Here is a 42,646-nt window from a genome sequence, read left to right as displayed (position 1 = left end):
CGCAGGTGGTTGCGCGGGTGAATGCGCGGTTGGGTTCTGGGGTGGGTATTCGGGCGATGTTTGAGTCGTCGTCGGTGGGTGGTTTTGCGGTGGCGGTGGAGTCTGCGGTGGGTGTGGCGGGTGTGGTGTTGGGTGAGGTGGTTCGTCCGGATCCGTTGCCGTTGTCGTTGGCGCAGCGGCGGATGTGGTTTTTGAATCAGTTTGATACGTCGTCGCCGGCGTACAACATTCCGTTGGCTGTGCGGCTTCGCGGTGAGTTGGATGTGGCGGCGTTGCGGTTGGCGGTTGCCGATGTGCTGGGTCGGCACGAGGTGTTGCGGACGGTGTATCCGGGGTCTGCTGATGGTCCGTCGCAGGTGATTGTGCCGGCTGATCAGGTGGGTGTGGATGTGGATGTTGAGGTGGTGTCGCAGGCGGGGTTGGAGTCTCGGTTGGTGGAGTTCGTGGGTGCGGGTTTTGATGTGTCGGCTGCGGTGCCGGTGCGGGTGTTGTTGCTTGATGTTGTTTCGGGGCAGGGTGTTTCGGTTGGTGAGTTTGTGTTGGCGTTGGTGGTTCATCATGTGTCGGCTGATGGTTCGTCGTTGGGTCCGTTGGCGCGGGATGTGATGGTGGCGTATTCGGCGCGGGCGCGTGGTGAGGTGCCGGGGTGGGCTCGGTTGCCGGTGCAGTATGGCGATTTTGCGGTGTGGCAGCGGGAGTTGTTGGGGTCGGAGTCTGATCCGGAGTCGTTGGTGAGTCGGCAGGTGGCGTTTTGGCGGGAGCGGTTGGCCGGGGTTGAGGGGGGGTTGGAGTTGCCGTTTGATCGGCCGCGGCCTGCGGTGCAGTCGTCGGCGGGTGCGTCGGTGAGGTTTGAGGTGTCCGAGCAGTTGGCTGCGGGTTTGCGTGAGGTGGCTGGTCGGTCTCGGTCGACGTTGTTCATGGTGGTCCATGCGGCGTGGGCGGTGTTGTTGGGCAAGCTGTCCGGGTCTCGGGACATTGTTGTGGGTACGCCGGTGGCCGGCCGTGGTGAGCGTGCGCTTGATGATTTGGTCGGGATGTTTGTCAATACGTTGGCTTTGCGTCTTGATGTGGATCCTGATGTGTCGTTTGCGGAGTTGGTGGCTTCGGCGCGCGAAGGTGATGTGGCTGCGTTCGGGCATGCTGAGGTTCCGTTTGAGCAGTTGGTGGACAAGCTCAATCCGGAGCGGTCGTTGGCGTATCACCCGATTTTCCAGGTGGGTTTTTCGTTTCAGAATTTGGCGCCGGTGCGGTTTGAGTTGCCGGGGTTGGTGGTGGAGGCGCTGGATGTGGAGGTGCCTGATGCCAAGTACGAGTTGATGTTGAGTGTGGGTGATGGGGTTGGTGATTCGGCGGGGCTCAGTGGGTCGTTGTCGTATTCGACTGCGGTGTTTGATCAGTCGTCTGTGGAGCGGATCGGTCGTCGGTTTGTGCGGGTGTTGGAGGCGGTGGTTGCTGATTCGGTGGTGTCGGTTGGTGATATCGATATCCTCGACACCCACGAACGCCACGACCTGATCGTCGAACGGAACCACACAGGGGTGCCCGGGTTCTCGCAGACGCTCGTCTCGCTGTTCGACAGCGCGGTCGTCGACCACGGGCCCGCCACGGCTCTTGTGTCCGAGCACACCTCCCTGACATATGCCGAGTTCGGTTCGGCAGTCGCCCGGCTGGCCCGATATCTGATCGGGTCCGGTATCGGTACAGGCGATCTCGTGGCGATCGCCATCGATCGCTCCGTCGAATCGATGGTGGCGATGTATGCCGTGATCGAAAGTGGTGCGGCATATCTGCCGCTCGATCTCGACCACCCCGCCGAACGAACTTCAACGGTGCTCTCCGATGCCCGCCCGCGACTGATCCTGATCGGGAACAGGCCACTCGTGGCGGAGTCCGACGCGCAGGTTCTCGATGTCACGTCGATCGATCTGTCCGGGCACGCCGCAACACCCGTCACCGATCGAGATCGAATCCGACCGCTGCGGCCCGAGGACCTGGCGTATGTGATCTTCACGTCGGGCTCCACCGGCCGGCCCAAAGGTGTTGCCGTGCAGCATCGTGCCGTGGCCAATCAATTGTCGTGGATGACCCGGGAATTTGCGCTGTCGGCGGGTGACGTCATGATTCAGAAGACGCCCGCCACCTTCGACCTGTCGGTGTGGGAGCTGTGGTGGCCGCTGACCTCCGGTGCGAAGCTCGTGCTCGCCGCACCCGACGGAAACCGGGATCCGCAGTACCTCGCCCGGCTGACCCGCGAGCACGGTGTGACCGTTGCAGACTTCGTTCCGTCGCTGCTCGGAGCCTTTGTGTCCGTGGCGGACCCGAAAGATCTGACAACGCTGAGGGCGGTGCTCTGCATCGGCGAAGCCCTTCCCCGCGAGACCATACAAGCTTTCGCCGCGATCTCGGATGCCACCACCTTCAACCTGTACGGGCCGACAGAAGCGGCCGTCAGCGTGACCAGTCACCAGGTGGTGCCGGGCGCGGGCGGTCCGGTGCCGATCGGTGTGCCGGAAGCCAACGTCGCGGTGTACGTGCTGGACGAGCGACTCCGCCCGGCGGCCACCGGAGTTCCGGGTGAGTTGTATCTTGCCGGAACACAATTGGCACGTGAGTACATCGGACGCCCGGATCTGACCGCAGAACGATTTGTGGCAGACCCATTCGGTACCGGACGGATGTACCGCACCGGTGACGTCGTGCGATGGACACCCGACGGCGAGTTGCTCTACGTCGACCGCTCGGATGCTCAGGTCAAGATCCGCGGTTTCCGCATCGAACTCGGTGAGGTCGAGGCCGCGCTCGCGTCGGCGGTAGGTGTTGTCGACGCGGCGGCGGACATCCGGTCCGCGGCCGGTGGGCAACTCCTGGTCGGCTATGTGGTCTTGTCGGCCGGCGTCGACTTGGATCGCGAGGCGATCATCGCCCACGTGGGAACGCTGGTCCCCAGCTATATGGTTCCTGCGCAGATCGTCGCGATCGATCGGGTTCCGCTGAGCGTCAACGGAAAGCTGGACCGGCGGGCGCTGCCGTCTGTGGGACCGATTGCCCCGCGCGAGTTCAGGGCCCCGTCGAGCCCGGTGGAAGAGGTTGTCGCCGAATCCTTTGCAGCTGTCCTCGGAACCGACGTGATCGGTCTGGACGACGGGTTCTTCGAACTCGGCGGCAACTCGTTGTCGGCGACGCAGGTGGTTGCGCGTGTCAATGCCCGCCTCGCGACGCGAATCGGTATCCGCGAGATCTTCGAGTCGCCGACTGTGGGTGCGTTCGCGGCCCGTGTGGAATCCGCCGAACGTGTGGACCGGATCCCACTCGTCGCCGTAGACCGACCGGACAACATCCCGCTGTCCCCGGCGCAGCAACGTATCTGGTTCCTCAACCAGTTCGACACATCGTCTCCCACCTACAACATCCCGCTGGCGATCAAACTCGAAGGGAACCTGGACAAGGCTGCCCTCGAACACGCGGTCCGCGATGTGCTGGAGCGGCATGAGTCGCTGAGGACGGTGTATCCGGGCTCCGATGCCGGACAGTTCCAGGTCGTGATGCCGTCCGATGCGGTGACGCTCGATCTGACCGCGGTACCGGTGGCGGCCGATTCGTTGCGGGACCTCGTCATCGAGTTCCTCTCGCGTGGCTTCGACGTCACCGTCGACCTGCCGGTTCGCGCCCGCGTCTTCGAGACCGGACAGAACGAACATGTCCTCGCCCTGGTCGTTCACCACGTCTCGGCGGACGGTTTCTCCCTCGGCCTGCTCGCCCGCGATGTGATGATCGCGTATTCGGCGTGGGTCGAGGGCAGCACACCCGCCTGGACGCCGCTACCGGTGCAATATGCCGATTATTCGATCTGGCAGCGGATGGTGCTCGGCGATCACGACAACCCCGGTTCGCTGATGAGCAGACAACTCGGGTACTGGACTGATCAGCTCGATGGACTCGATGAGGCGCTCGCCTTGCCGTTGGACCGTCCGCGGCCCACCGTCGCCTCGATGGTCGGCGACACCGTCAAGTTCGAACTGGACGCGTCCCTCGCCGCCAGGATCAACGACCTTGCCGCAAGCCGGAACGCGACGCCGTTCATGGTCTTTCACGCTGCATTTGCCGTGGCCCTCTCCAAGATCACCAACGCCCGCGACATCGTCATCGGTACTCCCGTCGCCGGGCGTGGTGAACCAGAGCTCGATGACCTGGTGGGCATGTTCGTCAACACGCTCGGCCTGCGGCTCGATGTCGACCCGGACATCAGGTTCGGTGATCTGGTGGATACCGCCAAAGGCGTTGACCTGGAGGCCTTCGCGCATTCCGACGTGCCCTTCGAGAAGGTGGTGGAAGCGATCAACCCGATCCGTTCCACGTCCTATCAGCCGATCTTCCAGGTGTCGTTCGCGTTCCAGAACTTCGCTCCGCTGGACGCGAACCTGCCCGAACTGCGGATCTCTGATCTCGGTATCGACGCCGGAATCGCGCAGTTCGAACTGCAACTGGCGATCGGTGCCGACTCGGGAACCATCGGCAGTGATCAGCCACTCGAATGTGTGCTGACCTTCGCCACCTCTATTTTCGACCGCAGCACGGTCGAAAGTCTGGTCACTCGTCTCCAGACCGTTCTCGCTGCAGTTGCGACCGATCCCGATACCCTGGTGCGCGACCTCGATGTTCTCGACGATTCCGATCGGGCGATCGGACTGCGGTCGGTCGTCGACCCGGGTGGCCTGCCGGCCACGGAAGAGACCATTGTCTCGCTGTTCGCGAAGCGTGCTGCAGTGAATCCAGCGGCGACCGCAGTTGTGTTCGGCGACAACCGGATCGACTACGGAGAACTCGACCGTCGGTCCGATGAGCTGGCCGCAGTCCTGGCCGCCCGGGGAGTCGGACGCGCATCGATGGTCGGGGTTGCCCTCGACCGCTCGATCGACCTGATCGTCTCCCTCCTGGCCATCATGAAGGCCGGAGGTGCGTATGTGCCGGTGGACCCACAGCATCCCCAGGATCGTGTCGAGTACATCCTCGCCGATTCCGGTGCAGCGCTTCTGATCACAAGTGATGACTACCGCCACCGATTCGATGATTCGCACATCGGCGTGCTGGTCATCGATGGGCCCGAGATCCGTGCCGATGGAGAACCGGTCACCCCAGATGGCACGGTGGCGGTGGGACCACTCGCGTCGACAAATGCCTACGTGATCTACACCTCCGGATCAACTGGCCGCCCCAAGGGTGTGATCATCGTCCACTCGAACGTCACCGCCCTGCTCGACAATCTTGTCGAGCACTATCAGTTCGGTGAGGACGATGTCTGGACGCTGTTCCATTCGTACGCATTTGATTTCTCCGTGTGGGAGATCTGGGCCGCCCTGGCCACCGGTGCGACGCTTGTGGTGGTCGATCACTGGACCAGTCGCTCGCCCGCGGATTTCCTGGAACTGCTTGTTCGCGAAAAGGTCACCGTGCTCAACCAGACGCCGTCCGCGTTCTACCAGCTGGCCGAGGCGGACCGGCAGTACGACGGTGGAAATGGTTGTGCCGATCTGTCTTTGACGCATGTGATCTTCGGTGGCGAGGCGCTGGACTTCGGTCAGATGCGTCGGTGGTACGAGCGCCACGCCGATGATGCGCCACTGATGGTCAACATGTACGGCATCACCGAGACGACCGTCTTCGTGACCTTCCAGGAGTTGTCGAAGGAACTGGTCGGGGCCGCGATGGGAAGCCTGATCGGTGGCCCGATCAAGGGGCTGGGTGTGGCAGTGCTGGACGACAGGTTGCAGCCGGTACCGATCGGCGCCGCCGGTGAGTTGTACGTCACCGGGCGCCAACTCGCACCGGCATATCTCGGCCGTCCCGATCTGACCTCGACCAGGTTCGTCGCCAGTCCTTTCGTCGCAGGTGAACGGATGTACCGGTCCGGCGACGTGGTTCGCTGGACGAAGAACGGTGACCTCGACTACATCGACCGCTCGGATGCACAGGTCAAGGTCCGAGGTTTCCGCATCGAGCTCGGTGAAGTGGAATCCGTTCTGGCCGGGAATGTTTCGGTGGGTGCCGCGGCGGTACTGGTGCAACCGACCGATGCCGGCGAGATGCTGGTCGGGTACGTGGTTCCGACTGCCGGCGCGTCCGTCGACGAGGACTCCATTCGGGCAGCGGCGGCGGAGCATCTGCCCGCCTACATGGTCCCCACGAGGGTCCTGGTGCTCGATTCCTTGCCACTGACGGTCAACGGAAAACTCGATCGAAGGGCGCTGCCGGCCGCAGATTTCGGTGTGGTGCGCGAGTACCGGGCACCGTCGACGCCGACCGAGGAGATCGTCGCCGAGGCGGTGGCATCCGTCCTCGGTGTCGATCGGGTTGGTGTCGACGACGACTTCTTCGAACTGGGTGGCAACTCGCTGACCGCAACTCAGGTCATCGGCAGGATCAACACCGGGCTCTCGGTGCGCCTCGGGGTTCGTAGTATCTTCGAGAACACAACGGTCGCCGACCTGGCGGTCCATGCCGATCAGGCTCAACGGGACGGTGATCGGCCGGCTTTGGTTCAGCAGCAGCGTCCGCCGGAGATTCCGTTGTCGCTTGCGCAGCAACGTATGTGGTTCCTCAACCAGTTCGATACTGCTTCTCCCGCATACAACATTCCACTGGCGATCCGACTCGAGGGTGAGCTCGACGAGGATGCGCTACGCGACGCGATGAAAGATGTGCTGGCCCGGCATGAATCACTGCGGACGGTGTATCCGGTGGGCGAACACGGTCCTTCACAGGTGATCTTGCCGGTCGACGACGTCGCGCTCGATCTGGTGGTCGAGGATGTGGACGAAGCCGAGGTGCGAACGCGCCTTGTCTCCTTCATCTCTCACGGTTTCGATGTGACCAGAGCTGTTCCGCTGCGGGGAATGCTCGTACGCACCGGAGCCCGGGAACGGATACTGGCGATTGTTGTACATCACGTCTCCGCCGACGGGTTCTCCCTCGGGCCACTGGCCCGCGACGTGATGGTTGCCTACAGTGCGCGCACCGCGGGGGAGGCCCCCGGATGGCAAGCGCTGCCGGTGCAATACGCCGACTACGCGTTGTGGCAACGAACAGTCCTCGGTTCCCAGGACGACCCGGAGTCGGTGATGAATCACCAACTGAATCACTGGGTGTCGACGTTGTCCGGGCTTCCGGAGATGCTGGAATTGCCGACCGACCGGACGCGGCCGCCGGTGCAGTCGCTCAAGGGCAATGATGTGACATTCACGGTTCCGGCCGACCTCACCGCGGGTCTGCGCCGATGTGCGGCGGCGCTTTCGGTGACTCCGTTCATGGTTGTGCACGCCGCGTTTGCGGTGTTGCTCGCGAAGCTGGCCGGTTCCGATGACATCGTTGTGGGTACACCTACCGCTGGTCGTGGGGAGCCTGAACTCGACGATGTGGTGGGTATGTTCGTCAACACACTGCCGCTGCGCCTCGAGGTCGATGCGACGCGCAGTTTCACGGACCTGGTGCGTGCGGCCCGGGCAGTTGACCTGACCGCTTTCGCCAATGCGGACGTTCCGTTCGAGAAAGTTGTCGAGACGGTAGACCCGGTACGTTCGACCGCACATCATCCGATCTTCCAGGTCGGTTTTTCGTTCCAGAACCTGGCATCGGTCGAGTTCGAACTGCCGGGACTCAGTTTGCGGCCGGTCGATGCCAAACCGGATGTGTCGCAGTTCGATCTGCATCTGATCGTGACCGAGGGATCGGAAGCCGATGCTGCCGGCCTGGGGTGCACACTGACCTACATCGAGGCGCTGTTCGATCGGTCGACCGCAGAGGAGTTCGCTGCACAATTGATTCGCGTATTCGAAGCGGTCACCGCCGACCCCGACATCATCGTCGGCGATGTCGAACTTCTCGATGTGTCGCAGCGTGATGCGGTGGTCGTGGACCGCAATCAGACTGCCAGGGCATACCCGGTCGGACCGCTGCCCGCGCTGCTCGACGAGCAGGTTTTCCGCACACCGCAGGCGGTGGCACTCACCAGTGGTCGGAGCTCGCACACCTATGAGCAGTTCGGTATCGAGGTCAATCGACTCGCGAGGTACCTGCTGTCCGTGGGGGTCAGGACCGGTGACCTTGTGGCAGTGGCAATTCCGAGATCGATCGAGATGCTGACAGCGTTGCATGCAGTCACCAGGACGGGCGCGGCGTACCTGCCGATCGATCTGGATCATCCGGCAGATCGCACCAATTACGTGCTGTCTGATGCGGCGCCGTCGGTTGTACTGACCGATTCCGGGCAGGCACTCGATCTCGATGGTCTGGGAGCGGTGCGGATCAACATCGATGACATTGCCACCGAGAGATTCTCGGGCGGAATTGTGGGTGATGGCGACCGTAGTCGCCCACTGCGTGACGACGACCTCGCCTACGTCATCTACACGTCCGGGTCCACCGGCCGACCGAAGGGTGTGGGGGTATCGCATCGGGCGGTGGTGAACCAGCTGCGGTGGATGACAGACCGGTATGACCTCGGGGTCGGGGATGTGATGATCCAGAAGACTGCGCCGACGTTCGATCTGTCGGTGTGGGAACTGTGGTGGCCGCTGACCGCCGGAGCCAGGCTGGTGCTTGCGGCACCCCAGATGTACGGCGATCAGGAATATTTGGCCGGTCTCGTCCGCGACGAGGGTGTCACGGTGGCTGATTTTGTGCCGTCGTTGCTGGCGGCGTTCACAGCTGTTGCGAAGCCTTCCGATCTCGCGTCGATCCGTCAGATGTTGTGTATCGGTGAGGCGTTGCCGAAGGAGACCGTGGATGCGTTTGCGCGGATCTGCGATGCGCCGGTGGACAATCTCTACGGTCCCACCGAGGCGGCGGTCAGCGTCACAAGTCACCCCGTGATTGCCGGCAGTGGAAGTGCGGTGCCGATCGGTGTCCCAGAGGCGAACGTGGCGGTGTATGTCCTCGACGGTCGGCTGCGGCCGGTATCCGACGGGGTGACCGGCGAGCTGTACATCGCCGGAGAGCAATTGGCGCGGGGCTACTTCGGTAGGCCGGGTATGACCGCGGAACGGTTTGTGGCCAACCCGTTCGGTGGTGGCGACCGGCTGTACCGCACCGGGGATTCCGCGCGTTGGAACCGGCACGGAGTCCTGGAATACATTGCCCGTACCGATGATCAGGTCAAGGTGAGAGGCTTCCGGATCGAACTCGGTGAGGTCGAAACTGCTCTCGCCGGTTTCGAGGGAATCAGTGCAGCGGCAGCTGCTGTGAAGACATTCGGCGGGGGATCGTCACTGGTGGGATATGTTGTTCCGCAAACGGATACAACTGTGGATACCGAAAGGTTGTTGCAGTTCACCCGAACCCGGTTGCCGGCGTACATGCTGCCCGCGCATATCGAGGTCGTGGCGGAGCTTCCGCTGAGCGTCAACGGCAAACTCGACCGCCGGGCACTGCCCGACGTCCAGATGGACAAGCCCCGTCCATACCGGGCGCCGTCGACACCTACAGAGGTCCTGGTTGTCGATGCCTTCTCCGAGGTCCTCGGTATCGACCGCATCGGTCTCGACGACAACTTCTTCGAGTTGGGCGGTAACTCGCTGAGCGCGATGGAATTGATCACGTCTCTGCGCTCCGCCCCGACCACGGATGACCGCACCGGCCCGGCCGAGGTGGCATTGCAGTGGGTGTTCACAGCGTCGACACCGGAGGCATTGGCGGCCCGGATCGTCAGTGGTGCCGCAACTTCGGGTGAACACGCGTTGCATGTGATGTTGCCGATTCGCACCACCGGTTCGGCGCGTCCGGTGTTCTGTATTCACCCGATCGCCGGTTTTGCCTGGAGTTACGTGGGGCTGGCCGCACACATCGATGCGGACACACCGATTTACGGCGTGCAGTCGCCGGCGCTGACCGAAGAGGGTTTTGAGCCGCCGACACTCGCGGCACTTGCGCAGCGCTACGTCGAGGAAATCAAGAAGGTGCAGGGCGAAGGGCCATACCGACTGCTCGGCTGGTCGTTGGGAGGCACGATCGCCCATGCGATGGCCACCGAACTACGGGCGCGCGGAGACGACGTCGAACTGCTGGGACTGCTCGACACCAATTCGGCCCGGGTCGACCCCGACATGCCCAAGCGGGTGATCACATTGAGCTGGATTCTGAATGCGGTGGGTTTCGACTCCGATCTCGTCGGCGACGTCGAGTTCGACTCGGTGGAGGCCGCTGCTCATGCGGTCGCCGACGTTCCCGGGATCGGCGAGATCGTCGAGCAAGAACACATCGTCCGAATGATGTTGGCGGCGTTCCACAACTCGATGCTGTTGTCCGAGCACGAGCCGGAGGTCTTCGAGGGTGACGTGGTGACATTCAATTCGACGGTCGACGACCCCTCCGGTCGGCGCAACACCGAATCGTGGGCTCCGTATGTGGATGGGCAGATCACAGCGGTGGACGTTTCAGAGCCGCACCGTGCGATGGCCTCGGAGTCTGCGCTCACTGTGATCGGTCCGGTTATCGATCGCCTGCTGAGGGACTAGGGCTTGGAGTCGAGAACCCCACCGGCAGAACCTGGTTCAGGCTCCCGGCGCCCGAAGATCGGGGGCGATGTCGACCCGCGTTCGGATGTGGGCGAGGGCCGCCTGCTCCAGCTCGTCGAAGGCATCGGCTATGTTGCGCATGTATCGATCGACATCGCCCATCATCTGCTTCTCGACGGTGACGGTGAGCAGGATGATGTCCCCGAGCGAACAGATCTGATGGATCAAACCGAGGCCGTTGGCCGTCGGCATCGGGGAGAAGACCGCAAATGACGGCGCTCCGAGGAACGTGAGATTGTTCGGTCCGGCAGTCACATTCGAGAAGATGGTGGTGGATCCCACGGTGTTCTTCTTCTTGGCGTTCAATCTGGCCAGCGGCATCATCGCGCGGAGAGCGGCAGCGGGCACCACCTCGAACGGGCGGGGCCGGTCGGCGACGGCGATCTCTTTTGTCCAGTCCTTGATGTTCAGGGCCGACCAATGGATGGCCCGAAGCCGGGCGATCGGTTCGGCGACGTCGGCGTGGAGATTCACTCTCAGAAATGCCGTTTGATTTGCCGAACCGCTTTCCCTGATGGGACGCAGGTCCAACGGAATTGTGGTCGCGAGCTCGTCCGTGTGTTCGGAATGCTCGTCGAGATAGTGGCCCAGCGCCAGCGACAGGACGGCCATGAAGATGTCGTTGACGGTGGCTTCCGGAACGGCTTTCTTGATCTGCCGGGCGCGGGCCAGGCTGATCCGCTGGAGCCGCACCGACGGATCGAGTTGTACCGGTCCGTTGAATCGAGTTGCCGGGACCGACTTGGGTGCAGGCGATGGAGGCAACGGCATCCGCCGTGAGATCAGCATCGCCCGCAGGAATCGAAACAGTCGGCCCGGCAACCGGGCGAGTTCGGGCAAAGCGCGGGGAATGGATTCGGTGGTGTCACCGCCGCGCTGGTCGGTGAGGGTGTCGCCCGCGAAGAGTGCGCGCAGGAGGTAGGCCATCCCGACGCCGTCGATCGCAGCATGGTGGGCTTTGAACACCACGATGCAGCACTTTTCCGGAAGACCCTCGACACCCGTGACATCGGTGAGGGCGTGGAGCTCCCACACCGAATCACGAAGGTCGATGCGCTGGTTCATGATCTTCACGATGGATTGTTCGACCGGTGCCCATCCGGGCTCGGTCATCGGAGTGACATACACCTGGTTGTCGCTCGAGGTCTTTTCCATCGAAATCCAGAAGGGATTTCCCAGGTCGAGCGGGATACGCCAGAGGCGACGTCGGAAGATGGGTGCTTGGTCGAGCTGTTGCGCCATCCAGGTGCGGGCATTGGGAAGCGTGATCGGCTCGGCTATTTCGGTCGTGTCGAATACCAGCGCGGCAACGACGTTGGCGACGATGTTGCCGCGGTCGATGTAGATGTTGAGCGCGTCTCGCGACGGGATGCGAACGCCTGTCCGTGAACTGCGGGAATAGCCCATGTGCGACCTCATAGTCCCAGAGCGGATTGACGTTGAAACCGTACCGCAGCGAGGTTTGCGTATGGGGCACTTCGGAGATCGTCAGGAAGCCAGTGATCGACCTGACCGGCTGGGCTTCTGTGTTGCTGATTCCATCTCCGTGAAGGCTGCTGTGAGCAGATCGGCGTAGCGCTCGGAGTCATCCATCATGTTGCGCTCGGCAGATACCGAGAGCATGACGACCGATCCCAGTGAACAGACGTGGTGGATCAGCCCGACACCATCGCCGACAGGCATCGGTGAGAACGCGGCAACGGCACCGGCGCCGAGGAACTCGAGGTCGGTGTCGCCCATGGGAACGTTCGAGATCACTGTGTTGGAGCCGACAGTGCTACTTGTGTGCGTGACAAGGCCGGATACGACGCGGACGAGTTTGAGCGCGGCCGGAGGCGCGATCTCCATCGGACGTGGATGGTCCGACGCCGCCAAGTTGCGGACCCACGCTTTTGCGGCGTCTGCAGACGCGTGAACAGCAGAGAGCCGGGCCAGCGGGTCACTGATGTCAGCGTGCAGGTCGACCGTCACCGTGGAGACCTGATTTGCCGCGTCGGTGCCCGCCGCAGATCGCAGGTCCATCGGAATGGTCGTGCCGAGCCGTGATGCGGGCTCGCCGTGCTCAGAGAGGTAGCGCGTCAATGCGATCGAGACCACCGTGAGCATGACGTCGTTCACAGTCGCGCCGGGTATCACGGCCTTCATACGCTGAATGCGATGGAGGTCGAAAGGGATGAGCTGCAAGACAGGATCGGGATCGACCGGGCGATTGAACCGCGTCGCCGGCAGCGCTGTTGCGTTCGGACCTGCCGGAAACGTGTGGCGACGGAGCCGAATGAGCTCGGTGACAAACTTTCCAATTGTTCTCGGAAAACGTACGAGTTCGGCGAAACCACCCGCAATGGCGACTTCGGTTGTATTTCCGCGACTCGATTTTCCGGTATCTGCGCCGAAAAGTGTTCTCGCGGTGTGTGCTAGGCCGACCCCGTCCATCATTGCGTGATGGACTTTGAGTGCGATCACACAGGCTCGCTCGGGAAAGCCTTCGACGCCGGTCACATTGGTGAATACGTGCAGTTCCCAGGTGCTTTCCGCGAGATCCATCCGACGGGTCAGGAGGTCGGCGAGCCGGCGTCCGAGCGGAGCCCAGCCCGGCTCGATAACGCGTGTGAGAGTTATGTGCTGATCGAGCGAAAAGCCCTCGTCGTCGACCCAATAAGGATTCGCCATGTCGCCGGGCACACTGTGCAGCCGGCGACGCAGCGCGGGCAGTAATTCTATGCGCGGCGAGACCCAATCGCGAACGGTGTCAAGGGTGATCGGTGCGTCGATTGCATCTGAGTCGACCACGACAACCTGAAGAAGGTTTGCGTCGGCTTTGTCGCTTTCCAGGAAGATATTCATCGCGTCCCGTGACGGAACGCGAATACCGGTTCTGGGGCGGGAGCGACGTTTCATCTTCTCGATGGTAGCGACGACAACCAAGAGCTTCCGGGTGAGGATCATGAGATATTGCTGTGAATTCGTTAGGCGAAGCCGAAGCGAATATTCAGTGATGACGGCCGAATTCGGACAAGATCCCCGTATAGATCTTCGGCAACGGGGGAGCGAGTTCGCCGCGCCGACTCGGTTGCGCGCCCAATGTGATCAACGACTGCAACAGCAGGGTGCCGGCGGCAACGCCGTCGATCACCGGTAGCCCGATGTCGGTGCTGATGGTGCGAGCCAGATCGGCCATGCCCGCGCACCCGAGAACGATGGCGTCGGACCGGTCGTGGTCCGCCGCAGCGCGGCACGCGTCGACGAGGATTGCGGCGGTGCGGGGGTTTGATTCCAGCTCCAGCACCGGTATCTCGCAGGCGTGATACCCGCGGCAGTTCTTCGCCATTCCGTATCGCTCGGCGAGTTCTTCGGCACGGCCGATCGTGCGGGACAGGGTTGTCACGACGGAGAACCCGCGCCCGAGCATGGATGCCGCGTGCATGGCTGCCTCGGCGATACCGATCACCGGGCCTGAGGCGATTTCCCGTGCCGCATCGACTCCGGGGTCCCCGAAGCACGCGAGCAGATAGGCATCCGCGGGACGGTCGCTACGCTCTGATGCCAGGATCGCGTCGAGCACTCCGGGCACTGCGAGGGCCTCGTCATAGTGGGATTCGATCGACGCCGGACCCATCGTCGGTGTGATCGCGACGATCTCGGTGTCGGGTCCGGCCACCGAGTGGGCTGCCTTCGCGATCTGGTCGGTCATGGAGACGGTCGTGTTCGGATTGATGACGCAGATGCGCATTATTCCTCCTGACGAAGCGATGCTCACCCAATGATGGGGCCTTTTGGCGACCGCGACCTGCGGCGGAGACGAAGCCGGAGGCGGAGCTCGACCCAAACGACTGTTCGCCAAAAGGCCCCATCATTGGTGTTTGTCAGGCCTCGGCGAGCTGCCGGGTGCCGTAGATCATGTGCTTCGGCAGGTATTTCATACCCGCCATGTAGAGGACGAATCCGATGCCCGCGCCGATGAACCAGGTGAAACTCGCCTGGTACGCGGTACCCCAGATGACCACGCCGATCGGGACAAGCGCTGCGACGACGGTGGCCACTACCGCCACCGGATTGACGCCCTTACGGAAGTAGTACTGGGAGTTCTCGTCCATCGTGAACAGATCGTCGACGTCGATCTTCTGCTTCTTGATGAGGTAGTAGTCCGCGATGAGGATGCCGAACAGCGGGCCGATCACCGCGCCGAGCGTGTCCAGCGTGTAGTGGATGGCGTCGGGATTGTTGTAGAGATTCCACGGCGTGATCAGGATCGATCCGACGGCGGCGATCATGCCACCGGTACGCCAGGTGATCCTGGTCGGTGCCACATTCGAGAAGTCGAATGCTGGGGAGACGAAATTGGCAACGATGTTGATTCCGATGGTTGCGATGGCGAACGTGAGCACACCGAGCACCGCTGCGGTGGTGTTGTCGATCTTGTCGACGATGTGGACCGGATCGGTGATGATGTTGCCGGCCTCATCCTTGCCGATCACCGTGGCACCGGCAGACACCGTGCACACCACCAGGATCGAGAAGAACAGGAAGTTCACCGGCAGGCCCCAGAAGTTGCCCTTCTTGACCTCGCTGAACGACTTTGCGTAGCGCGAGAAATCGCCGAAGTTGAGCATCGGACCCGAAAAGTACGACACCACAAGGGCTATCGCCGAGATGAGCGCGGTGACGGAGGCCCAGCCGGTCTTCGAATCACCGACGGAAAGATCGAAACTGACGTTGTCCCACCCAGCTTCGGCGATCAGATAACCCGCCAGGATCACCATGACGACGTAGACCGCCGGCCCGCAGAAGTCGATGAACCTACGGATCGTGTCCATGCCATTCCAGAAGACGATCGCCTGCAAAACCCACATGAGCATGAACCCGGCCCAGCCGAGGGGTGAGAGTCCCAGGAAGGACATCTCGCCACTCTCGCTGTACTTCTCCAGAGACGGCCAGAACTTGAGTGCCAGAAGACCGAAAGCAACTGAGGCCAGGTAGGTTTGGATGCCGTACCAGGCGACGGCGATGAGTCCGCGGATGATGGCGGGAAGATTTGCGCCGCGGACGCCGAAGGCGATGCGGGTGGTCACCGGATACGGAACCCCGGCGTGCTGTGAGGGTTTGGCGACCAGGTTGCACAGCACGTTGACGATCACGATGCCGATGACCAGAGCCACCAATACCTGCCAGGCAGCGATGCCGAGGGCAAAGAGGCTGCCGGCGAACACATATCCGCCGACACTGTGTACATCGGACATCCAGAAGGCGAAGATGTTGTACCAGGTCCAGGTCTGGTTCCGCAGGGGAGCGAGGTCCTCGTTGGTCAGCCGCTGATCGTAGCTGAGTTTGATGACGCTCTCGCCGGCAGCGTTGTGCTGATTTGTCGGGACCTCTGAATCGGGGGCGTGAACATCGGTCATGGGCGTTCCTTCAGAGTCGGAATCGAGCCTGGGTTCGGGCTCGGAATGGGACTGAGGAAAATTTAGGATCTCGATATTTCCCGCGGATTACATGCTTGACAATTAACGCGGGTTCGGCCCAGGGGAGTGAATATATTCTCCGAATGTCATCCGGCCGGCGGGGAATCCTCGCGCACGACGTCGAGTTCTGAGGCGGTGTCGATGATCACAGATTCCAGACGCCGATGGTGCTCCTGCGCAACAGCAACAAGCTCGGCGGCATCGCGCCGGGCCATGGCGTTGATCATTTTCTCGTGGTCGGCGTGCAGTTGGAGCTGAGTCGGGCCGGTCGCTGCCTGCATCACCTTGAATGGTTCGGTGATGTCCCAGGTCGAGTCGAACATGTTGAGTAGCCGGTGCATTCCGCAGGGATTGACCAGCGCCTGATGGAATCGGCGCGAATGCACGTGGTAGGCGCGGCGGTCACCGGCGATGGTGGCCTCCTGTAGCGCGTGGTGTTCGGCGCGGGCGAGGTCGAGATCGGCGTCGGTCGCCAGGACGCAGGCGCGTGTCAGGGCGGCTTCTTCGAGCACACCGCGAACAATGTAGATCTCTTTGAGCTCGGTCAGCGTCAGCTGCGCAACGTAGTACCCACCGCCGGTGCGATGGTCCACCAAGCCTTCGCCGACAAGCGTTTTCAAGGCCTCGCGGACCGGGATCGCGCTCACGCCGAACAGCTCGGCAACATTTCCGACCGGGATCGCAGAGCCCGGTGCGGCACTGCCGTCGAGGATGACCCGTCGCAGTTCGTCGAAGACACTGGCCTGTGCACTGCCCGACAGTTCACCGCTGAGGTAGGAGACCAGTGGTCGATGGGGCTGGTTTGCTGGCACTGGGTCTCTCCGGGGTCGAGGTGTGGGGCGTATCGGTGGTCAGCGCGCCGCAGCCGCTGCGTTGAAGGCGTCGACGATCCATCCACGCAGGGCGGCGGTCAGTGCCCGCTGATTGTCGCGGATGACGATGTCATGTCCTTCGTCCGGAAACAGGATCAGCTCGGCTCGGGCGCCGAGGGCCTGGGCCTTCTCGACGATCTGCTCGGATTCGCTGACGGGGACGTTCGTGTCGTGCCGACCGTGGATCACCAGCAGGGGGGCGCGGAGCTCGGAGATGCGGTGGATCGGCGACAGGTCTCGCAGCAGTTCATTGTCTGCTTCGGGATGCCCGTATTTTGTGTACGCGGCGACCGCGATCCACGGCTCGGTATTCGAGAAGAACGATTCCAGGTCGCTCATGCCGCAGATGGACACACCGGCGGTGAAGAGCTCCGCGTGGAATGTCAGGCAGGCGAGGGTCAGGTATCCGCCGTATGACCTTCCGGCACAGGCGATCTGGTCCGGCGCGGCATACCCTTCCCGGATGAGGAACCTGGCGCAGTCGGCGGCGTCGTTGATGCCCGCATACCGTCCGTACCGGTCGTCGGCATGGGAGAACAGCCGGCCGAAACCGCTCGACCCCCGCACGTTCGCAGCGAATACCGTGATACCCGCTTCGAGCAGGGCCGGAAACAGGAAGCTGTACTCGGGCCGGGCCTGCGCTTCTGGACCGCCGTGGAAGTAGATCAGCGCGCGGCCGGCTCCACCCCGATGTCCCGGAACCTCCTGTCCGGACACTCGTGGATCGGCGTCGCGTGATTGCGGTCGGTACAGCCAGCCTGACAACGGCATTCCATCGCGGGCAGAGAATTCGACCAGCTCGGGCCCGGGACCGTCGGTCGGAGTGGTGCGGCCGTGGTCGATAGGCGTCCAGTGCCCCTCCCGCCAATTGATCAGTCCCACCGTGGGGGCCATGTCGGGGGCCTGCACGGTCATCGCGATCAGTGAACCCGAAGCGCTGATCGATAGTTCGCCCACCACGGTACCCGGCAGTTCGATCGGTGGATGCAGTGTTCGCTCGGGTAGCGTCATGACCTGTAATTCACTGTGGCCCTTGTTGTTCCACAGTATTGCGACGGTCGACTGGTCGTTGCTGATGGCAAACTCGTCGAGTCCGTAACCGCTCCGCTGCGCCAGCACGGTGAATCGGATTCCGTTACGTCCGACGTCGATCGCCAGCAATCGGGGGTACACCGCATCGAAGTCGCTGCGTACCAGGGCCTGCACGCTGTCGAGGTCGCGGTCCTGCCCGACGAGGCCGAGGCCGGGAAACAGGAGAGAGGCATGCTCGAAACCCTGGTCGAGGATGACCCCCTGGTCGGTGGAGGCGCCGGGATCGTTGGGGAGCAACGGTATGACGCTCTCGCGGCGCAGCAACAGCATCTCCCGATATCCGCGTGGGCCGACGCGCAGGAGGGCCGCACCCTTCCAGGAGTCGATGAGGTGCCCGCCGATCCGCGCATCGAGATCGGTCACCGCCCGGGTGAGGGGATCGACCATCAGCGCGTGAGCCGTCCCGTCGGGCTCGATGGCGTTGAGCAGCACCCGATTCGCATCCCAGCCGATGAGCGCGGCCGTGGCGTATCCGGTGGTGTGCTCGCCGGCTGTCAGGTCTTCCGGGGCTCCGACCCGGATGGCCGCCGGATCGTCGGGATCGGTGGTCACTATCCAGACCTGATGGTGTTCGCCGCCGCCGGGCGCGACCTCGCAGGCCAGCCAGTGACCGTCCGGGGAGTGTATGAGGGTGCGGACGGGGCCTGGACAGGGCAGCTCGACGGCACGCATCGGTCCGGCGCCGTCGCGGTGAAGGGTCCGCTGTGCGGCCCGGGGATAGCCGGTGCCGTCGTCGACGATGTAGGCGAAGGCGCGACCATCAGGTGACACGGACGCGCCGTAGCTGTGCTGACCCCGGTCGCGCCGGCTGAGCGTGGAATCGGTTGATGCATCGACTCTCGACGTCATCGTGCCACCGGTGCCGCACCAGCCGTTTCCATGGCCTGCAACCACATTTCGAGCATCGCGAGCTGCCACAGTGAGTTCGATCCGAGCGTGGTGCGGGTTTCGTTCGGTGCCGCGAGCAGGGCCGCGACGACGGCGTCGTCGTAGAGGCCCCGATCCTGTGCCGACCGGGCGCGCAGGGTGTCGGTGACGAGCTCGAGGACCCCGCCGTCGAGGTGGCGGATGCCCGGGACGGGAAAGTAACCCTTCGTGCGGTCGATGACCTCGGCAGGCAACAGAGCGCGACTGGCCTGCTTGAGAACACCTTTGCCACCATGGGCAAGCTTCAGTTCGGGTGGACAGGTGGCCGCCAGTTCGACGAATTCGTGGTCGAGGAACGGGACCCGGCCCTCCAGTCCCCAGGCCATCGTCATGGTGTCGACACGTTTCACCGGATCATCGACGAGCATCACGGTGGTGTCCAGGCGCAACGCGGCATCGACAGCGGACCGGGCTCCGGGTGCGTGTTGATGATCGAAGGCGAACTGCCAGCTCGGATCGTGGTCGAGTCGGTATGCCGGACGCAGCAGCGCATTGAGTTCATCGTGTGAGCGGTCGAAGAACACCGACGCGTAGGCCTTGGTGACGTTGTCCCGGGGGATGTGTTCGAGTGGTGGATACCAGTCGTAACCGCCGAGGATCTCGTCCGCACCCTGGCCCGACTGCACGACCTTGATCGATTTGCTGACCTCTTGGGAGAGCAGGTAAAAGGCCACGCAGTCGTGACTGACCATCGGTTCGCTCATGGCCGCAACGGTTCCCGGTATCGCCGGTAACAGCCGGTCGGTATCGATGTGGATCTTGTGGTGGCGGCTTCCGAAGGTCTTCGCGATCAGGTCGGAGTATTCGTATTCGTCGCCGGCTTCTCCTGCGGCCGAATCGAACCCGATGCTGAAGGTCGCGAGGTCCTGTTGGCCCTGTTCGGCGAGCAACGCTACGACGAGGGATGAGTCGATGCCGCCGGAGAGCAGTACGCCGACGGGCACGTCGGCCACCATGCGTCGCCGGACGGCCACCCGCAGCGAGTCGATCAGCTCGCTGCCCCAGCGTGCCTCGTCCCAGCCCACTCTATCTGGGTGAGGTTCGAAAACTGGTTCCCAGTACCGCTTTTCGGTGCTGGTCCCGTCGGGGGCGATTGTCCGCACGGTTGCCGGCGGCAACTTCTTGATGCCCTCGTACATCGTGTGTGGCGCGGGTACCACGGAGTGAAAGGTCAGGTAGTGATGAAGCGCCGTGCGGTCGATAGACGTGTCGACGCCGCCGGCACACAGCAAGGCGGGTATCGACGATGCGAACCGCAGGCGCGCACCGCTTTCGGAGAGGTAGAGCGGCTTGATGCCGAGGCGGTCACGCGCCAGTGTCAGTTCGCCGGTGTCGGTGTTGACGATCGCGAACGCGAACATGCCGATCAGGTGCCCGACGCAGTCGGGGCCCCAGCGATGGAACGCCTTGAGGATCACTTCGCTGTCCGCGGTGGAGAAAAATGAATACCCGGCTTCGGACAGCTCCTCGCGCAGTTCCTTGTAGTTGTAGATGCAACCGTTGAACACCAACGACAATCCGAGTGCCGTGTCCACCATCGGCTGGGCGCCGCGCGCGGTCAGATCGATGATCTCCAGTCGCCGATGCCCGAGTGCCGCATGGCGATGCAGATAAACACCCTCGCCGTCAGGCCCGCGCGGTGCCATCGATTCGGTCATGGCCACCACGGCCGACACGTCGGGCCGATCGCCGTTGAATGTGATCTCACCGCAGATCCCGCACATCCGTCATCGTCCTCCGGTCGGTGATTCGGTTCTGATCCAGGTGTCCTTCCCGCCGCCGCCGCGAGAAGAATTCACGATCATGCTCCCGGCCGGTGCCACCCGGGTCAGTGCTGCCGGTGCCATGTGCGCGGTGACCCGTTGCTCGGCATCGGCGCGCAGATGTACGAATGCCCGCAGGTCCACGTGATGCGGATACAGGCCCTGGCCATCGAAGGTCGGGTGTGTCGAGAGGCGTACGACCTCCTGTGCGACAAATCGCTCCGGGTGACCGATCAGGTCTTTGCGGCGGTCGGCCAGCTCCTGATCCGTCGCCTCGGGCCCGATCATCACGCCCGACCCACCGAGCCCGTCGATGGGTTTGATCACCAGTTCGTCCATTCGCGACAGTACATAGTCGCGCTGGTCCCGCTCGGCGCACAGCCATGTCGGGATCTGCTCGATCGCGGGGTCCTCGCCCAGGTAGTACTTGATCATCGCCGGGACGAACGAATACACGGCCTTGTCGTCGGCGATACCGTTTCCGAGCGCGTTCGCGATGGCGAGGGTCCCCGCTTCGAGTGCGGCCAGGATCGGTCGCCGCAGAGGTTTGCCGTCGGAGCCCGACGACGACAGCAGCATGTCCTCGTCCATCCGTGCATAGATCACGTTGACCGGCACGTCTTTTCCTCGGACCTGCGCTATCACCCGGTCGCCTTCGGCCCGTAGATCAGTGCAGTCGACGAGGGTGAGGCCGGCCCGTTCGGCGATCATCGCGTGCTCGAACCAGGCCGAATCTTCCCAGCCGGCACTCAGCAGCGTCGTGATCCCGTCTGGATCGGCTCGCGGCGGGAGGGCCGCGGCGAGCGTCTCGGCGATCATCTGCGGCATCTCTTCGACCGACAGGATCTCCTCCGGGTCGATGAGTTCGCCGAGAAAGCGGTCCATCAGAACGCGATTGGTCATAGCGAACGCGATGCCCGACGGCACCCGCAGATTGTCTTCGAGGACGTGGAACACACCGGGGGCGGTGGACACCAGATCGGTGCCGCAGATGTGGGTGCGGACCTGCTGCCAGCGCGGTGCCGACCCGGCGCTGCGGTAACCGGGGGCACGGTCGAGGATCTCGCTCGGAATGACGCCGTCGGCGATGATCTGCTGGGCCCCGTACACGTCGACGAGGAAGGCGTTCAAGGCGAGGGCGCGCTGGCGCAGACCGACGGAGATGGTGTTCCACGTGTCCGCCTCGATGATGCGGGGGACCGCGTCCAGCGAGAAGATCTGCGCCCGGGCCTGGCCGCTGACCCGGAAGGTCATGCCGCCGGCACTTTGTTCGCTCTCCATCTGGTGCTGCCGATTGCGCAGGGTGACCGGCCCGAGTTCGGTGAGTGTGTCGACTATCCGGCGGTAGCCGGGGCGGGCGGCGCCGGTCGGGGCGAAGGTCTCGTCGTAGTTCTCCGAACCTTCTGTCCGGTCGCCGTCACCGGTCGGGTCGTAAGTGTGCAGCATCGGGTTCTGGGGATCGGAGACGGAGGGCGGGATCGGTGCGTTGCCGGCGGTCTCCGCGATGAGGGAATCGACGACATCGGAGAGGTGCCCGCGACGTCGGAGGGCGCGACGCTGGCGGGCCGAGGAACTGCCGACCGAGATGGCGCTGTCGATGAGTTCGGTGACCTTGTCCCAGTCCCCGGTTGCCTGCAGCTCCGATTCGAGCATCGCGGCGAGTTCGCGAACCACGTCGGCAGCCGGGCGAGGCGCGGCCGCGAGCAGGTCGATCAGGTCGGCTTCCAGGCCCGATCGCGCGGCCTGCCAGATCGCGGCCCGGTACAGCGTCGGTGAGATGAAGATGCCGGGTTCACCTGCGGCGATCGCGGTGACCTCGCGTTGCACGAGTGCCCGGTAGAGACCGGCGATCAGGGTGATCGTGTCGACCGAGGGGCAGCTGTCGCACACTCGCAGTTCGAGGGTCGACTGTTTCGCCGACGGGCGGACATCGAAATAGACCATGCCCGGGTCGTTGATGACGCCGGTGTTGACCAGCCGCCCGATCTCCTGGTCGTATTCGGCGGCCGAATTCAGCCGCGGGAACGGCCCGGTCGTCGGCCAGCGCTGCCAAACCAGGGTGCGGGAGCTCGCGTACCCGGTGTCGGCGCCGTCGGACCAAAAAGGTGAACTCGCCGAGAGCGCGAGCAGCGTGGGAATGTACGGACTCAGTCGCCACGCGATCTGCACCGCCTGATCGCGATCGGCGATGTCGACGTGCACCTGGGTACCGCAGATCAGCTGTTCCCGGGCCAGGAGCTGGTAGTCGGCGAGCATCCGGCGGTAGCGGGGCGTCTCGGTGACCTGAAGTTCGGTGGGGACCGCGAGCGGCATCGCACCGGCGGCCACCACGCCGATCCCCAGCTCTCCGGCTGTCCGGGAAAGGACCGTGCGATGCTCGAGCAGATCACTGCGCAGCGAGGTCAACGTGGTGAAGACACCACTGTTGACCTCGATGACGCAGCGCTGCAGTTCTTCGACGTAACCCTCGTTGTCCGGCAGGGCCTCCAACAGTTCCGGGGCGCGCGGGGTCAGCCGGCGCGTCCTCAGATCGACGAGGTGGAACTCTTCTTCGATCCCGACACTGCGCGCCTGTTCGACCACCCGTCCGAGCGTAGGCCCATCCGCTCAGGTCGGCAGAGGTTGGAGGAACCAGGTCAGCCGAGCAACCAGTCGTTGGGTGAGAAGAGCTCGCAGTGCAAACGGTCGTCTGCCACGCCCCGGGCGAGGAGCTGGTCTCGGACCGCTTGCACGAATCCGCTGTTCCCGCAGAGGAAGTAGTCCGCGTTGTCGTCGAACGCGATGGTGTCGACCTGCATCAGACCGCGATGGATCGACGGCTCCTCCGCGCCGGGGTTTTCGTACCAGACATCGAGTGAACCGGCGGCCAGCTGCCCGATCAGTTCACGCTGCCGTGCCTGCAGGGGATGTGTTTCCGGCGACCGGTCGGCGTGCAATACCCGCACCGGGCACTGCGGGGCGTGGACCGCGAGGTGCTCGAGGATCCCGACCATGGGCGTGATGCCGATACCCGCCGAGATCAGGACCAGGGGCCGCGATCCGATGCTGCCGACGGGGAGGTCGCCGAACGGGATGCTGACGTCCAGCAGATCTCCGACCGCCACATTCTCGGCGATCTGGGTCGACACCTCACCCTCCGGTCCGTTTGCGGTCGCGGCGACCGGGCGGACGGCAAACGTCAGTTTTCCGTCTCCCGGCGTGTTGATCAGGCTGTACTGGCGAATCTGACGGGCGCCGTCGGGCAACGTGACACCGACCGAAACATACTGTCCTGGAACGAAATTCGAAAAGGTCCCGGCGGTATCGACCACGGTGAGCGCCACAGTCCCGGACGGATCGTCGGTTCGGTCGACCACACGGGCCCGGCGGAAGACGTCACCGGCCGCGACCCCGGCCTCTTCGTAGAGCCGACGTTCGAGGTCGATCAGGGTGTCGGCCATCAGCCAGTAGACGCGGTCCCATGCGGCGGCAATCTCGGGTGTGACGGTCTCGGCGCCGAGAACCTCGACGATTGCGGCAAAGAGATGGGTGTGGACGATGGGATATTGATCGGCCGTCACTCCGAGCGATGCGTGCTTGTGCCCGATTCGGCCGAGCAGTACTGCCGGATGCTCCAACGCCGGATCGATGAGGTGCGTTGCGAACGTGGCTATCGATGCTGCGAGTGCGCGCTGCTGGCTGCCCTGTGCCTGATTGCCCCGGTTGAACAGGTTGCGGAGAAGCTCGGGGTGATCGGCGAACAGACGTCGGTAGAACTCGGTGGTGATGGCGTCGATGTTCGCTCCGACCAGCGGAAGCGTCGCGGCGATCAGCTCCGCGTGATGAGGTTCGAGTTCGTCGGTCCGGGTGGCGATGAGCTGGTCGGGCAGGGGAGCGATGGTCATGAATCTGTCCTCTCGGTGGGTGACAACTGTTCCTCGGTGGAAGTGAGGGGGAGCGTGCTGATCTGGAGCAGCGGTATCTGCGTGCCGCTGACCAGGTCGCTGACGACGTGCCGGTCGAGCTCGGCGTAGAACGCTTCCTTTGCGTCGGCGAGTGCACGTCGCAGGCGGCAGGCCGCCAGAAGTGGGCAGGGGTTGTCCCCGGCGCAGTCGACAACCTCGTTGTCGCCTTCGAGTTCGCGGATCAACCAGCCGACCGAGGCCTGGCGACCGGCGTCGGTCAGGGAAAGCCCGCCGCGGCGGCCGCGCTGGGAATTCACCAGGCCGAGGTCCACCAATCTGGACACGGCCTTGGCGATGTGATGTTCAGACGCGGCGACGCTGCTTGCGATCGCGCCGGTGGTGACACGACGGCCGTCCTGTTCGGCCGCGGCGAGCAACATCATCGCCCGCAGACCGAGGTCGGTGAATCGAGTCAGTTGCATGGGACTCACCGTAGTTATTGCGCAACTCAGATGCGCATTTTCCTGCTGTGGGGTCAAACACCACGTGGCGTGCGGTTTTTGTAGCTGCGGCGATGCCGTGTGGAGGAAGAATATGCGGGACTTTCGACCTTGGCCCGCGGAGACGAAGCGGAGCGGAGCTCGACCAGATGGACGGGTCAGGCGGGGGTGACCCAGGTGGTGATGTCGCAGTGGACCACTTCGACGCCCTTCTTGTCGGTGATCGAGACAGTGACGATCACATCGCGGCCCTCTGTGATGGTGCTGAAGTCGAGTGGGTCACCGAGCGTCGCGACGGCGTGCAATCCCGTAGTGGCTTTCGTCAGGTACTGACTGGTCATTGCCTTCGGGATCCAGCGGTGTGTCGATGGGGTGGTCGCCTCCATGAGCATGCCCATCGCGGTCTCGGCCAGGTTGCACGCGGCGATGGCGTGGAAGGTGCCGAGATGGTTGTGGATGCCGAACCACTTCGGTGCGGTGACCTCGCATCGCCCGGGTTCCATGACCTTCACATACGGCAGGATCGTCGCGAAGTACGGAACTCTGATGCAGACCCCGACCGAGAAGAGCGCGGATCCGAGGCGGCCGGCCGGCAACTTCTGGCGCAGACGGTAGGTCGGGGAGGTGGTGATCGGGGCTTTGGCGGTCGACATGGCCGTTATCTTACTCATCGGTAAGATCACTTGCGATGTCCGCCGACGCTGTTCGCGAGGTGCCGACCGGACAAATTTGGTCCTGAGCCGGATCTATTGCATACTTGTCGGGTTGCCTTGGATCGGCAGCGCAGCCCTGTATGTCTCGGCTGGAAGTCATGTGCTTCCAATCAGCGACAGAGCGCCTGGCCGATCGAAGAGCATCACCGGACGAACTAAGCGGTTACGAACTGGTTCGAGCTTCCGTCGTGGTGCACAACGTGCAAAAGATAGACCGCGTTCAGATTGGATGCACTCGGACAAGCGATATGCGCATGGGCTGACCATGTGTAAGCATCGCGACACACCCGAGTGCGTGGACCGGAGGCCCGGGTAACCGGGCGTAGTACGACGGCTCGTGCAAGCGAGTTTTGAACAATGACAGATGAACAGCGTCGATCACCGCCGTGAGGTATTGGTCACGAGGATGCGACCCAGTCGTTTTCCGCGAGGTGTTCATCTGTGAAGCCGAAATTGACGGAAGAGGACACAGCGTGGCGGGACAAAAGATCCGCATCCGGCTCAAGGCCTATGACCACGAGGCGATCGACGCGTCGGCGCGCAAGATCGTGGAGACCGTGACCCGTACGGGTGCGCGTGTGGTCGGCCCGGTGCCATTGCCCACCGAAAAGAACGTGTATTGCGTCATCCGCTCGCCGCATAAGTACAAGGATTCGCGCGAGCACTTCGAGATGCGTACACACAAGCGACTGATCGACATCCTCGATCCCACGCCCAAGACCGTTGACGCATTGATGCGTATCGATCTGCCGGCCAGCGTCGACGTCAACATCCAGTGAGTGGCGGGAATCATCAGATGACTCAGACAAATGTGAAGGGAATCCTGGGCACCAAGCTCGGGATGACCCAGGTATTCGACGAGGACAACCGGGTGATCCCGGTGACAGTCGTCAAGGCGGGACCGAATGTGGTCACGCAGATCCGCACCGAGGAGACCGACGGCTACACCGCCGTTCAGCTCGCCTACGGCGCCATCGACCCGCGCAAGGTCACCAAGCCGGTTGCCGGTCAGTTTGCCAAGGCCGGGGTCACCCCGCGCCGGCATGTTGCCGAGATCCGCGTCCACGACGTTTCGCCGTACACGGTCGGACAGGAACTGACGGCGGAGATCTTCGCCGACGGTGCCCTCGTCGACGTGACCGGAACCTCCAAGGGCAAGGGCTTCGCCGGTGTCATGAAGCGTCACGGCTTCAAGGGCCTGGGCGCGAGCCACGGTGTGCACCGCGTGCACCGCTCGCCCGGATCCATCGGTGGTTGTGCAACCCCCGGTCGCGTGTTCAAGGGCATGCGGATGGCCGGTCGGATGGGTAATGACAAGGTCACCACCCAGAACCTGAAGGTCCACAAGGTGGACGCTGAATCGGGCCTGCTGCTGATCAAGGGAGCGATCCCGGGTCGCAAGGGCGCGGTTGTCATCGTCCGTGACGCCATGAAGGGTGGTGCGAGCTAATGACTGTCAACACTGAGAAGCAGCAGACCCGCACGGTCGACGTGAAGAGCTTTGGTGGCAAGACCGACGGAACCGTCGATCTGCCCGCCGAGATCTTCGACGCGCCGGCGAACATCTCGCTCCTGCATCAGGTCGTCATCGCACAGCTGGGCGCTGCACGCCAGGGCACCCACGCCACCAAGACTCGGGCCCAGGTCCGCGGTGGCGGTGCAAAGCCTTACCGCCAGAAGGGAACCGGTCGCGCTCGTCAGGGTTCGACCCGCGCCCCTCAGTTCGTCGGTGGTGGCGTTGTCCACGGCCCGCAGCCGCGTGACTACAGCCAGCGCACCCCCAAGAAGATGAAGGCAGCCGCCCTGCGCGGAGCCCTCTCGGACCGGGCGCGCAACGAGCGCATCCACGTGATCACCGAACTGGTTGCCGGGCAGGCCCCGTCGACCAAGACGGCACGGTTGTTCCTCGAAGAGCTGTCTGATCGCAAGAAGTTCCTGTTGGTGGTCGGCCGCGAGGACACCGCCGCATGGAAGAGCGTTGCGAACCTGCAGCACGTGCTGCCGATCGCTCCCGATCAGCTGAACACCTACGACGTCCTCGACGCCGATGAGGTTGTCTTCAGCCGTGAAGCACTCGGCACCTTCATCGATGGTGCGAACAATGAGCAGAAGGAGGCCTGAGTTCAATGACTGTTCAGGCAAACCCCCGCGACATCATTCTGGCCCCGGTGATCTCTGAGAAGTCCTACGGACTGATCGAGGACAACGTGTACACGTTCTTCGTGAACCCGGAGTCGAACAAGACCCAGATCAAGATCGCCATCGAAAAGATCTTCGACGTGCAGGTCACGAGCGTGAACACCGCCAACCGTCAGGGTAAGCGCAAGCGGACCAAGTACGGCTACGGCAAGCGCAAGGACACCAAGCGCGCGATCGTGACCCTGGCCGCCGACAGTAAGCCCATCGAGATCTTCGGAGGCCCGGTCGGCTGACGCCGGTCGGACTCAGAAGAAGTAGAGGACAAGAAGACTCATGGCAATTCGTAAGTACAAGCCGACGACCCCCGGTCGCCGTGGCTCGTCTGGCGCAGACTTCGCCGAGGTGACTCGTAGCACCCCGGAAAAGTCACTCGTTCGTCCGTTGCACAGCACCGGTGGACGAAATGCGCACGGTCGCATCACGACCCGTCACCGGGGTGGTGGCCACAAGCGGGCCTACCGTCTCATCGACTTTCGTCGTAACGACAAAGACGGCATCAACGCAAAGGTCGCTCACATCGAGTACGACCCCAACCGCACTGCGCGGATCGCGTTGCTGCACTTCGTCGATGGCGAAAAGCGTTACATCATCGCCCCCAAGGGCCTGAAGCAGTTCGACGTGGTGGAAAGCGGTCCTACCGCCGACATCAAGCCGGGCAACAACCTGCCGTTGCGCAACATCCCGACCGGTACCCAGATCCACGCTGTGGAACTGCGTCCGGGCGGCGGAGCCAAGTTGGTCCGTTCCGCCGGAGCCGGCGCGCAGCTGCTCGGTAAGGAAGGCGCTTACGCCACCGTGCGTCTGCCTTCCGGTGAAATCCGTCGAGTCGACGTGCGCTGCCGCGCAACCGTCGGCGAGGTGGGCAACGCCGAGCAGAGCAACATCAACTGGGGCAAGGCCGGCCGTATGCGCTGGAAGGGCAAGCGCCCAACCGTCCGTGGTGTCGTCATGAACCCGGTCGACCACCCGCACGGTGGTGGTGAGGGTAAGACCTCCGGTGGTCGCCACCCGGTCAGCCCGTGGGGCAAGCCCGAGGGCCGCACCCGCAAGAACAAGCCGAGCGACAAGCTCATCGTCCGCCGCCGCCGCACCGGCAAGAACAAGCGATAACCCAGGAGGGAGTTAGAGAATGCCACGCAGCCTCAAGAAAGGCCCGTTCGTCGACGACCACCTGTTGGGCAAGGTCGATGTTCAGAACGAAAAGGGCACCAAGCAGGTCATCAAGACCTGGTCCCGTCGGTCCACCATCATTCCGGACTTCATCGGACACACTTTCGCCGTCCACGACGGTCGCAAGCACGTCCCGGTGTTCATCTCGGATTCGATGGTCGGGCACAAGCTCGGCGAGTTCGCGCCGACGCGCACCTTCAAGGGACACATCAAAGACGACCGGAAAGCGAAGCGTCGGTAGATGAGTACTGAAACAACCAATCCGACCGCCAAGGCCACCGCTCGTTTCGTGCGTGTGACCCCCATGAAGGCGCGTCGTGTCATCGATCTGGTTCGCGGCAAGAACGTGGACGAAGCTCTCGACATCCTGCAGTTCGCGCCCCAGGCTGCGAGCGAGCCGGTGGCCAAGGTGCTTGCCAGCGCCGTTGCCAACGCCGAGAACAACCTCGACCTCGACCGCCGCACCCTCGTGGTGTCGCAGGCGTTCGCCGACGAGGGACCGACCATGAAGCGTTTCCGTCCGCGTGCCCAAGGGCGTGCGTTCCGGATCCGTAAGCGGACCAGCCACATCACCGTCGTCGTCGAGAGCATCGCCGACAAGGGTGCGGCGTCCAGCCGCAACCGCCGGAAGGGAGCTCAGTAGTGGGCCAGAAGATCAACCCGCACGGCTTCCGTCTCGGTATCACCACGGACTGGAAGTCCCGCTGGTACGCAGACAAGCAGTACGCGGAGTACGTGAAAGAGGATGTTGCCATCCGCAAGCTCCTGGCCACCGGCCTCGAGCGCGCCGGCATCGCCAAGGTGGAGATCGAACGCACCCGTGACCGGGTTCGCGTCGACATCCACACCGCCCGTCCGGGCATCGTCATCGGTCGCCGCGGCGCCGAGGCCGACCGGATTCGTGGCGACCTGGAGAAGCTGTCCGGCAAGCAGGTGCAGCTCAACATCCTCGAGGTCAAGAACGCCGAATCGGAAGCTCAGCTCGTGGCACAGGGTGTCGCAGAGCAGCTCAGCAACCGTGTGGCTTTCCGCCGGGCGATGCGTAAGGCCATCCAGTCGGCCATGCGTCAGCCCAACGTCAAGGGAATCCGGGTCCAGTGCTCGGGTCGTCTCGGCGGTGCGGAGATGAGCCGTAGCGAGTTCTACCGTGAAGGTCGTGTGCCGCTGCACACCCTGCGCGCTGACATCGACTACGGCCTGTACGAGGCCAAGACAACCTTCGGCCGTATCGGCGTGAAGGTGTGGATCTACAAGGGCGACATCGTCGGTGGCAAGCGCGAGGCTCTCGCCTCGGCTGCTGCTCCCAGCGATGACCGTCGTCCGCGTCGCCCCGCACGTCCGAAGCGGAGCGGTTCGTCGGGCACCACTGCGACCAGCACCGAAGCTGGCCGCGCGGCCACCGCGACTGCGGAAGCACCGGCGGTCGACGCTCCAGCGACAACGCCTGCGCCTGCGCAGGCCGAGAACCAGGAGGGCTGAGGCATGTTGATCCCTCGTCGGGTCAAGCACCGCAAGCAGCACCACCCCAGCCTTAAAGGTCAGGCCACGGGCGGTACCAAGGTGACATTCGGTGACTACGGCATCCAGGCTCTGGAAAGCGCGTACATCACCAACCGTCAGATCGAATCAGCTCGTATTGCCATCAACCGGCACATCAAGCGTGGCGGCAAGGTGTGGATCAACATCTTCCCCGACCGCCCGCTGACGAAGAAGCCTGCCGAGACCCGCATGGGTTCCGGTAAGGGTTCGCCCGAGTGGTGGGTTGCCCCGGTCAAGCCGGGTCGCATCCTGTTCGAGATGAGCTACCCCAGTGAGGAGACTGCTCGCGAGGCCCTGCGCCGCGCGCAGCACAAGCTCCCGATCAAAACCCGCATCGTGACCAGGGAGGAGCTGTTCTGATGTCTATCGGAATCGCCGCCGCCGAGCTCCGCGAGCTCAGTGACGAAGAACTGGTCGAACGTTTGCGTGAGTCGAAGGAAGAGCTGTTCAACCTTCGGTTCCAGATGGCCACCGGCCAGCTCGACAACAACCGCCGGCTGCGTACCGTGCGTCGCGAAATCGCGCGCGTGTACACCGTCATGCGGGAACGCGAGCTGGGCCTTGCCACCGGACCCGAAGCTACGGACGGTGACGACGCATGAGTAAGGACCAGGAAGTGACAGAAACATCCGCCGAGGAGCGTGCACGCCGCAAAGAGCGGATCGGGTACGTCGTCTCGGACAAGATGCAGAAGACCATCGTGGTCGAGCTGGAAGATCGCGTGAAGCACCCGCTTTACGGCAAGATCATCCGCACCACCAGCAAGGTCAAGGCTCACGACGAGAACGAGACCGCCGGTATCGGCGACCGCGTTCGCCTGATGGAGACCCGCCCGACCAGCGCCACCAAGCGCTGGCGTCTGGTTGAGGTCCTCGAGAAGGCCAAGTAAGCCACACGTTTACAACAAAAGCGGCCCGTCCCTGAAAAGGGGCGGGCCGCTTTTGCGTTGTGCGCCAAGATCGTCCCCGCGAGGCATGGCCGAGGGCGTATTCCCCCCTCGGTGACCTCTGTGCGGGACGATTTCGGCCGGGTTCCGCAGCTAGGTCCTATTGTCGGCTGAGCGCGACGACTTCTTCGTCCGACAGCGGGGATGAGGGATGGTAGCTCAGGCACAGTGGGGTGTTGACCTTCTGGAACGACGCGCCATCGGGGGCGACGTAGAACTCTCCGGTGCCAAGGCGGCCGATGTCGTTGATGCGACTGCCCTTGGCGGATGCCATCTCGTTCGCGGCGTTGATCTGCACCGGCGTGTTGAGGCGACCGAAGAACTGAGTGGACGCATTGCCGACGATCTTGGCGTCGATGCCCTTGGGCGCCTGCGTCGCGAAGACCAGACCGAGTCCGTACTTACGGGCCTGCGACGCGAGCGCGACCGTACTACGCGTGCAAGGGGTGACCCGCCCCGATGGGACAAGAGTCTGCGCTTCGTCCATGACGAACAACGCGCCGAGTGGGCGATCACCCGCCGGGTTCTTCTTGATCCAGGCGAACAGCGCGAGTTCGAGTTGGTTCACGAAACCCTGTCGGTTACTTTCGTCGGGCAGGCCGATCAGGCTGATCACCGAGATGCGGGCACGTTTGCCGGCAGTTGGGGTGAGCAGGACCGAGGGGTCGACAGGTGTCCCGCCACCACCCAGCATCGGATTGATGATCATGGCGGCCTTGAGGTTTTCGGCCAGGATGCCCGCGAGCTTCTCAGTGTCGGTCAGTCCGCTCATGTCGTCCGTCATCTCTGACAAAAGGCCGACGTACCCGCCGAGGGACCCGCCGCCTTTCCGACCGTACAGCGCCATGGATCGCTTCAGGATTGCTTCCTGGAGTGCTGCCTTCGCACCACTGACCCCCGCATATGGCTTGAGCGCGGACACGGCTGCGTCGACGGCCAAGTCGAACTCGTCCGGGTTCTCTTGGACGGCCTCGAAATCGGGGAGTGGCTGAAAGCTCAACGGACGACCGCCATTGAGTCGTGGCGTCCAGATGACGGTTTCCACTGCGTCGATGTACTCGGCCGCCTTCGAAGCGTCATCGCCCGACCAGCCTGAAGGTGCTTCGGGCCAGGCTGTTCCCAGCCGTGCGAGGTCGTTGTTGGGATCGAGGACGATCGCCGAAACACCTTGCAATGCACATTCTTCGATGAGCCGACGAATCATTACCGTCTTGCCCGAACCCGACCCGGCGAAGATGACGGTGTGCTTTCGGAGCGCTTCGAGGTCGACGGACGCGGTTGTTCCCGATCGCGAGATTCCGAGGTTGATCGTCGGGGCCTCAACTGCCGGCGAGACCGCGACATCAAGGTGATCGTCCGGGACGTAAACCGGTATCTCAGCAGTGATTTCCGCAGACCGCTCCGGAGTCGGCTCTCCGGGTGATTGTGGTTCGGCGGCTTGTGGTTCGGCGGTTTCGGGGTCGAGGGCCAGGGGTTCCGGGTTGGTCCAGTTGGTGTCGTCTTCCGGTGCCGTTGCGCGCTGTTGTTTGGCACCGGCATCGCCGAGTGCGATCTTGAGGAACTCGATCTGGTGGGCGGGGCGCTGCGAACGGAGCCACGTGTCGAAGCCGGCGGGCATACTCTTCGTCATCTCGTTGAGGGCGCTGAGTTCGGCGAGGTCGTCGTAAGACATCGCAAGGACCTGCCCGCCATTGGCGGTGAATTCGTTGACCATGTCGACCGTTTTCGGGCCTCCGGGCCACTCGATGTTCCGCAGGATGAAGAGCTGACGACGGGGCACCGATGACGACAGACCGGCGTCGATCGAGGCATTCCGAAGACGTGATTGAACCGCACCCGCGTGCGTGGCCGAGATTGCGCGAAACGCCCAGTGGTGCTCGTCGTCCGTGAAGGCGTCGAGGGTCTGCCGCAGTCGGGCATGGAGGCGATACTGACCGCCGACCTGATCGATCGTGAAGTCATCCGAACCCGATTCGACTGCCCAAGCCCGTAATCCGGCGTTCAGCAACGCCGGCATCACGTCGTCTTCCTTCTTCGGATCCACCGCGGACGCGGTGAGGGCGTTTCGGATGTGACGTTGATAGACCTCATCGAGGTCGCCGGTTGAGGGCTCGCCGCCGACGGTGGTCTTCGGCTGCGACGGCGCGAGGACAACGCTGGCCGGTTGGTCGATCAACGATTCGAGCTCCGTCGCGACCTCATTGTCGAGACAGTCGTTGATGTGCCGGTCGACGCGTTTGATCAGCAGTCGGGCATTGAGCTTGTCCGCGGCGGCAAATGCCCGATCCTGGACAGGCCAGGTTGGGTAAGGAGGCGTGAAATCCAGTGCGGCAAACGATTTGGATAACCGCCGTTCGACCAGGGCTCGGGCGAAGGTACCGTCGGGTAGTCCTTCGAGGACGACGTTGGCGCGGAAGCGATCACGTACAGTCGCCGACGCCTGGGTTTCGATGATGGTCCACACTGCGGGAATGCACGACACCAGGCAGACGGTGCGGAGCAGGACTTCTCGCACCGACATCAGTCCGTGCCCCAACTGATCGACCACGAGATCTGCGTAGGCGGAGGTCGAGTTGGACGGGTCCGTGCCGGAACGAGATTGCGCGAGCAGGGTATCGATCTGATCAATGGCCAGGACGGTGGGTCCGGTTACTGCCATGTACTCCGAGATCGCTCGCACGGTCTGGTCGTAAGGGAGTGCGCGGGGCGGTAGCTGCCATTCGTTGCGCTCTGCCGAATCGATCTCGTCGATGTTGTTTTCGAGATAGGCGATACCGAGATCGTTGAGCCGTGAACTCGGCGCCGCGGAGAGAACCAGCGCCCTCAGGGTGGCGTGGTGACCGCGGATGAGGGCAGGCAGTGGTTTGCGCAGGCTGGTGACGAATTCGTCGAGAATCGCGGGCGTGATGAGTGTTTCGCCCGAGATCGCGCGTCGGGCAACCCGCGAAGTGCCCGCCAGATCGGCGAGGCGCTGCATGACGTCGTGGAGTTGGGTCTTGTCGACGGGCGGTTTGATCTGCCGGTTCAGAGAGTCGAGCAGTGAACTGAGGAGGGTGCGCCAGAAGTCGCTGGGGTCGAGCAGATCGAGCATGACGAAGTAGCCGTCATGCGCCTGTACGTATTCACGGACCTGGCCGAGGAGGTGGGTCTTGCCCGATCCGGCCGGCCCTTGCAGTACTACGCCGAGCGGACTCGGGCCGGTACTCTCCTGTGCGTCGGCGACGGCGCGTTCGATGGCGTGCCATGCCCGGGCGTGCAGTCCGTCGACGTGAATGTCGTTGTGCGAGATCCACACATCGTCGCGGGTATGCGCCGAGTTGGAGAATCCGCTGCGCGCCTTTGCGAGCGCTTCGAGAGGCGATACCGAGGTCACACGGACTCCATGCTGATGAGGTGCTTGTTCTGATTACCGATCGAGACGGCGGCGGCCCGGTCGTCAGGGGTCAACGTCTTCTGATTCTCTTCCGGGATCAACGTGACGCCCGGGCGCGCGTACAACGCACCGAGGGCTTCGTCGAGATCGATCCGGCTGATGTCGCTCAACTCCGGACGCAGCCTACGCAGCGATACCCATGCACCCGGCTTACCGGCGAGTCTGCGGTAGGCGTCGATGACTCTGGTTTCGGTGTCTGGTGCGGACTGTTCGGGTGAACTTTTCTCGACCGGATCTTCGTGGTCCGAATCTTCCGATGGCAGAAAGACATCCGCCAATCGCAGATCGGATCGTTGGAAATGGCGGCCGAGACCGGCGAGCACGGTGAACAGCGCTTTGCCCTGCGGGGTGGTGCCGGCGGGTGGTGCGGTGCCGAGTAGTTCGTTGCATTTCGCCCAGCCGCGGTCGGACAGCGCATGCTTGTGCGGCACCTTCGACGTGTCGCTGTCGATGAGCCCTCGCGTGTTGAGCTTGCGACGACTCGGGGCCTTGAGTTCGGGCCCGCGTTCCTTGATCTCGGTATTGGTGAGGCCTCGACCTTCGGCCATCAACACCAACAAAACGATCATCTCCGTACCGGTGAGGTCCGAAGTGGTCACGGGAGCTCCTTTGCAGCCAAGCGATCAGAACGCAGTTTCTCGATTATGTCTGCAACGCGTGCGGTGTCGCTCAGCACCTGTTCATTTGTGAAGCGGACCACCAGGTATCCGGCGAGTTGCAGTGCGACATCACGCGTCCGATCGTCGGAGTATTTCGTGGCGGTGCGATGGTCGGCGCCGTCGATCTCGACGACAATTCTGGCATCCGGCAACAGCAGATCGGCTCGTACAAACGGTTGAAGATCGCCGGTGGGCACGAGATGGTTCCATCGGCGATCCGCGGCCCACGGAACGCGGGCCAGGTGCGACTCGAGCCGTTGTTCGGCCGCGCTTGCGGGGTGCGGTCGTCCGGAGATCGGCGGGAACGCCGCGGCGGGCAGCGTCCACGGGGCCTCATCCACGGCCTCACCAGGACCGCCCGTCGCACGCACAGTCGTGAAGCGGTCGACGGCAGCAGTGATGTCGTCGAGGAGCCAGACCCCGACGTAGGCGCTCAGCCAATCGCTGACCGCTGCCACACAGCGCTGCTGCTCCGTCGGCAGCGGTGTCGGTGAATACAACGCCAAGACCACCCGTTCGTGACCGAAACTTGTTGCGATCACCCGAATCAGCCCGGACATCCGGGTGGCGGTGGAGTACTTGTCGCCCATGCTGAGCGGCTCGACTCGGGTGTGCGCCGCGATGGCGTTGGACGTCAGATCCATCAGGAACGGTCGGTAGTGGTCCGATCGTGCAGCCAGTTCCGAAGCGAGGGCCCGGGCGGCGGCGCGGTCGATGGTGGCCCGACCGGGGGATACCTCGGCCCCCGGGAGCCACACCGGGTAGAGGTCGTACGTGATGTTCTCCAGTACGGCCACGAGGTCGCCCAACACCTGCGAGACGTCGGTGACCTGATCGAGTCGGATCAGAAGAACCGCGGGCGCGTCATCGGGCAGGTCGTCCAGGGCGATCGCCATGTCAGTCGGGTTGGTGCCGGTGAGTGCAGTGATTCCCGATGTTGGCAGGGCCGACCAATCCATGGCCAGAACCTACCGTCAACTGTCAGTGTCCACCGATGACCAGCGGCAGCAGCAGCCAGGGACGTGCAGTGGCCCAGTCGATGGCGGCGTCCAGGCCGCCCTCGGTGTCGGCGCCGGTATCCAGTAGCGGATCGGTGGTGCCGTCGGCGTCTGAGGGTTCTGCGTCTTGGACGCCGCTGTTGGGGGAGGATTCATCGCAGACGATCATCGTGTTGTCGGCGTCGCCCCAGGCCTCCTCGAACTCATCGAGCGGAACCTCCATGCGGTCGCCGTCGGGATGGCCGGGATCGCTGAGGTAGACAACGCCTTTGTCGTAGTCGATCTCGCTGACGACAACGCAGTGGTCGCCGCCCTGGTCGCGGCCCCGGGCCTCGTCGACTTCCTCCTGCTCGGGATCCCAATACTCGCCGGAGTCGACGTAGAGCAGGACCCCGCGGCCCTCGTCCAATGCCGTCGACAGGTCCGACATCGTGCCGGTCTCGACGGTGGCGGGAATCCCGTTCTGTTCCAACAGATCCGCGGCCGCATAGATCGACATCCCGTTGCTGACGTCGCCGCCGGCGAAGTAGCCGTTCTCTTGGGCCATCCGAACAAAGGCTTCTTCGCTCTGGATGTCTTCGCCGGTGTACTCGGCAACAATCTGGGCGACGCTCGCCGGCACACATGTGCCGTCCTCGGCCTGCAGGAACCAGTGCTCGGAGTACTCGTCGGCGTCGCCGGCATTCTCTTCCGGTTCGGCGGATGGTTCGGGATCATCCGGTTGATCGAAGGTGATGTCGTGATCAGACCACTCCCCGAGTGTGGAGGTCTGCGGGTCTTCGACCTGGGTATCGGTTGGCTCGAAGTCGATTCCGGCTTCAATCATCGTGAACTTTCCGTCGCGTGGGGATGTGTTGTTGCCGATAGGAGTCGGCCACGCGCGTGAAAGTTCCCCGGCGCCTCTATGTGGCCGCGGTCTGAATGGGTGTCGTCATCATCGATGTCAGCATGTCGATGATCTCGTCTGGTTCCGATTCGGATTGATCGCCGAGTTCAGTGCGGCGTTCGAAGTCGGCGATCAATGCAAACATCGCGGTCGCCACCGCCGCGACTCGTCGATGCCGGGTTGCGGTATCGCCCGAGAGCGACTGGTTCAGCTGATCGAGAACCTTGGGCCATTCGGTGTACCCGGTCGGAATCGATTCGTCTGGCCATGACGGCCGCGTCACCTCGAGGAATCGGGCATAGTGCGTGCCCTTCATCTCCAGGATCGGAAGGACCAATATGCTGATGAGGTCGCGAACGCTCGGCCTTTTCCCTTGTGCGCCAAAGTCTTCCAGCATTCGCGCCCGTTCGACCTCCATCGGGCCCAGGCGCCTTGCGACAATAGCCGAGATCAAGCCCTGGCGATTGCCGTAGTGGTACTGCACCGCGGAGTTGTTGCGGTGACCGGCGGCAACCGCGATGTCACGCAAGGGCACCTCGTAGCCGCGGGTTGCGATCAACCGTTCGGCTGCGTCGAGCAACTCTCGTTTGCCCCGGTCAAGGCTCGTATCGGTCATTGGATGTGAGCTAACCCGCGATCAGCGCGACCCAGGCCGCGGCCAGGCCGACGCAGAGCACGGTGAGCAGGCCGCCGAGGATGATTCCGCTCCAGGCCTGGCCTTCGCCACTTTCGTACGGGCGGTCCTTGATCTGATTGAGGGCGATGACGCCCAGGACCACGCTCACCGGTGCGATCAGTGCGCCGGCGAAGCAGAAGAACATCGCGGGGTACGCGACCAGTGAGGCGATCAACGCACCGGTGGCCATGGCGTTCGAGCGTGGCCGGACCATCACATGCTGTGGGGCCATCAGATACGGATTGGCGTAGTACCGGGCCTGCGCGTACTGACCGGTCGGGTAGAGCGTCTGCGGGTAGGCGACGGGGTACGGCGGATAAGCCGGGTCGAGCGAGGCAAGCGGATCGACGTAGGGGCTGTACGGCTGCCAGAAGTCAGAGCCGGCCTCCGGAAGTTCCGGTGCGGAGGCGTGTGAGGGCAGCGGCGCGGTGTAGTGACCGGAGGCGTTGCCCGGACCCTTGGTCAAGTCGATCCGGTCGCGATCGGCAAAGCCATTGCTGTCGGTCATGATTGCCTCTCTGACGAAGAGTTGATTCCACCTTAGGGGAATCGAACTGACCGGCCGTATGAGCTGTGGCACGTTCGATCGATGGACATGAAAATGCCCGGCCGCAGAGTGCGGCCGGGCATCGTCAGCAGTCGGGCAAGCTGTCAGTGACTGCCGCCCATCGACACGAGTGAGTTGATGGCGTCGGTCGTGAGCTTCCATGTGCCGTCGACGTAGACAAATCCCAGCGGCATCGCGACCGGCTCGGGGGTATGGGGGCTGGCGACTTCGACTGTTGCCGTGGCGGTGTTCTCACCGTCCGACGTCACTTCCGTCACTGTGAACTTGTCGGGTGTGTACCCCGCCGCGGAGAAGCCGTGGGCCAGGCCAGTGATCTGTCCGGCGATGGCGGGATCGTCCGAGTCGACCAGATCGGCGTAGGTGGCGGGGTCGGTGTCGGGGGAGAGGACACCGACGACGACGTCCTGTGCCGCGCCGACCTCGAGTTCGGGAGCGGTGCCGGTGGCCTCCTCGTTGCCGGTGGAGGCGCCTTCAGACGCATCGGCGACGGCCGAGGTGGTTGCCGAGGAGTCGGAATCGTTGTCGTCGCTGCACGCGGTGACGCCGAACACGGTCAGTCCGATCAGGGCCGCACCAGCCACGCTCTTTCGAATGTTCATGTTTCCCCTCAGCAGCCAAGTAGTTAGCCAACACTAACCTAACTTCTATGCCTGATCCAGAGGTGGGCTACCGCCGGCTCCGACCCCCTAGAACTGGGACTTACCGACCTGGCCTGGGGTTTCTACGATTGAACGACGTCGGGGGACGAGCCATGGCGTCAGCCACCAGCAGAAGAGAGTCGCCAGATGAGTGTCGACAGTTCCTTGTCCCCGTCGCTCGCAACTCGGATTCCGGTCCTGTCGGCCCGCGAGGTCGAAGTCCTGCTCGCCTGGTTCGCCTTTGACTCCAAGGAGGAGGCGGCTGCGTCGCTCTACATCTCGCAGACGACAGTCAATACCCACGTCACCAGGATCCGGGCGAAATACACTCTCGTCGGCCGCTCGGCGAGGACCAAGTCGCAGTTGCTGGCCCGCGCGATCCAGGACGGCTACACCTCACTCGACGACTGGTGACCGACCGCGACCAGCGGTGATTTGTATCCGACCTGGTCTTTCACCTATGCTTGACCGGTTGCCCGCGGCACATCTGTGCCCGCACTTCGAGCAGCGAACCCCCTGTGGTGGATAACTGCAGGCAGGCGCGCCACCGATGGCAACGGACCGCGTGTGTCGGGACGGAAATCCGCCACACATATTTACCAGCCAGGTCAAGGAGAAAAAGTGATCCAGCAGGAATCACGCCTGCGGGTCGCCGACAACACCGGTGCCAAGGAAATCTTGTGCATCCGCGTGCTCGGAGGCTCGTCACGGCGTTACGCCGGCATTGGTGACGTCATCGTCGCCACTGTCAAAGACGCCATCCCCGGCGGAAACGTCAAGCGGGGAGAGGTCGTCAAGGCGGTTATCGTGCGCACCACCAAGGAGCGCCGTCGTCCGGATGGCTCGTACATCAAGTTCGACGAGAACGCTGCCGTCATCATCAAGAACGAGAGCGATCCCCGTGGAACCCGCATCTTCGGCCCAGTCGGCCGCGAGCTGCGTGAGAAGAAGTTCATGAAGATCGTCTCGCTGGCTCCGGAGGTGCTCTGACATGAAGGTTCACAAGGGCGATACCGTGATCGTCGTTGCCGGCAAGGACAAGGGCGCAAAGGGCAAGGTCATCGAGTCCTACCCGCAGCGCAACCGGATCCTGGTCGAAGGCGTCAACCGGATCAAGAAGCACACCTCCGCCTCGCAGAACGAGCGTGGCGCATCCTCGGGCGGCATTGTCACCCAGGAAGCCGCCATCCACGTCTCGAACGTGATGGTTGTTGACTCTGACGGCAACCCCACGCGCATCGGTTACCGCACCGACGACAACGGCAAGCGCGTGCGCATTTCCCGCAAGAACGGGAAGGACATCTGACATGAGCACCACTGAGAAGATCCAGCCTCGGCTGAAGCTCCGCTACCGCGCGGAGATCAAGGACGCTCTCAACGAGCAGTTCGAATACGACAACGTCATGCAGATCCCGGGCGTCGTCAAGGTTGTCGTCAACATGGGTGTCGGCGACGCTGCCCGTGACGCCAAGCTGATCAACGGCGCCATCAAGGACCTCGAACTGATCACCGGCCAGAAGCCGGAGGTCCGTCGGGCCCGCAAGTCGATCGCGCAGTTCAAGCTGCGTGAGGGTATGCCCATCGGCGCCCGCGTCACCCTGCGTGGCGACCGCATGTGGGAGTTCCTCGACCGCCTCGTCTCGATCGCCTTGCCGCGTATCAGGGACTTCCGTGGCCTGAGCGATCGCCAGTTCGACGGCAACGGCAACTACACCTTCGGTCTCAACGAGCAGTCGATGTTCCATGAGATCAACATCGACAACATCGATCGGCCTCGCGGCATGGACATCACCGTCGTCACCACCGCGACCAACGATGACGAAGGTCGGGCACTGCTGCGTCAGCTCGGCTTCCCGTTCAAAGACCCCAACGCGAAGGACAACTGACATGGCAAAGAAGGCGCTGGTCAACAAGGCCAACAAGAAGCCCAAGTTCGCCGTGCGTGGCTACACCCGCTGCAACCGTTGCGGTCGCCCGCACGCGGTTTTCCGCAAGTTCGGCCTGTGCCGTATCTGCTTGCGCGAAATGGCACACGCGGGCGAGCTGCCCGGTGTGCAGAAGAGCAGCTGGTGATTTTTTAGCCCTCGGCTAAAACGCTCCACTTTCTACAAAGACGCTCCACCTACACGGGTGGAGCGTCTTTGTGTTTGTGGAGCGTTTCGGTGATTCAGGGTCTGTTCTTGCGTCGTTGCGCCTGACGCCGCTGGTCCCGGTTGGGGCCGGCGTTCGGAGTGATCCGAGGTCCACGCCGCCGGCTGTTCTTTGTTGGCAGGATGCCCTTGATCTGTTGATGGTCGGGCTGCAGCGTGTAGCTGTCCGACCATGGGAAGTTTCCTCGTTCATCCGGCCAGACAACCTGCAGCGCAGGTGAATTCGGAAAGAGTTCGTTGGTGATCAGCAGGTCTTCCTTGTCGATGAGCTCGATCAGCCGGATCGGGGCGCCGATGGATCGGAGTGACAGCTCCGCGCACTCGTCGACGATGGCGCGCGAGTCGTAGACGTGCAGGAGATCCCCCAGCTCGTTGAGCACCCGTCCGCTCGTCCTGGCGTCGAGTCCATATACGGCAAGTTCGGGTATCGAATGCAATCCGAATCCGGTGGTGTATCCGAAGGGGCATTCGGGCGACGTGCAGTCCGGCGAGTCGAATTCGCACTCGCCGCTGACCGCGGTGATCGCCCATCCATGGACTCGGATTCGTTTGATGGTCGAGTTGACGAGTGGACTGGGATGCCAGCGCGGTAGGCCGTCCGCGGCGGTGGTGTAGTCGGACATTGGTTCGCTCCTTTGTTCGAGTTCGAACATTGGAGCAGTGCTGTCGGACAATGGAGCGACGGTGCAACAAATCCACCCGTTCCAGTCAAAACCACACGTTGCACGGTAGTTGTCAACCTGTCTGAGACAGGTGTGGGTTGATACCGGCGGTTGTCGGTAGTGGTGGTGGTTTCGGTGGTTGCCGGAACCGTTCGGGATGTTCGTTGTAGTAGTTGGCGAGGTGGCGCTGTCGTTGCTTGTGGGTAGCGGCAGCGCTGCCGGTGTGGACCTGTTCTGGGGTGTAGTAGTTCAGGCCGCTGTGGCGGTGCTCGGTGGCGTAGGCGCCTAGGAAGTGCGCTGTCCAGGTGCGAGCATGGTCGATGGTGTCGAATCGATCGGGGCAGGAC

Annotated in this window: 36 protein-coding genes and 1 pseudogene; 17 read left to right on the top strand and 20 right to left on the bottom strand. The window is 63.2% G+C overall.

What is annotated here, in order from left to right; genetic code table 11:
* Nucleotides 1-56 precede the first annotated feature (56 nt).
* The gene (locus H290_RS29925; protein WP_051122218.1) at nucleotides 57-10,505 is read left to right on the top strand and encodes a non-ribosomal peptide synthetase; all 10,449 of its coding nucleotides are present in this window, start codon (nucleotides 57-59) and stop codon (nucleotides 10,503-10,505) included.
* Between the two features lie 36 nt (nucleotides 10,506-10,541).
* Here the strand turns inward: H290_RS29925 and H290_RS0126775 are convergent, their stop codons facing one another.
* The 11 genes from H290_RS0126775 to H290_RS0126725 all read right to left on the bottom strand — a co-directional run bounded on the left by H290_RS0126775 (nucleotide 10,542) and on the right by H290_RS0126725 (nucleotide 25,715).
* The gene (locus H290_RS0126775; protein ID WP_020109945.1) at nucleotides 10,542-11,972 is read right to left on the bottom strand and encodes a wax ester/triacylglycerol synthase domain-containing protein; all 1,431 of its coding nucleotides are present in this window, start codon (nucleotides 11,970-11,972) and stop codon (nucleotides 10,542-10,544) included.
* A gap of 81 nt (nucleotides 11,973-12,053) precedes the next feature.
* Nucleotides 12,054-13,463 carry a wax ester/triacylglycerol synthase domain-containing protein gene (locus H290_RS0126770; protein WP_196809638.1) on the bottom strand — a complete coding sequence of 470 codons (1,410 nt, stop codon included), beginning with the start codon at nucleotides 13,461-13,463 and terminating at the stop codon, nucleotides 12,054-12,056.
* A 91-nt stretch (nucleotides 13,464-13,554) separates the two neighbouring features.
* The gene (locus H290_RS0126765; protein ID WP_020109943.1) at nucleotides 13,555-14,295 is read right to left on the bottom strand and encodes an aspartate/glutamate racemase family protein; all 741 of its coding nucleotides are present in this window, start codon (nucleotides 14,293-14,295) and stop codon (nucleotides 13,555-13,557) included.
* 133 nt (nucleotides 14,296-14,428) lie between these two features.
* Nucleotides 14,429-15,964: an NCS1 family nucleobase:cation symporter-1 gene (locus H290_RS0126760; RefSeq protein WP_020109942.1), complete on the bottom strand. Its 1,536-nt coding sequence runs from the start codon at nucleotides 15,962-15,964 to the stop codon at nucleotides 14,429-14,431.
* A gap of 146 nt (nucleotides 15,965-16,110) precedes the next feature.
* The gene (locus H290_RS0126755; protein WP_020109941.1) at nucleotides 16,111-16,836 is read right to left on the bottom strand and encodes a GntR family transcriptional regulator; all 726 of its coding nucleotides are present in this window, start codon (nucleotides 16,834-16,836) and stop codon (nucleotides 16,111-16,113) included.
* Between the two features lie 39 nt (nucleotides 16,837-16,875).
* Nucleotides 16,876-18,837, bottom strand: coding sequence for a S9 family peptidase (locus H290_RS0126750; RefSeq protein WP_051122219.1), 1,962 nt, complete (start codon nucleotides 18,835-18,837; stop codon nucleotides 16,876-16,878).
* A complete protein-coding gene (locus H290_RS0126745) occupies nucleotides 18,834-20,639 on the bottom strand; it encodes an N-acetylglutaminylglutamine amidotransferase (RefSeq protein ID WP_020109939.1) in 1,806 nt (601 codons plus the stop codon). The genes H290_RS0126750 and H290_RS0126745 overlap by 4 nt, the downstream gene beginning before the upstream one ends.
* A 3-nt stretch (nucleotides 20,640-20,642) precedes the next feature.
* A complete protein-coding gene (locus H290_RS0126740) occupies nucleotides 20,643-23,261 on the bottom strand; it encodes a carboxylate--amine ligase/circularly permuted type 2 ATP-grasp protein (protein WP_020109938.1) in 2,619 nt (872 codons plus the stop codon).
* A 53-nt stretch (nucleotides 23,262-23,314) separates the two neighbouring features.
* A complete protein-coding gene (locus tag H290_RS0126735) occupies nucleotides 23,315-24,562 on the bottom strand; it encodes a globin domain-containing protein (RefSeq protein WP_020109937.1) in 1,248 nt (415 codons plus the stop codon).
* Entirely contained in the window at nucleotides 24,559-25,044 is a 486-nt protein-coding gene (locus H290_RS0126730) for an Rrf2 family transcriptional regulator (RefSeq protein WP_020109936.1), read from the bottom strand. Before H290_RS0126730 ends, H290_RS0126735 begins: the two co-directional genes overlap by 4 nt.
* A gap of 176 nt (nucleotides 25,045-25,220) precedes the next feature.
* On the bottom strand, nucleotides 25,221-25,715 hold the full coding sequence (locus H290_RS0126725; protein WP_020109935.1) for a hotdog fold domain-containing protein: 495 nt from the start codon (nucleotides 25,713-25,715) through the stop codon (nucleotides 25,221-25,223).
* A 533-nt stretch (nucleotides 25,716-26,248) separates the two neighbouring features.
* On the opposite strand from H290_RS0126725, the gene rpsJ reads away from it, so the two are divergent.
* Genes rpsJ through rpsQ form a run of 11 tightly spaced genes read left to right on the top strand, consistent with a single transcriptional unit; the run spans nucleotide 26,249 to nucleotide 31,572 of the window.
* A complete protein-coding gene (rpsJ, locus tag H290_RS0126720) occupies nucleotides 26,249-26,554 on the top strand; it encodes a 30S ribosomal protein S10 (protein WP_003938093.1) in 306 nt (101 codons plus the stop codon).
* A 17-nt stretch (nucleotides 26,555-26,571) separates the two neighbouring features.
* On the top strand, nucleotides 26,572-27,225 hold the full coding sequence (gene rplC, locus H290_RS0126715) for a 50S ribosomal protein L3 (RefSeq protein WP_028463742.1): 654 nt from the start codon (nucleotides 26,572-26,574) through the stop codon (nucleotides 27,223-27,225).
* Nucleotides 27,225-27,896 (top strand): 50S ribosomal protein L4, encoded by a 672-nt coding sequence (rplD, locus tag H290_RS0126710; protein WP_020109933.1) that lies wholly within the window; start codon nucleotides 27,225-27,227, stop codon nucleotides 27,894-27,896. Before rplC ends, rplD begins: the two co-directional genes overlap by 1 nt.
* A gap of 5 nt (nucleotides 27,897-27,901) precedes the next feature.
* On the top strand, nucleotides 27,902-28,207 hold the full coding sequence (gene rplW, locus H290_RS0126705) for a 50S ribosomal protein L23 (RefSeq protein WP_020109932.1): 306 nt from the start codon (nucleotides 27,902-27,904) through the stop codon (nucleotides 28,205-28,207).
* A gap of 40 nt (nucleotides 28,208-28,247) precedes the next feature.
* A complete protein-coding gene (rplB, locus tag H290_RS0126700; protein WP_020109931.1) occupies nucleotides 28,248-29,084 on the top strand; it encodes a 50S ribosomal protein L2 in 837 nt (278 codons plus the stop codon).
* Between the two features lie 19 nt (nucleotides 29,085-29,103).
* On the top strand, nucleotides 29,104-29,385 hold the full coding sequence (gene rpsS, locus H290_RS0126695) for a 30S ribosomal protein S19 (RefSeq protein ID WP_020109930.1): 282 nt from the start codon (nucleotides 29,104-29,106) through the stop codon (nucleotides 29,383-29,385).
* A complete protein-coding gene (gene rplV / locus H290_RS0126690; RefSeq protein WP_020109929.1) occupies nucleotides 29,386-29,787 on the top strand; it encodes a 50S ribosomal protein L22 in 402 nt (133 codons plus the stop codon).
* Nucleotides 29,787-30,623, top strand: coding sequence for a 30S ribosomal protein S3 (gene rpsC, locus H290_RS0126685; RefSeq protein WP_020109928.1), 837 nt, complete (start codon nucleotides 29,787-29,789; stop codon nucleotides 30,621-30,623). Before rplV ends, rpsC begins: the two co-directional genes overlap by 1 nt.
* A gap of 3 nt (nucleotides 30,624-30,626) precedes the next feature.
* A complete protein-coding gene (gene rplP / locus H290_RS0126680) occupies nucleotides 30,627-31,043 on the top strand; it encodes a 50S ribosomal protein L16 (RefSeq protein ID WP_020109927.1) in 417 nt (138 codons plus the stop codon).
* The gene (gene rpmC, locus H290_RS0126675) at nucleotides 31,043-31,285 is read left to right on the top strand and encodes a 50S ribosomal protein L29 (RefSeq protein ID WP_020109926.1); all 243 of its coding nucleotides are present in this window, start codon (nucleotides 31,043-31,045) and stop codon (nucleotides 31,283-31,285) included. Before rplP ends, rpmC begins: the two co-directional genes overlap by 1 nt.
* Nucleotides 31,282-31,572 carry a 30S ribosomal protein S17 gene (gene rpsQ / locus H290_RS0126670; RefSeq protein WP_020109925.1) on the top strand — a complete coding sequence of 97 codons (291 nt, stop codon included), beginning with the start codon at nucleotides 31,282-31,284 and terminating at the stop codon, nucleotides 31,570-31,572. The genes rpmC and rpsQ overlap by 4 nt, the downstream gene beginning before the upstream one ends.
* 157 nt (nucleotides 31,573-31,729) lie before the next feature.
* Here rpsQ and H290_RS0126665 read toward each other — a convergent pair whose 3' ends face one another.
* The 7 genes from H290_RS0126665 to H290_RS0126635 form a co-directional block, all read right to left on the bottom strand.
* Nucleotides 31,730-35,002, bottom strand: coding sequence for an AAA family ATPase (locus tag H290_RS0126665; protein WP_020109924.1), 3,273 nt, complete (start codon nucleotides 35,000-35,002; stop codon nucleotides 31,730-31,732).
* The gene (locus H290_RS0126660; protein ID WP_020109923.1) at nucleotides 34,999-35,661 is read right to left on the bottom strand and encodes a hypothetical protein; all 663 of its coding nucleotides are present in this window, start codon (nucleotides 35,659-35,661) and stop codon (nucleotides 34,999-35,001) included. Before H290_RS0126660 ends, H290_RS0126665 begins: the two co-directional genes overlap by 4 nt.
* Complete coding sequence (locus tag H290_RS0126655; protein ID WP_020109922.1) at nucleotides 35,658-36,680, bottom strand: endonuclease domain-containing protein; 1,023 nt, start codon at nucleotides 36,678-36,680, stop codon at nucleotides 35,658-35,660. Before H290_RS0126655 ends, H290_RS0126660 begins: the two co-directional genes overlap by 4 nt.
* Before the next feature lie 22 nt (nucleotides 36,681-36,702).
* Nucleotides 36,703-37,545: a C39 family peptidase gene (locus H290_RS29920; RefSeq protein ID WP_020109921.1), complete on the bottom strand. Its 843-nt coding sequence runs from the start codon at nucleotides 37,543-37,545 to the stop codon at nucleotides 36,703-36,705.
* Nucleotides 37,546-37,621: 76 nt separating this feature from the next.
* Nucleotides 37,622-38,221: a TetR/AcrR family transcriptional regulator gene (locus H290_RS29915; protein WP_020109920.1), complete on the bottom strand. Its 600-nt coding sequence runs from the start codon at nucleotides 38,219-38,221 to the stop codon at nucleotides 37,622-37,624.
* A 10-nt stretch (nucleotides 38,222-38,231) separates the two neighbouring features.
* Nucleotides 38,232-38,789 carry a DUF4190 domain-containing protein gene (locus H290_RS30495; RefSeq protein WP_020109919.1) on the bottom strand — a complete coding sequence of 186 codons (558 nt, stop codon included), beginning with the start codon at nucleotides 38,787-38,789 and terminating at the stop codon, nucleotides 38,232-38,234.
* Nucleotides 38,790-38,932: 143 nt separating this feature from the next.
* On the bottom strand, nucleotides 38,933-39,448 hold the full coding sequence (locus tag H290_RS0126635; protein WP_020109918.1) for a hypothetical protein: 516 nt from the start codon (nucleotides 39,446-39,448) through the stop codon (nucleotides 38,933-38,935).
* Between the two features lie 186 nt (nucleotides 39,449-39,634).
* On the opposite strand from H290_RS0126635, the gene H290_RS0126630 reads away from it, so the two are divergent.
* The 5 genes from H290_RS0126630 to H290_RS0126610 all read left to right on the top strand — a co-directional run bounded on the left by H290_RS0126630 (nucleotide 39,635) and on the right by H290_RS0126610 (nucleotide 41,560).
* Complete coding sequence (locus H290_RS0126630) at nucleotides 39,635-39,901, top strand: LuxR C-terminal-related transcriptional regulator (RefSeq protein ID WP_020109917.1); 267 nt, start codon at nucleotides 39,635-39,637, stop codon at nucleotides 39,899-39,901.
* A 207-nt stretch (nucleotides 39,902-40,108) separates the two neighbouring features.
* Complete coding sequence (rplN, locus tag H290_RS0126625) at nucleotides 40,109-40,477, top strand: 50S ribosomal protein L14 (protein WP_020109916.1); 369 nt, start codon at nucleotides 40,109-40,111, stop codon at nucleotides 40,475-40,477.
* A gap of 1 nt (nucleotide 40,478) precedes the next feature.
* Nucleotides 40,479-40,793 (top strand): 50S ribosomal protein L24, encoded by a 315-nt coding sequence (gene rplX, locus H290_RS0126620; protein ID WP_020109915.1) that lies wholly within the window; start codon nucleotides 40,479-40,481, stop codon nucleotides 40,791-40,793.
* 1 nt (nucleotide 40,794) lies between these two features.
* Complete coding sequence (rplE, locus tag H290_RS0126615) at nucleotides 40,795-41,373, top strand: 50S ribosomal protein L5 (protein ID WP_020109914.1); 579 nt, start codon at nucleotides 40,795-40,797, stop codon at nucleotides 41,371-41,373.
* A gap of 1 nt (nucleotide 41,374) precedes the next feature.
* A complete protein-coding gene (locus H290_RS0126610) occupies nucleotides 41,375-41,560 on the top strand; it encodes a type Z 30S ribosomal protein S14 (RefSeq protein ID WP_020109913.1) in 186 nt (61 codons plus the stop codon).
* Between the two features lie 94 nt (nucleotides 41,561-41,654).
* On the opposite strand, the gene H290_RS0126605 is transcribed toward H290_RS0126610, so the two are convergent.
* Nucleotides 41,655-42,260, bottom strand: a complete 606-nt coding sequence (locus tag H290_RS0126605) for a DUF4262 domain-containing protein (protein ID WP_020109912.1) — start codon at nucleotides 42,258-42,260, stop codon at nucleotides 41,655-41,657.
* A gap of 112 nt (nucleotides 42,261-42,372) precedes the next feature.
* A pseudogene (locus H290_RS31555) lies at nucleotides 42,373-42,646 on the bottom strand (IS3 family transposase); the annotation flags it as partial.

The organism is Nocardia sp. 348MFTsu5.1 (assembly GCF_000383535.1).
GTDB lineage: Bacteria > Actinomycetota > Actinomycetes > Mycobacteriales > Mycobacteriaceae > Williamsia > Williamsia faeni.
The sequence above is the reverse complement of the archived record's forward strand: the minus strand, read 5'-3'. Positions and strand labels throughout refer to the sequence as shown.

Bases quoted from the DNA above. Each gene is read 5' to 3' on its own strand.
- H290_RS29925 (WP_051122218.1), top strand. From the start codon at position 57: ATGTTTGAGTCGTCGTCGGTGGGTGGTTTTGCGGTGGCGGTGGAGTCT.
- H290_RS0126775 (WP_020109945.1), bottom strand. From the start codon at position 11,972: ATGGGCTATTCCCGCAGTTCACGGACAGGCGTTCGCATCCCGTCGCGA.
- H290_RS0126770 (WP_196809638.1), bottom strand. From the start codon at position 13,463: ATGAAACGTCGCTCCCGCCCCAGAACCGGTATTCGCGTTCCGTCACGG.
- H290_RS0126765 (WP_020109943.1), bottom strand. From the start codon at position 14,295: ATGCGCATCTGCGTCATCAATCCGAACACGACCGTCTCCATGACCGAC.
- H290_RS0126760 (WP_020109942.1), bottom strand. From the start codon at position 15,964: ATGACCGATGTTCACGCCCCCGATTCAGAGGTCCCGACAAATCAGCAC.
- H290_RS0126750 (WP_051122219.1), bottom strand. From the start codon at position 18,837: ATGACGTCGAGAGTCGATGCATCAACCGATTCCACGCTCAGCCGGCGC.
- H290_RS0126745 (WP_020109939.1), bottom strand. From the start codon at position 20,639: ATGTGCGGGATCTGCGGTGAGATCACATTCAACGGCGATCGGCCCGAC.
- H290_RS0126735 (WP_020109937.1), bottom strand. From the start codon at position 24,562: ATGACCATCGCTCCCCTGCCCGACCAGCTCATCGCCACCCGGACCGAC.
- H290_RS0126730 (WP_020109936.1), bottom strand. From the start codon at position 25,044: ATGCAACTGACTCGATTCACCGACCTCGGTCTGCGGGCGATGATGTTG.
- H290_RS0126725 (WP_020109935.1), bottom strand. From the start codon at position 25,715: ATGTCGACCGCCAAAGCCCCGATCACCACCTCCCCGACCTACCGTCTG.
- rplC (WP_028463742.1), top strand. From the start codon at position 26,572: ATGACTCAGACAAATGTGAAGGGAATCCTGGGCACCAAGCTCGGGATG.
- rplD (WP_020109933.1), top strand. From the start codon at position 27,225: ATGACTGTCAACACTGAGAAGCAGCAGACCCGCACGGTCGACGTGAAG.
- rplW (WP_020109932.1), top strand. From the start codon at position 27,902: ATGACTGTTCAGGCAAACCCCCGCGACATCATTCTGGCCCCGGTGATC.
- rplB (WP_020109931.1), top strand. From the start codon at position 28,248: ATGGCAATTCGTAAGTACAAGCCGACGACCCCCGGTCGCCGTGGCTCG.
- rpsS (WP_020109930.1), top strand. From the start codon at position 29,104: ATGCCACGCAGCCTCAAGAAAGGCCCGTTCGTCGACGACCACCTGTTG.
- rplV (WP_020109929.1), top strand. From the start codon at position 29,386: ATGAGTACTGAAACAACCAATCCGACCGCCAAGGCCACCGCTCGTTTC.
- rplP (WP_020109927.1), top strand. From the start codon at position 30,627: ATGTTGATCCCTCGTCGGGTCAAGCACCGCAAGCAGCACCACCCCAGC.
- rpmC (WP_020109926.1), top strand. From the start codon at position 31,043: ATGTCTATCGGAATCGCCGCCGCCGAGCTCCGCGAGCTCAGTGACGAA.
- rpsQ (WP_020109925.1), top strand. From the start codon at position 31,282: ATGAGTAAGGACCAGGAAGTGACAGAAACATCCGCCGAGGAGCGTGCA.
- H290_RS0126655 (WP_020109922.1), bottom strand. From the start codon at position 36,680: ATGGATTGGTCGGCCCTGCCAACATCGGGAATCACTGCACTCACCGGC.
- H290_RS29920 (WP_020109921.1), bottom strand. From the start codon at position 37,545: ATGATTGAAGCCGGAATCGACTTCGAGCCAACCGATACCCAGGTCGAA.
- H290_RS29915 (WP_020109920.1), bottom strand. From the start codon at position 38,221: ATGACCGATACGAGCCTTGACCGGGGCAAACGAGAGTTGCTCGACGCA.
- H290_RS30495 (WP_020109919.1), bottom strand. From the start codon at position 38,789: ATGACCGACAGCAATGGCTTTGCCGATCGCGACCGGATCGACTTGACC.
- H290_RS0126635 (WP_020109918.1), bottom strand. From the start codon at position 39,448: ATGAACATTCGAAAGAGCGTGGCTGGTGCGGCCCTGATCGGACTGACC.
- H290_RS0126630 (WP_020109917.1), top strand. From the start codon at position 39,635: ATGAGTGTCGACAGTTCCTTGTCCCCGTCGCTCGCAACTCGGATTCCG.
- rplX (WP_020109915.1), top strand. From the start codon at position 40,479: ATGAAGGTTCACAAGGGCGATACCGTGATCGTCGTTGCCGGCAAGGAC.
- rplE (WP_020109914.1), top strand. From the start codon at position 40,795: ATGAGCACCACTGAGAAGATCCAGCCTCGGCTGAAGCTCCGCTACCGC.
- H290_RS0126610 (WP_020109913.1), top strand. From the start codon at position 41,375: ATGGCAAAGAAGGCGCTGGTCAACAAGGCCAACAAGAAGCCCAAGTTC.
- H290_RS0126605 (WP_020109912.1), bottom strand. From the start codon at position 42,260: ATGTCCGACTACACCACCGCCGCGGACGGCCTACCGCGCTGGCATCCC.